We start from the raw sequence: 57671 nt of genomic DNA, 5'->3' as shown, positions 1-57671 counted from the left end.
AACGCCGCATCGCTTGCCCTGACCGGAAAAGAAATTTTCAGTGTGAAAGGCATCAGCGATGACATGAAACCGCTGAAGGAACTGGATGTGGAAGCACAAAAAGAAAATGGGGAAACGGTTCATTTCAAAGCGTTGGCCCGGCTCGATTCGAAAATCGAAATCGAGTATTACCGCCACGGCGGCATTTTGCAATACGTACTGCGGCAATACCTCAGCGAAGGATAATCATTTTGCTTACAAATAATGACAGAACGGAGTATTCGGGAAACCAGCACCCCGTTTTTTTTTCGGGCTAACCGGGTAAAACGACCGTGAATGTACTGCCCATTCCGGGAATGGAATGGAATGAGAGGGTTCCGCTGTGCCGGTGCACAATCTGCCGCGAAAGGGCCAGCCCGATGCCGCTACCTCCCTGCCGGGTGGTGAAGAACGGGACGAAGACCTGGTCGGCATACTCTTCGGAAATGCCCACGCCATTGTCGGCTACCACAATGCGGGATTCCTGTTCGCCTTTTTGCACGCTCAGGTTGATCTCGGCATTTTCCACTACCGAAACCGCCTCCACTGCATTTTTCAGCAGGTTGATCACCACCTGCGAAATCAGTTTATCATCAGCCGTGAATTCCGTGATTCCGTTCGATACGTTGACGTGGAACTGAATGTTCCGCTGCTGCATCTCCTGGTGGTACAAAATACGAAAACGCGACAGCCAGTCCTCGATGGCGATGGGTTTCAGCACCGGTTCAGGAATTTTATACAACTTCCGGTAACGCTCCACGAACGACATCATCAGGTCGCCCTGTTCCTCGATGGCGCCAGCACTGTTCCGGATGCGCCCGATATCGATTCCTGATTGGGTACAGACGTCCGAAACTTCTTCGGGCAGCGAACGTCCAATGGATTGTGCCAGTGAAGTAATGGGGGCAATGGAGTTCATGATTTCGTGCGACATGATGCGGAAAAGCTTTTGCCACGATTCCACTTCGCGCTCTTCCAGCTCTGCTTTGATGTTTTGTAATGCCAGCAAGTGATAATGCTTCTCGCCGAAAATGAACTCGGTGGCGCGGAGCTGCAATAATACCACCTGCCCATTGACGGTGAATTTATAGAGCAAGGGCTTGCCGGGCTTCAGTCGCTGAAGCTTCTGGTAAAAGCTGGGTACACGGTGTTCAAGCGTTTTCACGGAAGTAAGATGATGTAAATCGAGCAGCTGCAACACTGCCGAATTGGCGATGATGACTTTCCCCTGCTCGTCGTAAGCCAGCAAACCGGTTCCTGAATGGCCAATCAGTTCTTCGTAAAACTGCTCCTGGAAACGGTTGTGTACCCGCTCTTTCCGAATAGCACCGCGCAACCGTAGCAACGACTGTTTTAATTCGTCAAATCCCGGTGGGGCACTGTTCCTTTCAAGGTTTAATGACGAATCTTCGTTGAGCATCCCTTCAAAAAACAGGCTCAAATCGCGGTTGGTTTTCCCGAGGAAACGGTACAAACGGGCTGTGACGATTATAAAAGCAAACAACAACAATCCACTCCAAAGGTACCAGCTGGCAAACCACATAAAAGCGGCGAGAATGGCCAACACGCCCATCAACAGGATAAAGCCCGTCAGTTTCCGGTTGAATCGGTTATAGCCCATATTTCTTCACTTTGTTGTACAGCGTTTGCCGCGTGATACCCAGACGTGTGGCCGCCGAACTCATGTTTCCACTGCTCTCTTCGAGCGCCTGTTCAATCATGCTGCGCTCCATTTCTTCCAACGTAGTGGGCGCTTCATCCTGTTCGATGACCGGACGAAAATGAAAATCTTCGGGTTGCAGCACTTCACCATCGGCCAAAATAACTGCCTTTTCAATGGCATGCCGCAACTCCCTGACGTTTCCCGGCCACGAATAACGACGGAACTTTTCCCGCGCCATTCCCGAAAGGATGAGATGCTGCTTATGGTATTTTTCTCCGTAAAACTGCAAAAAATGTTTGGCCAGCAACACGATGTCCTCCTCCCGCTCGCGCAACGGTGGCGCCTCGATACGGATGGTGTTGATGCGGAAAAGTAAATCCTCCCTGAATTTCCCTTCTTCCACCATGGCCTCCAGGTTACAGTTCGTAGCGCAAATCAAACGAATGTCTACCGAAACGGGGCGGTTGGCTCCTACCGGGACAACCTGCCGATTTTCCAAAACTGCCAGCAATTTCGCCTGCAATGGCAACGATAGGTTCCCGATTTCGTCGAGGAAAAGGGTTCCGCCGTTAGCAATAATAACTTTTCCTTCACGATCGGCACGCGCATCGGTAAAAGCGCCCTTCACATGGCCAAACAGTTCGCTCTCGAACAGCGTTTCGCTGATAGCGCCCATGTCGACACTCACCAACGGTTTATCTGCCCGCTCCGAGTGCCGGTGAATGGCTTGTGCAATCAACTCTTTGCCGGTACCGTTTTCGCCGGTGATTAGTACATTGGCTTTCGTAGGCGCCACTTTTTCGATCAACCGGAAAACATATTTCATCGCGCTGGATTGCCCGAGCAACTCCACATTTTCCTCCTTGTGATCGCTCTTTTCTGTATTACCTGCCGACTTTCCCAGTTTTTCCTGCGACTGCCGTACCCGGACAGCCGACTTCAGGGTTTCGATCAACCGGTTATTGTCCCAGGGTTTCAGCACAAAATCCGAGGCTCCCATCTTCAGGGCCTTCACGGCAAGGTTTACATCCCCAAACGCCGTGATCATCACGACAGGAATATCCGGCTTCATCTTTCTGATTTCGTTCAACCAGTAAATTCCTTCATTTCCGGTATTCACCCCGGCCACAAAATTCATGTCCAGCAGAATCACGTCAACCGAATTGGTCTGCAGGAAAAATGGCAACCGATTGGGGTTGGAGAGTGTCGAAACCGAATTGAATTCCGGCTGAAGCACCAGTTCCAGGGCACGTAATACCGTTCGGTTGTCGTCGACGATCAAGATATTTCCGGAAGTCATAGGCACAATTTGATAATCAAAGATAAGCTGCCAATTCCCGACAATCAAGGGGTTGTAAAAACATTTGTCGAACTTGTCAAGAAACTTGACATTTCGGATAGTATTCCCGCAGAGCGTATATGCTTATTTATTTGAATACGTATCCATTACATCTGTTGGCACAGAATTGGTAAAAGAGATGTACGAAGCCGGAAAAGTGTATGCGAAAGCGCCGAAACAAAGCTTTTTCCGGAAAGAAAAATACAAAGAGCTTAATTCAGATTTATAAACACAAGTCGGTAAAGACTTTCTAATTTTTGAGTTCTTATGTCTGGGATGGATCGCCAAATAGAGCAAAAGAAAGGATTAAAGAAGAAGCATTTCTGGATGATTGGAGGAGGACTGGTCTTCCTCGTTTTTCTGATGTCGTTGGTTTTTGGAAATCACGAATCAACCATTCGGGCCGAACGGGATAAAGTTTCCGTCAGTCCGGTTACCGATGGCCTTTTCAACGACTACATCCGGGTTATCGGGACCGTGGAGCCCATTCGTTTTATTTACCTGGATGCAACCGAAGGCGGGCGTGTGGAAGAGATTATCAATGACGAAGGTGCCATGGTGAAAAAGGGAGATATCATCCTGAAGTTATCCAATCCCGATTTGAAACTGAATATTTTGACCGCTGAAGCGCGCTTGGCCGAACAAATTAACTTCCTCAGAAACACCCGAATCCAGATGGAGCAGGATAAACTATCCCTGCAACGCAGTATCCTGGAGATGGACTACGATATTCTGAAAAAGAAAAGGAAGTTCACCCAAAATCAACGCTTCTTCAAGAAAGATATGATTTCGGAAGATGATTATCTGGCATCGAAAGAAGATTATGAATATTCCATAAAAACCCGCAAAATCCTGGGCGAACGGCAAAAGACCGATTCTGCTTTCCGTGCGGTTCAGGTCAAGCAAATGGAATACAACCTCGACCGGATGAAAACCAACCTCGACCTGGTGAAAGAGCGCATGGATAATCTGGATGTGAAGGCTCCGATTGACGGGCAAATTGGTTTGCTTGATGCCGAAATCGGGCAGTCTATTCCGCAGGCGGGCCGCATCGGTCAGGTGAACGATTTGAGTGCGTTCAAAGTAACCACCCAGGTTGACGAGCACTACATTGACCGGGTTAAAAAAGGCTTGAAGGCCTCGTTTACCCGACAGGATAAAGCCTATGATATGACCGTGAAGAAGGTTTATCCGGAAGTTCGCAACGGGACCTTCAAAATTGATATGGTTTTCGATAACGAGGTGCCGAAAAATATTCGCTCGGGACAGACCTATCACGTAGAACTGCAACTGGGGCAAGCGCAAAAATCGGTTCTGATTCCGCGTGGGGGATTCTTCCAGTCGACAGGTGGCCAGTGGATTTTCGTCCTGAGCAAAGACGGTAGCGAAGCCACGCGGCGCAACATCCGGATTGGACGGCAAAACCCGCAGTACTACGAAGTGCTGGAAGGACTGGAACCGGGCGAACAGGTGATTACTTCAGGGTACGACACCTTTGGAGATAACCAATGGGTGGTTTTTAAATAAACCTGTGAGATAAAGCATATCACAATCTATCAAACGAAATACTGGAACAACGATGATATTTAAAGGACTTAAAATTGCGCTGAAAAGCCTGTTAAAGCAGAAACTGACGACCTTGCTCAACATTTTAGGCCTTACGCTGGCTTTCTTTGGTTTCCTGCTCATCATGATTTACCTGCAACATGAACTGAGCTACGATAAATTCAACAAGAATTACAACCGTATATACCTGTTGACCGCCAAAATAGACCAGGGAAAGCGTCAGGCTACGCTCCCGGCATTACTGAAAAAAGAAATCGGTAATTCCATTCCCGAGGTAGAAGCCGTCACCGTATTTCATCAATTGCCCAACCTAAACAATGTTCACCGCACTGATAAACCTGAAAACAATTACCTGGCAACACCTATTTTCGCCAGCAAGGAAGTTTTCAGCACATTCACGTTCCCATTGCTTCAGGGAAACCCGGAAACAGCATTGAGCAAACCCCTTACTGCTGTCATATCCCAGTCGCTCGCCCACAAAATATTTGGCGGCGAGAACCCGGTTGGTAAGCAGATTGTGTACATACGGGGAAGAACCCCGTTCACCATTACTGGTGTGATGAAGGACATTCCGTCCAATTCGTCTGTTAAGACTGATTGCTTCTTTTCGATGGCTACCGAAACGGAAAATCCGAACAGCGGTGCCAATTTGGCTTCGGAATATAGCTATGTGTTGTTTTTTCTGTTAAAGCAAGGTGCCAACCCCGATGAAACCGCCCAAACAATTGAAGCCAATGCGGGAAGTATGACAAAGGACTTCAACGCTTTCAAAAAGAGTGTTCATTGGGATAGACTACTTTATCTAAAACCACTCAAGGATATTCACCTCAACAGTGACGGAAGCACCGACTTCCTCAACTCTATTAATCCCCTGTTCTTGAAAATATTCGGGTCGGTAGCTTTTTTGATTTTGCTCATGGCCTTTGTCAATTATATCAACCTGATTTCCGTTCAGGCCGGCAAGCGGATTCACCAATTGGGAATTCAACGGGCATTGGGGGCGACACGCTTCCAGGTACAGTTACAAATCATTTTCGAAGCCATTGCTCTCGCTTTGATAGCTTTCTTGCTGGCGACTATAGCGGTTGAACTACTGGGAACCGATATGCAGGATATTCTTCCTTACCAGGATTTGTCCATGATGAACAACGCCGATTTATTCCTGCTTCCAACCGGCCTGGCCATCCTGTTCGGTTTCTTTGCCGGTCTGTATCCGGCATACCTCCTCTCATCGGCCGAACCGGCCAAAATCCTGCATGGGGAAGTTCAGTTTTCCGGTAACGGAAAATTCCTGAGAGGAACATTGACCACGTTACAGCTGGTCATTTCCACTGCGCTCATTATTGGAGCTTTCACCATTCACCGGCAGCTGAATTTCTGGAAAAACTTCGATACCGGTTTATCTCCCAACAACGTAGTTTACCTGCAGGCCAATGGCTCCATCACCCGGCATGGCCGGGCTTTCGCCGAAGAATTAATGAAGGATCAACAAATTACCAATTATACGTACACAGGCTTTGTTCCCGGACAGGTACAAATGTCATGGGGGCGCGACATAGGCGATCAGCATGTCACACTCTGGGCCTGGCCGGTTGATGAACGGTTCCTCGGTTTCTTTCACATCAAAATCGATAAGGGCCGTGCCTTCTCTCAAAATATAGCTGCAGACCGGAATGATTTAATCGTGAACGAAAAAGCGGTGCAGAACTTTGGATGGAAAAATCCGCTGGATGTATCTTTCCCGGCATTGGGTGGTGATGGCCATGTGATTGGTGTAGCCAAAAACGTTACGTTCTCTTCCTTGCGGGAGGAATTACAACCCATGGCCTTCTGGCTGACCGATAATCCGGGATGGCAACAGTATATCCTCTTGAAAGTACAGCCCGGAAACCTGACACAAACAGAGCAATACATAAAAGATACCTGGTCGAAATTTTCGTCAGCACCGGCACCATCCATCAAATTTCTCGATCAGAAATATGAAGCATTGTACAGCCGTGAAAACAAGCTGGCCAACTTCATTCAATTTGGGACACTTATGTCACTGCTGATTGCTCTGATTGGTATCATCGGCCTGGTGACTTACCTGACACAAAAGCGTTCGAAAGAAATTGCCCTGCGCAAAACCAACGGAGCTTCGACCCTGCAGATACTTATTCTATTGAATCAAAGCTTTATTCGATGGATTGGCATTGCAGTGATGATAGCTGTTCCTTTGGCCTGGTATTTCATGAACCAATGGTTGCAAAACTTTGCGTACCGGACTAACCTGCCCTGGTGGGTATTTTTTAGCGCTGCCATGATTGTCCTTAGTATTTGCCTGACGGTCATTAACTATTTCAGTTATAGAGCAGCCAATACCAACCCGGTTGACAGTTTACGAAATGAATAATTCTGATTAAATTTTCACAAAATATATCGACTACAAAATCTTAGCATCATGATACAAACTGAAAATCTGACCAAAGTTTTCCAAACCGAAGAGGTGGAAACAACGGCCCTGAATGAGGTCAACTTCAACGTAAAGAAAGGCGAATTTGTGGCCATTATGGGCCCTTCGGGTTGCGGCAAATCAACGTTACTGAACATTGTCGGGTTGCTCGATAATCCTTCGGCAGGCACCTATCTGTTCGACGGTGTGGAAGTTTCGAAAATGCGGGAACGGGATCGTACCCGGCTGCGTAAAGGAAACATTGGCTTTGTCTTCCAAAGTTTTAACCTGATTGACGAGCTAACGGTTTTCGAAAATGTTGAAATGCCACTCATTTACCTGAAGATGAAAGCTTCGGAACGCAAAGAGCGTGTTGAGAAAATTCTGGGACGGATGAAAATCAGTCACCGGCGGAAGCACTTTCCACGGCAATTATCAGGAGGTCAGCAGCAGCGTGTGGCCATTGCGCGGGCTGTGGCAGCCAATCCGGGCCTCATCCTTGCCGATGAGCCCACCGGTAACCTCGACTCCAATAACGGGTTGGAAGTAATGAACCTGCTGTCGGAACTGAATGAAGAGGGAACCACCATTGTGATGGTGACCCACTCGCAGCACGACGCCGATTTTGCCCATCGCATCATCAACCTGTTCGACGGTCAGATTATTACCGAAAAGCATAACCGATAAGTTCTTTTTCATCCATAAGACGAACTACCGAGGATGGTGCAGCTTCCATTGAGATTTTGCCCATCCTGTTTCCTGTTTTTCAATTAGCCTTAACGTGGAACAGCCAGAGCAGAGAGAAATCGTGAAGAGGGAAAGCTGAACATAAAACCTTGTCCCATGAAACAACTTCGTTACACCTTCCGCATATTAAAACGAAATCCACTATTACTTTTCGTTACCCTTCCCGGCCTGGCATTCGGACTGGCGGCCTTTCTGCTGCTCTCGGTTTATATCCGCCATGAACTAAGCTACGACCAGCAATTCCCGACCAAAGACCGGGTTGTCCGACTAATCAACCACGTCGCAGAGAAGCAATCAACAGAGAATTATCCGATAAGTCTTCGTAAGGCCTATACCGAAATTCCCGCAAAGGTACCCGGCATTGAAGCAGCCACGCAATTGTATCGCGGCTGGGATGTCAATGTCGATACCAAAACACAGCGGTTTGAAAAGAAAGAACTGCTGTACGCCGATCCGGGGTTCTTTCAGGTTTTCGGATTAAACCTCCTTACCGGAAACTCAAAAACGGCTCTTCGCGATATCAATACCGTTGTACTTACAGCACAAATGGCCAATCAACTCTTCGGAACGACCGATTGCACCGGGGAAGCCATTTCCATTTCCGACCAACCATTCACGGTCACCGGGATTATTCGCAAACTGCCCTCTACCACACATTTTCAATTCGATTTGCTGGCTTCCATGTCTTCCGTCCATCCTGAAGAGTTCGGCGGGCTCAATTTCTTCACCTACTTTCTGTTGAATCCCCACGCCAATCGCTCGCAAACCCTGGTGCAAATCAACCGGGTCAATGCAGAACTGATGAAGCCGTGGGCCGATACTTACAGCTTAAAAGTTACTTCGGGTACTGAGCCACTCACCCGGATTCACCTGCACACCAAAGCAGATTACGATTTTTCGGAAAAAGGAAGTATGGGCCGTATATTCCTCATTGCCGGTTTGGCCTTTTTCATTCTCCTGATCGCAACGATCAATTACATCAACCTGTATGTCCTTCACGGAGAGAAAAGAATTAAAGAAATTGCTTCACGCAAAGCGTTGGGCGCAGATAAGTGGACGCTGGCCAAACTGTTTTATACCGAAACGGGAGTCATCAGTTTTGTTGCGTTATTCCTGGCTGTCTGGATAACCGAAATGGCCCGACCGTGGTTTGCCCACCTGATGCAACGCACCCTACCTGCTTCCGAATTGTTCTCTCCTGCCGGGATTCTCATTGTATTAGGCTTTCTTGTTTTGCTGGTGTTAATTAGTGGCGCTTACCCTTCCTTTCACTTGTCAGGCGTTAATCTGGTTACCGGCTTAAAAGGTCAGCGCGACAACAAACGCAAGAAAAGTCCCTTGTCAATCGCATCGGTGGTTGTGCAGTTTTCTGTAGCTATTTTCCTGATTACCTCGTTGGTGGTTATTCGTTCCCAGATTCATTATCTGAAAGATATTCCGTTAGGTTTCAATGTTTCCCATGTCATCGAAATTTCCGGACTGAATAAGGATACCAAAGCTCACAGACACGCCATAAAAGATGAGCTCAGCAAACTTCCGTTTGTCGAGAGTGCTGCAGCCTCTGTGCACAACATGGGAGGAGGTACCAGTGGTCAGGGACTAAAGTTGTATGCCGATGCATCGGGCAACCTTAAGCCTATTAATGAACTTCGAATTCACCCCGGATTCGGGAAAACAATGCAATTGCAGCTCCTTCAAGGCCGGTTCTTTGACGATCGGTTTGACGATCGTCAGGCGGTGATTTTAAACGAAGCCGCTGTAAAAATGCTGGGGTTGAAAAATCCTATCGGAAAACTGGTCACCATGTACAAAGACCCGATGAAGATTATCGGAGTCGTTAACAATTTCTACTATGACTACGGCAGCAGCAAAAAAATTGCCCCGTTGATGCTGACCAATTACAGCGATAACGTGAACTGCCTTTATCTCAGGGTTCCGGGCCAATTTACCAAAGCCGACCAAAAACAGGTGGCATCAATCTTCAAGCAATACGACCTCAACTTTATTTTCAACTCGTACGAAATAACCAACCGGTACAATGCGAAATTTGCCAATGAAGAACGGGTGGTGCGATTGGTATCAGCCGGAACCTTGCTCGCCATCATCATCAGTTTCATGGGCATTATGGCGCTGTCGATTTTTACCACTGCCCGCCGGACCAAGGAAATTGGCGTCCGCAAAGTGATGGGAAGTTCGGTACGGGAAATATTGCAGCTGTTGCTTCTCGACATGCTCATCTGGGTAGTTGCTGCCATGCTGGTGGCTTTTGCGGCTGACTATTTCGCACTGAACACCTGGCTCAGCAATTACGCCAACCGCGTTTCGTTGCATCCGGGCTACTTCATTTTTAGCGGTCTGTTCGCCCTACTGGTGGCCACCGTTGCCGTTGGCTGGCAAAGCTGGAAAGCTGCCACCCGCAACCCGGCAGATGCCCTTCGATACGAATAAAACACGAACGCATTAAACATACATTATCATGATCAGCCTGAAAAAAATTTACAAGTATTACGACAACAAATACGAACGGACCTACATCCTGAAAAAGCTGAACGACGAAGGCATGACCATCATCCAGGTGACGCACAACCAGGAGTTTGCTCAATACGGGAAACGCATTATCCGGCTGGTTGACGGAGAAGTGGAAGAAGAGATAATAAGAAACTAAGCACCTGTAAACTTGCCACCTATACTGGAGAACTTGTGCTAAACCTTTAACTAAACGATGCTACGAAATTACCTCCTGGCGGCTATCCGCCATCTGCTGAAAAACAAACTATTCACGGCCACCAACATCCTCGGCTTGGCCATCGGAATGACGGTTTCGCTGCTGATACTGAACTACGTGAATTTCGAGTTCAGCTATGATAACATGCACCACAACGCCAACCGCATTTACCGGGTAGAATCGCGCTTTTTCGAGGGCTCAACCATGACCGACGACTGCGAGGGCGCTGGACCGTGCCCGGGAAGTGAGTGTCCGCAAAGTTTCGGGCGCTTCGAAAATACATATCATCATTCAGTTTCTGATGGAATCGTTACTGGTGAATGGTGTCGCTCTCGTTCTGGCCATTGGTGTCATGCGGGTTTCGGTTGGAGGGTTTAATCAACTCACCGGAAAGAATATTCCGTTCCAACTGTGGAAAGATTCCACGTTTTGGGTTCCCATCGTACTGGTATTCCTGTCCGATCAGCATTTTGGTTCCGTATTCGGCTTTTTCTCGGCTTTAGCCGTATTCATCGCCTGCCTGGGATTATGGGCGCTGGCTATGTATTCGGGAGTAACCCGCAGAAAGGAAATTGGCGTGCGGAAAGTAAATGGCGCTTCGGCCGGTTCCATCATGTCGATGCTCAATGCCGATATCCTGAAATGGGTGATTTCAGCGTTTATTATCGGTGTTCCCACGGTACCTCATGCACAAATGGCTCGAAAATTTCGCATGGAAAACCGCTTTAAGCTGGTGGATTTTTGCTTCGGCAGCTCTGTTCACACTCGTTATTGCCGTTGCTGCGGTAACCTGGCAAAGTTATAAAGCCGCTAATCGTAACCCGGTGGAGGTGCTGAAAGAAGAATAAAACCAAAAGGATTTTTAACTGATAAATGCTGCATTGGGGCGGCTGATGTTGCCCATACCAATGCCATAACCTGTTCAAGGCCCGGGGTGGAAGCTTTTCTACCCCGGGCTTTCCTTTTCAGGCATACTATCATCCCTCACATTGTTACCTTCTGTTATATCAGTTTGAATTATAATTATTACTCTATTCATATTATATATATGATTTTACTTTTATTATATATTTAATTTGATTAATATTATATATATAATATGATCTAATTAGATAGAAGGAGAAGCGATGGCAATTACGTATGCTTTATATCCGAATCCGGTAATAACAGGAAAGAAAACCTTCAGGGCTCTCATCAAAAATCGCCGGAAGTATAATCTGGAAGACATCGAGAGAAATATGATTCAGCGGCATTCCGGTATTTCTCCGGGCGCTATTCAAGCAGTACTGGCACTTTTTATGGAAGAAGTAGAGAATGTACTGGCCGAAGGAGGGGTTGTATCTACTCCTCTTTTTCATGCACAGTGCAGCATAAAAGGCAATTTTGACGGACCGGCAGACATCTTCTCAAGCCAACGTCATACCATTAACGTAAAAATCAGGCCGGGAAGCCAACTGAAAGAAGTACCTAAAAAGGTACATACCCACAAAGTCTCCCCTGGTCATCCAGGCCCCGAACCCGATCAATTTACCGATGCCAGCAGCGGCATCATCAACGGGAAAGCCACCACGGGGGGACCGGCGATTATCCGGGGACGATACCTGCAATTCGATGCAGACTCTCCGGATGAAGGAATTTTTTTCAAGGGTGAGGGTAATCGCAGTTATCGGGTGGAAACGGTTTACCGAAACAGCTTCTCCCAACTGCTTTTTCTTATTCCGAAAGGGCTTGCGGTTGGTGAATACAGCATTGAGGTACGAAGCCGGATGAAAACCCGTTCATTACGCACCGGGGCGCTAGGTTCGGTGATTATTGCAGGCGAACCAACCAGTTGAAACCCGCAGGCACCAGACCGACCGGGAATAAGCGGGAACCTGCCGGAAACGGGTGAAAGTGACCCGTTAACAGGTTCATTCACGCGTTACCGACATGCAAAATTAATCCTTTAGCAGGAAGTTGAAATTGTCTTCACTACTTAGTTCGAGTGGTTTCTGGTCCTTTTTGAAAATCCTGGCCATGAGGTTTCCAATCAGCGAAAGCTTACCGTCATCGTACTTCAGCATGGTTCCTTCGCGTAAGCCCACCACATAGGTATCGGGATTTACTTCCAGGAACTCTTCGATGCGCTGCTCGCGGGTTTCACCGGCATGCCCATCCGGATTTTTATCCTGGTAATGCGGGTTGATCTGGAAAGGGACCAGCTTCAGACAATCGAATCCCAGCGGATCGATAATGGGCATATCGTTGGTGGTACGCAGTGTGGGACAAGCCACGTTCGAGCCGGCGCTCCATCCAATGTAGGGCATTCCGTTCGCTACTCGTTTAGCAATGGGGTTCATCAGGTTGTTATCGTGCAACATGCGCACCAGCTGCCAGGTGTTTCCGCCGCCCACCACAATGGCTTCGGCCTCTTCCACCGCTTTTACCGGGTCGTCGTAATGATGAATTCCACGCACGTGATGCCCGATTTCGGCAAAACGTTGCCCTGCTTTCGCTTCGTAATCATCGAATGAAAACGTAACCGCCGCATAAGGAATAAACAGTGCTTTTACGGGTTTATCGCCAAGAAATTTTTTGATTTCATGTTTAGGGTAATCGAGATATGGCTCACCGGCCATCGTCGAATTACTGATGAGTAAAAGTTGCATAGCTTTATTAATTCGATTTATGTTTTTCCGGTTGCAATTAAGTCAAATTCAGGGAATGGAAAAAGAAAGAACTTCAGGAACATTGTCAATTTCTTCCGGGGAAACCGCGCTTAAAAACTCACCAATGTCATGCCTGCAGAGAAAGGATAAAGTACCGGGCCATGGCCGTCTTTGAAAAACGGGACCGGCGAATATTCGGCAAATACGTTGAACCAACGGTATCCCATACGAACGGTGTAACTGTAACGAAAATCATTCAGGTACAATTCATCACGGAACTTCACTTTTTTACCGATACCATCCTGATGGTATTTCAGTATGGTATGGCTACCCAACTTATAACCAAACACCACACCTCCCGAAATCCAGAAGCGTCGCTGAAAATGCCCGATGGGTACCTGAAATTCCAACAACAGCGGAATTCTTCCATAGAACGTACTGAGTTTGGATTTATGCATTTCCTCGTAACCGGGATAGACGGGCTGAATAACACCGTTTGCATCTGTTTCAATGGTCAATTCCGGATTAAAACGATAATCGTCGAAGCATAATCCCAAACCAGTAACCAGGCCAATGGCATCGTGATAACGCTGCAGGCTAATGCTTTTTTGCCAAAAGTTCACCTGGTAGGAGAACGAACGCCAGATTTTCAGGTTCATGAACCCGTCCTGCGAAGGCGGATAAGCTGAATAGTCCTTTTGCAGAAATAAATTAACCCCCAGGTGAAAACCGCTCCAGTGACCTGAAAAATCACGGTCCCAGAAACTTTTGTACTCATCCTGGTGCCCCATAAAATCATTTATGGAGACAGCGTGGTGACGTTTGGCCGGCACAATGGTTATGGTATCGTTTTGTTGTGCCCAAACCATCTGTGAGAACAACAGGATAGCTATTGTGAATATCAGGTATTTTCTAGTCATGGACCGAGGTTTGTACAAATTTAACCGAAAAAGCAGCAGAAAAAAAATGAGCCGGACGTAATCCGGCCCAAGCATTGTGTTGTTTTTATGTTATTTCATTACCAGTTTATCAGCCCCAATCCAATGGTGAAGGGATACATTTCCGGTCCGCGTCCACTTTCGTAGAACGGCGTAAAGTAATAGGTGGCAAACAGGTTAATTCCCTTGTAACCGATTCGGGCAGTTGCCCCGTACCGGAAAGGTGAGATATTAAAGTCATCCCGGTTTTTGTCCTTTGTTCCGCTGTGCTTTACTTTGGTGTGCGACCCCAGTCTCAGCCCACCGATAACCCCACCGGAAAAATAGGCTCGCTTATACGATTTATTAATCGGAATCTGGAATTCAAACATCAACGGAGCCTGCAAATACAACGTATTCAGTTTGGTTTTCTGCAGATTATCGTAGGTCAGATAAACCGGTGCCGTTGTTCCATTGTCATTGGTAATGCTATTCTTGTTAGAAAACCGGTAATCGTTCCAGTTCAAACCCAGTCCGGTGACCAATCCAATGGTGTTATGTTCCTTCTGCAATCCAATGCTGTATCGCAGGAAGTTGATATTGACCTCGTACGATTTGTTGTGATTCAGGTCCATCCAGTTGGCATCCGGGAAACCGGCATAGGTGGCATTGGCAAAAGAGTTCACTCCCATTTCGAAGAAGGCCCAGTGCCCTTTGAATTTAGGCCGGTGACCGGTCCATTTTTCAAATTCGTCATCGTCCAACGTATTGAAATCAACAGAGGAACCGTGCCAACCATCAGCAATGACAATCGTCTTACGTCCCATCCGAATCTTCACCGTGTCGTTATCAAATGAACTGACATCCACCGAATTGTCGCCAACATGGACATTGGTTTTGCCCATTCCATCGACTACCGTAACGGCATTCTTCCCCAGCACTTTTACCCGCACCGTATCTTGTGCCATCATATACTGAGTGCTGAATATGATCAGCATAAAGCTTAGAAGTGTTCTACCAAACATAGCTTTTTGTTTTTGTTTGTGGGTAGGACGAACCGTTACCGGAATTTGTTACAGGTTAGCGATTTTTATTCACTGGAAGGGAGAAGGAAATTAGCCGGCTGTGGAAAGAGACGGACTTTATTTCGCCGTCATTCCCCCGTTTTCCGACCAGTCGATCGCCTGATGCCCGCGCAATCAGCTGAAGTCCGCCCAGCGCAATGTTGTCGGGCGAAAGCAATTCCCGGTCTTCGCTGTGTAAGGAGTTTTCCAGTTTTCTGTCCAGAAGATCCACTATAGGAATTTCATCAGCCAGCGCATTTCCCGGAGCCTCGTAATCCAGCACCATCACCACTTTTTCCGGCTGCACATCAAAGCGGATAACCTTCGCTTTCATCGGTTCCGGAATATTCATCGCAATACGCTCGAGCTCCGGTTGTGCTTCTTTTTGGGGTATTGCTTTTGCTTTCGCCGGAAGAATCTCAGCTACCTGCAACGGTTTTTCCCGCACAATCTTTTCCTGCGGTGGGGGCGCCAATTTACTTTCATCTTTCACACCTTCTTCTTCCTTACCGGGAACCGCTTCCGGCTCACTAACAGTAACAGGCGCTTCGGCGACTTTCGGATTAGGCGACTGCTGAACAGTTTCATCTTTTTCGGGATAGAAAAGGAATATGCCCAACGTCAGCACTGCAGCGGCAGCAACACTCCACCAGATGGGTAGTACGCGGGTTTTTCTTTTCAGCTTTGCTTTATTGGGAAATACGATGCTCGCATCGGGTTGCAGTTTTAACCGGGCAAACTGGCTGACCGTTTCTTCAGCTTCTGAATGATTTTCCAGCCAGGTTTGGAACGCCGCGACTTCTTCGTTAGAAAGGTCTCCTTCGGAAAGCGCAATGGCTGCGTCTTCCAGTCCTTCCGGGGTATCGAAAACAGACTTATGAAGCGATTTCTTTCCTCTCATCGGTAACTCCTCCGGCTGAAGCATCAACGAAGAAATTCCTTCTTCATCGGGAGCCAAACGGGGATGCTCCCGGAAGAAACTCTCCAGCTCCTTCCGTGTTTCCGGATCCAGGTTCCCTTCCAGGTAATCCAGAACAAACTCCTCGTAATTTTCAGTCGTTATCTTCATCACACCACCACATCAATGCTACCGATGTACTTCTTCAGAAAAACGCGGGCCCGGTAAATATAAACCTTTACCTGCGCTTCGGTTAAACCGGAAATTTCGGCAATTTCCCGGTAGGAATAACCTTCGTAGTCGCGCAGCAAAACTACGCTGCGTTGTTTTTCCGGCAAGCGGGAAACTGCTTCATGAAGAACTTCCTGTAAATCGGAAAAGCCATTTCGTTCGTGGCGGATCTCATGTTCCAACGGATCGCCAATCACTTCCCGGTTACTTTTCCGCATACGGTCAATCATTGTATGGTAAGCCGTGGTAAACAGGTAAGTTTTGACCTTTGTTCCGTCAATATTCTCGCGATGCCGCCACATCTTTTCGTAACTGTCCTGTACAACGTCCCTTGCCCCGTCTTCGTCGTGCATATTTTTCACGACAAAGCGGTATACTCTGTCAGCCCAATCATCTACTGCGCGGTTATATTCATCAAGGGTCATCCGGTCAGGCTAAAATTACATTTTGGAAGTAAGACGACTGTTTCCTGTTAAAGTTACAGCCATCACCGGATTTTTTCAACTTCCTGATTTTTGACATAAAAAAAGGTTGCTCGTTGGAGCAACCTTCTGTATCTGAGTGTCATTTATTTCTTCATTTCGGCAGTTTGGTCCGATTCAATCACACTGATGGCTTTGCGCAATGTGGTATCAATCTCTTTAATGATGGGATAAAACCCTTCCTCACCGAGAATATTCCGGGCAATGTAGGCATTGAGCTGGACTTTCAGAATTTTCCCTGAAACCTTCAACCCTTCACTACTACGTGGAACACCATTCTTCCCGGCAAACCGGACGAATTGCGAGAATACATTCTGTTTATTCAGGTAATCCCCGATGGCTTTGGCTTCTTTCATTTTCGATAGCAATTCGCGATGCGAGTCTGCATAATCGAAGGCAAAACGGTAAACCAATCCTTTGGATGTAATTTTGCCATAATAGTCGGAGAAGCCGGTTGTATCAGCCGGAACAAACACATCGGGCATGATTCCGCCGCCGCCGTAAACAACCCGGCCTGTACGGGTATGATACTTTAATGAATCGTTGAAATGGATGCTGTCTCTTTGCTCAAATTCACCATGTTGGTAACGCCGGGCAATATCCTGGTAGTAAGCTTTGTTTCCTTCGTCATAAGGCTTTTGAATGCTTCTGCCGGAAGGTGTGTAGTAACGGGCAACCGTCAAACGCATGGCCGAACCGTCGCTAAATGGAATCTGCTCCTGTACCAATCCTTTCCCGAATGAACGGCGGCCGACAATCAAACCGCGATCGTTGTCCTGGATAGCTCCGGAGAAAATCTCGCTGGCCGATGCAGAGAACTCATCGATCATTACAACCACTTTTTTGCCGAGCATACTGCCCTCACCGTCGGCCCTGAACATTTTCTTCGGTTGGTGCAGACCTTTCGTATAAACAATCAATTCGCCCTTATCGAGGAACTCACTAACCATTTTAATCACAGCCGCCAGGTAACCTCCAGGATTTCCACGCAGGTCGATGATGATATTGTTTGCTCCATCTTTGTTCAATTTGTCTAATGCTTCCATGAACTCGGTGTAGGTGTTTTCGGCAAAACGGCCCACTTTCACATAACCGGTATTTTTATCGATCATGTACGAAACATCAACGCTGTAAAGCGGAATATTTCCACGTGTAATATCAAAGTCTATCAAATCCGGGATTCCGTGACGGGCGATGGCAACCTTTACGTGTGTTCCCTTTTCGCCACGAAGTTTCCTGATAACCTTATCGTTGGTAATATTGACTCCGGCAATCGTGGTATCGTTAACCATTACGATGCGGTCGCCAGCCTGAATCCCGAGCTTCTGAGAAGGGCCACCCGAGATGACATCGACTACTGTAACGGTATCATTCTGAATGGAAAACTGCACACCGATCCCGCCAAAATTACCTGACATTTCCTCGTTCACTTCCTTCATATCCTTCTTGGGAATATAAGTCGTATGCGGATCGAGCTGTTTCAGTATATCGGGGATGGCGTTATTGACCAGTTGTTTTTCGTTGACCGAATCGACATAATAGTCGTTGATCAGATTCATGATGAGATCGATCTTACTATTTGCCGGAGATTTGATGTTATCAAAAACGGCCTGCTGCCGACGCTGCAGGACACTCCCGATGAAAATTCCAACGATAATGGCAAATGCCAGTAACACCAGGGTCCAGCTGATTAATCTTCTGTTTCTCTTATCCATTTTTTTCTTCCTGTCTGTTTGATTCTAAATCTATCTGTACAATTTCTATCGAAGCTCTTTTAAGCAACTCAATACCGTCGTTTAACCGGTACGAATCGGAGAAAACAACCTTGCTGATGCCTGCCTGAATAATCAGTTTCGAGCATTCCAGGCAAGGCGAGGATGTAACATATAACGTGGCATTTTCGCTGCTGTTGTTCGACTTCGCCACTTTTGTAATAGCATTAGCCTCAGCATGCAACACGTAAGGTTTTGTTTTGTTTTCTTCATCCTCACAGTTGTTTTCAAAACCAGAGGGAGTACCGTTGTAACCATCCGAAATGATCATTTTGTCCTTCACCAGCAAAGCTCCTACCTGCCGGCGCTTACAGTACGAATTTTCGGCCCAGATACGAGCCATACGCAGGTAACGATAGTCAAGCAACGCTTGTTTGCGGGTATTCGTTTTATCCATGCAATGCGTTCGTTTTACTTAATAACAGCATTCGGTTTAGACGGTGTCTCAGAAAAAGCACATGAAAAAAAACCGCCTTGAACAGGCGGTGTAAATGATCTAAGTCGTTCAGAGGAAATTTTTTATTTTACCTAGAATATCGTTCGATTTAATGGGCTTGGCCCAGAAGTCGTCACACCCACTCTCCTTCGCCATTTCTACATCTTCCGGCATCACAAAAGCGGTTTGGGCAATCACCGGCAACTCTGGTCTGATCTCCTTAATCTTACGGGTGGCATCGAAGCCATTCATGATGGGCATTTGTAAATCCATCAATACCAAACTAACCGCCGGGTTCGTTTTGACCGTTTTAACCGCTTCCTGCCCGTTCTTGACCCAAATCATTTCTGCATCAATCTTACGCAAAACAGCTTTCAGGTACAGATAGTTGGATTCGGCATCTTCGACAACAAGAATAACGGATTTTTTCTCTGGGTTTTCCACTTATGTTTAACTTTTGGGATCCTGTGAATTTCAAATATATACAAAAAAAATTAGTCCTGCTTTTATAGGCCGAAAAATACACAGGACATGAAATAAACGCTCACTTCTACCAACTTATTATTTCCTAAATCATTGTAACAATCAATTGAACCAATAAGTTATTTTGAAAACCAGCGCCCTGTTCTTTGCCTGCATGTTTCCCGGGAAATAGTTGTCGGCGTACACCAGGTAAATATCCGATACCGGTTGATACCGCCATTGTAGCCGGGCATTCACATTGATGTTATCAATCTGCTCATTGTATTGCACATAGGTAGTGAAGAACAGTTTATCAGTAAAGGTCACATCCAGCTTCGGACCAACCAACCAGTAACCAGTATCGCCCCAGGGCCGTGGCAACATCAGGTTATTGTAACTGAACACCACGGAAACATATCCAAACGGCTGAAAACGGTAGTTCAACATTCCTTCGGCATGCAAACGGTTTCCATTAAAGAAGCCACCGTAACCGGAAGAAAGCTCGTACTTGAAGGTTTTCCGGTTATCCGACTGATAAATCAACGTGGCATCGAACCAATTGTAACCGGTACCCGCTTCCAGAAAATGATTCCCCTGGTTGGTGGGATCGAAAGCGTTGCGCAGCTTGATGTACCAGAAATTGGTTTCCAGTTCAAGGTGACTTCGGTTATGAAACTGGAAAAAGTAATCGAAGCTGACTTCGCGATCGGTTAATTCCATATCTCCCGGACGGAGATAGGTATCCAGCTCGGTGAAAAAACCGTGATATTCCACATTGCTTTTGTCCGGATAAAACCGAACAGTAGCCGTCGGATTCAGGCGCAAATAATCCACACGGGGAACGTACCCGGTTTCGGCATTGTAGTTTTTCCCTACATAATATTCTTTGATTCCCAGGTCATATTGCTTCCGCGAATAATTTAACTGGGTCCCCTGCGCAAACTGCTTTCCGGAATTCACGCCTGGCGTAAACGAACGTAACCCGAAAAATTCGCCCGTCCAGTAATTGTTCGAACTGGCCAGATTGTATTCCAAACCAGCTACCCGGTTGTATTCGTTCCCAGTAAAACCGGAAGGAACGTTCATGTTCTGCTTATTCACAAAGATGGCCCCGATATTCGAGCGCGAAAAAACTTTCTTTTGCACCGAAGCCACAAAGAAGTTGTGCGCCAGCAAATCACCCTGCTTTTCCGTTTCCAGGTCCATCACACCAAGTCGCCAGCCATTTCCTAGTTTTCCGCTTAAACGGGCACCGCCCAATACAGGCGAATCCAAACCAATGCGACGTGAAAAGAACGGACGGATTTGATCAGAACCATAATTGGCAAACAGGTCGCTGTTTTCCAGAAAAAATTGTCGCTTTTCGGGGTAATACAACTCGAACCGATCGAGATTGGTTACCTGATCGTCAACTTCCGCCTGCGAAAAATCAGGATTGTAAGTGAGATCGAGGTTAAGTGATGACGAGAGCCCCAGTTTGGCGTCCATTCCAAAATCTTTCCGGTAACGGGTATCGGTCCCGGCCTCAAAATCGCGCGAAGCACTTCCGAAGATGTAGGGAATGAGCGAAAACTGAAGCCCTGATTTTGGCGGAGGCGTTTCCCATTGCAACACGCCGGCATATGCCAGCGAAGCTGTTGCAAATTGCTGCGGAACAGGTGCCCAGGCCGACTTTTCGTTCCGTTTTAGATCCAAACGCGAGAACTGCACATTCCAGTGAGCGACGCCACTTTGATACCGGATCGACTTAAACGGAATGCGCATTTCGGTGACCCAACGGTCCTTGTAATTTTTGGTCTTCGACTGCCATTTACAATCCCAAATCAAATTTACGTTGTGACCATCACTCATCGTTCCGTCCCATTTAGCTCCCGCCGCGTTAACCCCGAACGAATAGCCGGTGGTTTGGTCGTTGTACGTATCGAGAAACAGCAGGAAATTATCGTTATTACCAAAGACAAAATCGCGCCGCAACGACTCTACCGGACGTTTACCCGGTATGGTGTCGTAAAAAACAAACGCCAGGTAAAAAGCCTTGTCGCCATAAGTCATCATCACTTCCGACTTTGCGGCAGCATAACCGGTATCGTATGGCAAAACCATGTAAAAGTCGGTGGCCTTTTGCGCTCGTTTCCAGTCTTCCTCATCGAGCACTCCATCAAGTTTAATCGGGCCGGTCCGCTTTTTCACATGCAGAACATAGTCCTTGTTTATGGTATTGATGGTAACCGTGGAACCCTTCCGTGACAACGAGATGGTTTGCTCGGGCAGGTTTTTATTGCTACTCGCATAGACTCCTTCTGGCACGGTTGCCAGCAAAAATGCCAGTACCGACAACGCTTTAGCTGATTTCATAGTCAGTTAGTATTCAATCATTTGTACGCTGCAAGATAGAAAAATCAATCTTATAGTCAAAACAACAATAACATTACATTTTTCACCATGAACTTGAGATAACGTAATGATTGACCTCGCACCAAATGAGATTATTTAGTATCTTGAAGATGAACCAATTTAAACTTCCGTGGAAAATACATTTATCAGTTGTTTGATGCATGTGGTGTTTGGGACGATGGGCCAGCGAAGTTACCTGTCACCCGATATACGCTCCCATATGGTATCCTATCTTTCGCCAATTGCCAAATCGAGGGGAAGCCGTTTAATTACGCTTGGCGGAACCGAAAATCATGTACACCTGTTACTCGCCATTCCTGCAAGGCTTTCCATAGAGTCAGCTGTACTACCACTTAAGGAAGCTTCACAAACCTGGTTGCGACAACACTTCGACAATTGTAAAGGGTTTACCTGGCAAAAGGGATTCGCCGCCTATTCCATCAGCCGTTCACAACTCGAAAGTACCATGCGGTTCATCCAGAGTCATCAGCAACATCACCTGCATAAATCCTTCCGGGAAGAGTACATCGAATTCCTTCGTTACCATCACATTCCCTTCCGGGAAGAAAAACTGTTTGGGGACTAGAACGAAATTCCGGGCATAAAAAAGCCTTCTCCCTTTCGGAAGAAGGTTTCAGTACCCGGGGCGGGAATCGAACCCGCACGATATTGCTACCACTGGATTTTGAGTCCAGCGCGTCTACCAATTCCGCCACCCGGGCGAGTAGACTACCGGTTTTTCCGGCGCGGCACAAATATAGATCAAAAATTCACGTCCGAAAAATATTTTCCACGGAAAAAACTCAGGTTCCCTTTATTCGACGGGCATCAATGGCTGCCGTCACTTTTCCGTAAATCGCCGGGAGAATGTCCCACCTGGCAGCACGCCCACGTAAACCGGAAAACTCCGTAGTAGGCCGCCCGGTCAAACAGTTCAACGGTATTAGCCACCCAAAATGCCCGGGAAAACCGTCAGGTACTTTCTCTCTCCATCATGTTAAAAGTCAAATTAGTAGTTCGGTATATTCTGCGAAAAGCATCAAAGATAAAAAATTGCCGGAAAGTTCCGGTACCGTGAATTTTCTATGGGAACGTATCTCACGTTGTCCAATAATTTCGCGACAGCTCGTCGATTGTAGCTCTTTTTCATTAAATTAATGCATTAATTAAAATTACGCCTCTTAACAAAAGGGTGTTTTGATGGAGAACTGTCACTATACTATTATACTGAGGAGGCGATGCAAAATTCCAGGATGATACAGGACGAGGATAACAGACGGCTTCAGGCTATCCGCGAAGGCGATAAACAAGTTTTTGAGGCGCTCTTTTATGAGTGCTATAGCCCGATGGTTGCATATGCCTTTCGCTTTCTGGGCGACATGGAGCCTTCAGAAAGTGTTGTACAGGATGTGTTTCTCAAATTCTGGCAAAAACGAAAAGAACTGATGATTACCTCTTCCCTCCGCAGTTATTTGTTTCGGGCCGTTCGCAACCTGAGCCTCAACTATCTCGAACACCGGAAAATCATGTCGGGTTACGCTCATATGGTGATGGAACGGGAGTCGGACCGATACGACTACAGTGATTTTTATGTGGAAGTAGGTTTGAAAGAGAAAATTGATGCAGCGGTTTCGGCTTTGCCGGAAAAACGACAGGAAATTTTCCGCCTGGCACGGGAAGAAGGTCTGAAGTATCGTGAAATTGCCGAACAATTAAATATTTCGGTGAAAACCGTTGAAACACAAATGACACTGGCGCTGAAACAATTGAGAACGTCGTTGAAGGATTATCGTCACCTGGTCCTCTTCTTCCTGGAAACAGGAATCAACCAACCGAAAAATAATTTACCATACCAACTCATTCCCGTTAAGGGTAAAAAGCTGATTAACTGTCTTCCATACAGATTATGAAAAGCGAGAAGAACATATCGAAACTGACGCCGGAAGAGTGGACTGCTTTCCTGAACGGCGAAAGAGGTACGGAGACGTTTTCGGGAGAGGAAACCTCTGAGATGCGGGAGATGCGTGACGCCTGGGAGCTGAGCGGTGCGGTTTTCAGCCATTCGGCTGCTAACCCGGAGAAGGCATGGGCGCAACTAAATAAACAACTCGATGAGACACCTCAACCAGTACAACGGCCAACCCGACACTTGTTCCGGCGCATCATGCAATATGCCGCTGCCGTAATCGCACTGGTCGCACTTGGCATTACCGGTTATTGGCTCACCCGACCTGAAAAATCAATCGAAGCACAATGGGCCGTTCAACAAACCGTGATGCAGCCCGCCGTTATCAAACAAGTTACTTTACCCGACGGAACCATTGTTAGTATGAATGCCAATTCCCGTATCGAATATCCGAAGCGTTTTTCGGGACAGAAAAGAACCGTAAAACTGGTTGGTGAAGCATTTTTCGATGTCCATCACGACCCGATACATCCATTTATCATCGAAACGGAAGGTGCGCAAATCGAAGTATTGGGCACATCTTTCAATGTTTCGGCCTATCCCGGCAAGGAGAAAGTCGAGGTGAATGTGCGTACCGGTACCGTCCGTCTGGTTTCGACGCGTAAAACGGAAGGGAAGCAAACAGAAGAGATTTTGCCTGCCGGACAACGCGGCTGGGTGAATTTAAGCGATGGTTCGACTTCCCGCGAATTAGGTGTAGCTCCGAATTATCTGTCGTGGATGAACAAAGAAATCAAGTTCAAAAACACACCGCTTTCCGATGTTTTCAGCGTACTCGAAAATACTTACCATGTAAAAGTAGAAGGCGCCGATGCCTATATCGACACGCTGCGATATACCGCTGATTTTGAAACACAGAATCTTGATTTCATTATCGATGTAATTGGCCGGACCCTGAACCTGAAGGTATCGAAAACCGACGATGGTATTGTGTTTGCCATGAAAAAATAATCACAGGAAAGGGGGCGGCGATTTGAAACGGCTTAAAGGAAAACGTATCATTATCGTATTCAACCTGGTGGTAATTTTCCTTTTAACACTTCCCTGCCCGCATATAAAAGCACAGGAACCGATCCTGCAAAAAGAAATTTCTCTCCAGGCAAAGGAGGAACCGCTCATTGACATTATTCATCACGTAAGTGATATCCTCGGGTTGCAATTAACCTACAATGCCAATGCAGATGCAAATGAGCTGGTCAGTTTTCGGTGCGAGAACGAAGCGGCGGGAGATGTGCTAAAGGAATTACTGAATCGTTACCGGCTTGACTTCATGGTATCGAACAGGCATCTCATAGTCCACGATCTGTTTAACAATAACCTGAACAGCCAATTTCGAACGGAATCAGCCGGAAAATCGTCCCACCGATCGTTTCTCTTCAACCGCCCCAAACGGAAATTCGTTGCCATCCCATTCATCGACGCCAGTAACCTCATCATCATTCCTGTCCGGATTAATAATTCGCAGAACCTGAATTTCATTCTTGACACCGGTGTGAAAGTTCCTACCATCACCGAACTTCCCGACACCAATCGACTCAACCTGAAATTCCTGCAGCCACTAAAACTTACCGGCCTGGGAGAACTGAAAGAAGTCAATGCCTACACTTCGTTTAATAATAAAATCGAACTTGCCGGACTGACAGGTTATAATCAAACCGTTCATGTATTGGACAACCCGAATTTGAGGATGTCACCGCTGATTGGCATCCCTGTTCACGGTTTAATTGGGTTTAACCTGTTTAAAGATTATGTCATAAAAATCGATTATGCACGCAAGATAATTTACCTTTATCAACCGGAGCGGTTCAACATGAAACGGGCTTTGCGAAAATCGGAAACGGTCAGTCTCGGGCTCACCGCCTCAAAACCGCTGATGAAAGCCACTGTAACCATAGAAAATAATGAAATCGTTCCGGTAAAACTAATGGTCGATTTAGGGTTCAGCAATGCAGTCTGGTTATCTCCGGTTTCTGACAACCGGCTTCAGCCGCCAGGAAACAGTATCGATACTTTCCTGGGACGAGGAATGGCAGGTAACCTTTACGGAAAGAAAGGCCGGATACAGGCTATCCGGATTGGCAAAATAGAATTTGCCGGGCCGATAGCTTCGTTCCCAGATACCAGCCACATTGGAGGAACGCTCGGAAAAGAACGAAACGGAAGTGTAGGGGGTGAAATTCTGCGGCGTTTTATTGTTGTTATCGACTATTCCAATCAACGAATGCTGTTGCAGCCGGGACGTAAAATTCATGAACCGTTCCATTACAACATGAGCGGAATCGATATTGTGAATCCGATGCCTGGCTTGCCCTATTATAAGATTATTAATGTGCAGGAGGGTTCGCCCGGCGACTTGGCCGGATTATTGCCGGATGATGTAATCGTGTACATAAACCACACGTCTGCTAAAGACATTACGCTAAGCGAGATCAACCAGCTCCTGATGAGCCGGGAGGACCGAAACATAAAAATGCAGGTAAAACGAAACGGACAATTGGTAACGGCCGATTTTCGCCTGCAAAAAGTTTTCTAGACCTATGTTTAAAAAGTACGGAATTCTGTTGTGGCTTTTATGCCTTTTTGTGCCCGGAGTATATGCCCAGGAAGCTCTTTCCGTACTGCAACGTCCTATCACGATTTCCGTCGACAGCTCATCTGTCGAAAATATCATTGACCGGTTGGTAATCGAAAACGATCTCTATTTTTCGTACAACCCACAAATTCTGCCAACAGGCCTCCATTCGTGCTACGCCAAGAAAATGCCGCTGAAGGATGTTTTACGTAAGCTTCTTCCGGGCCGCCACTATCAATTCGAGGTTATCGACAACCAGATTATTATCAAACCCATTGAAAGAGAACCGCTGCGTGTTTCCGCACAAGTAATCAATCGTAAAAGCCACGATCCGGTACCCTACGCCTCCGTATCCATCGAAGGGCAGAGCATCGGTACCATTACCAACTCCGACGGCCGCTTCGATTTGGTTATCCCGCAAAGATTGCTCGACCATAATATTCTCATCAGTTGTCTGGGCTATGTAGAGTTCCACATTGCACCGGATAGCCTGAAAAATGTAAGTCAAATCGACCTCAAACCGGTCTCATACCACTTGCGTGAAGTAAGGATAAAACCGGTAGGACCGGAAGAAATTATTGCCCGGTTCAGAGCTCATATTACAGATAACTACACGCTTACTCCCCAGTTGATGACTACTTTCTATCGCGAAACAGTCAAACAGGACGGCGAGTATATGGGCATGTGGGAAGCCGTGATGGAGATGTTGAAAAGCCCTTACAGAGGGGTTGGAAGTGATAAAGTGCGGTTTGTCAAAGGCCGGAAAAGTGAATTTAACAGTTTGTACAAAGATGTCAAGTTGAAAATTCAAGGTGGCCCCTATTACATTACCAAACTCGATGTAGTGAAAAACCTGGAAAGTTTTCTCGACCCACAATACGAACAGATTTATCGCTACAAGTTCGAACAACCGATTGTATATAACGGCCGGGTAGCCTGGGTTATCCGCTTTGCGCGAAAAGAGAAAGTGGATTATCCCTGTTTTAACGGCTACTTCCTCATCGATGCGGAATCGTACGCCTTGATTATGGCTGACTTTTCGTTAGACAATAAGAGTTTAAAAATTCTGGGCGAATCGTTCATTAAAAAACAACCTCACGGCATAAAAACACAGCCTATCAGGGCCGAATACAGAATCACCTACCGGAAACTAAACGGAAAATGGAGTTTCTACATGGCCCGAACCGATGTTCAGTTCAGGGTACGCAACAAATTAAATCACAGGCGTTCCATATTCAGCAGCATTTCCGATATGGTGGTCACGCAGCAGTACCGCTTCCCGCGAAGGGCACGATTCGGACCATCGGGGATTTTTCGGTCGAACGATATTTTTACCGACTTCATTGGTAATTATGACCCACAATTTTGGGAAAACTATAACGTGATAAAACCCGATGAAGATCTGCGTAATGCACTGAAGCAAAATGTTAATCCTTCAGGAAATAAAAATCAACAATAACACCACAGCTATGAAATCAATTATCCGTCTTATTCTGTCAGTTTTTTTTCTCTTTGCCGGATGGCTGCATGCCCAGGAAACAGAGAAACCTCACTTAATTGATCAGCTTACCAATCATTTAAAAAATTACCGGCTGCAAACGGTTAACCAGGAAGTGTACGTTTCAACTGATAAATCGCTATACCGCCCGGGTGAAGACCTGTGGTTCAAAGGCTATGTTACCGACGTACTGACACATCTCCCATCACTGAAAAGCCTGGAACTGGATGTCCGGTTAATTAGCGATAAAGGAGATGAAATCAAGAGCGATCGGTTCAAACTTCAGAATGGCATTACCAATGGCGATTTCAAACTTCCGGAAGCCGTAGTGCAAGGAAATTACTACCTGATTGCCTACACTCCGGAAATGACTTACAGGCCGGTAAGCCAGATCTTCCACAAGCGCATCATCATCAAGCGGCCAGAACAACAAAACCTGCACTACGACATGGTTTTCGACAAGCCTTTCTATCAGCCCGGAGAGAATGTAACCGCCAAACTTCTTATTTCGGACCTCCGCCAAAAACCTGAAGCGAATGTGAAAATAAAGTACTCTGCCCATACTGGCGATAATACCCTTGCTTCCGGAAAAGTAAAAACGGAAAAGAACGGAAGTGCTCTTGTCTCTTTTAACGCTCCCAAAAATCAGCTTGAAACACCATTAATGGTGGATGTTGAGTTCAACGAGAACAAAGAGGATTATCATTTCAGTAACCATGTTCCGCTCGCGAACGACCAGCTCACCATTCACTTTTTCCCGGAAGGAGGAAACCTGGTACCTGCATCGGCTCAAATGGTGGCATTACGTGCTTCCGATGCCTTTGGCAACCCAACTGATGTAAGCGGCAATGTAGTCGATCATAGCGGCAAACTATTAGCAAAAGCAGGGACCGTCGCTCCCGGGTTAGGTATTTTTAGTCTCGTTTCCCGGAATGACAACCAATTGAAACTCGTGGTTACCAGTGAACCCAGTAAAGGCCAGGAATTTTCGTTACCGCAACCCGATCCAAAGGCCGTTTCTATTACCGCAAGCCAAAACAATGCTGATACACTATGGGTAACAATTAAAAGACCAACAGGCAGCGAAAAAAATACATACTCCATGCTGGCTGTGGACCATGGTGACATGGCCTGGGCCTCTGAATTCAAAATTGGAGCTGCCGGAAGGATTCCGGTTAACCTGAACATTTTCCGCCAGGGGGTTACGTTGCTGTCCGTTTTTGACGAAGCGGGGAATTTACGGGGGCAGAGATTGGTCAACATCAACAAAGGTAAATCAGTAAAAGTAAATGCTGAATTTTCCGGATCACTGGGAACCGACCAGGATGGGAAAATTCATGTCAAATTAACCGACGAAAACGGAAATCCGGTCAAAGGCGAAATCGCCGTCTCCGTAACGGACACGCACGCCAATATTCATGAAGCATGCGGCATATCTCTTCTAAACTGCGGAACTTCGTTGCCCATCCCCCTGCCAAATCCTGAATCGGAGAAAAATGCCGCCCGTTTTAAATTTTACCTGATGGCCAACCATCTGCAAAATTTCAATTGGGATGTAGTTCGCTCATTTAAGGACTCTGCTTCTGAAACACCCGCTGAATTGAATATCGGTATTTCCGGAATGGTTTTCGACCATAAAGATCAACCCGTGGCGAAGGCCAAAGTCAATGTTGTCAATACCAGCATGCAGGTATTTACCACCGCCAGCGATGAAAACGGACATTTTACCATTGACTCTCCGCTACTGTCCAACCCGAACAATCTGACCATTAACGCTACTGATGATTCAGGCAAGAAGAATCTCACCGTCAAGCTGGACAAAAGCTTTGCCGAAAAGGTGGCCGACTATATCTGCAGCAAACCGAAATACGATCCATGGAAAACTGAAATGAACCTCCTTCAGACAGCTTATTTTGAAACAAATCCGGATTTGTTTGCTTCTGTTCCCGACAAAAAATTGGATGCTCTTAACAATAAAAGAAAAGACGACTTTTGGAGAGCATATCTCGATCAATCTACTAACCTGCTCGATATCATCAACATGATTAAACCCTTCGATTTGATGGGAGAAAGGATTGTCTTCAAAGGTTCGCATAACAGCCTGTTGAACCAGGGAGGTGCGTTAATCGTGATCGATGGACAGCAACTGGGAACATCTGCTTCTACGTTAAGTGCTATCCCACCAATGAGTGTCGAAGATATCCATGTTTCCACAAAACTCTCGGATATGGCTAAGTACACTGGTTTAAACTCGGTGGGTGTCATTGAAATCACCACAAAGAAGGGAAAACGCATCGGACCGGAGAAAGATAAAGGCCCGGAGTATGACAACGGGTTCCGGGTGTCAAGAAAATTTTCACCTCAACCAATAGGAAAATCCAAGTACAACCTGGAAACAACATTGCTGTGGGCACCCGTTGTTTTTACCAACGAAAAAGGGGAAGCACATCTCAACTTTAAGACAAGTAATTTAAAGTCGACATACAATGTCCACATTGAAGGAATCACCCTTGACGGAACCTGGTTCAGCAAGGATGGGCAACTGAAAGTAGAGTAAGGCAAATGATTTGGTAAGTCGATTGGAAGAATGGTACCGGGGCAAGGAGCCGCAAATGCCACGTGTCCTTTTCCAAATCCATGATGGGTAAAATGTGTCAGAAACAGTGACTCTCCGGTGAGCAAGCGCCTCCGGCCGATAATGAATTCACGATAGGTAAAACCAATCACCTATTCTTTTGTTAATGATGGAAAAACCTCTAAAGTCAGCGGATTTCATTTAAGAGCGCAATCCATGCTTTTTTGAACCTGTTTCATGTGATATACAACATATTTATTTATTCATATTTTTCAATACTTTAGAGGCTTATTTAAGTAGGTAGGTTTACATAAAAATTCACGTTACAAATTGAATGATTGTAAAAAATTTATTCAAATAGTTAGTTAAGAACTCTAACAACCAGCATTAAATGAAAATTCACGAATACCAGGCAAAGCAGATATTTGCCGATTATGAGATCCCTGTCTCGGATGAGATTCTCTGCCACTCAGTAGAAGATGTGGAAAAAGCTGCTGAAAAACTGGGGCTGCCCGTTGTGGTAAAAGCCCAGGTTCTTGCAGGAGGACGCGGTAAAGCCGGTGGTGTAAAACTGGCAAAAACCAAAGAAGAACTGATTAATGCGGCTAACCAAATCCTTGGAATGGACATCAAAGGTTACACTGTTGAGAAGGTGTTGACTGCCAAAGCCATTTCGTTTACCGATGAATTTTACGTGGGCCTGACCATCGACCGGAATACCAAGTCGGTTGTATTCATGGCCAGTAGCGAAGGTGGTGTCGAAATCGAAGAGGTTGCCAAAGATAACCCCGATGCCATTCACAAATTTATCATCGATGCCGAAATCGGTCTGATGCCTTTCCAGGCCCGTCAGATTGCTTTCAAACTTTTCAATGACATCAAACTGGTTCGCCAGGGCACCGATTTGTTCGAAAAACTTTATCGTTTGTTTATCGATGCCGATGCTTCGCTGGCTGAAATCAATCCGCTGGTGATTACTGCCGACGGTAACCTGATGGCACTCGACGGTAAGATGAACTTCGACGATAACGCTCTGTTCCGCCAACCGGAAATTCTGGAAATGCGCGAGCCTACCGAAGACGAAAAGACAGAAATCGAAGCAAAGGAAAAAGGATTGAGTTTCATCAAACTCGATGGTAACATTGGTTGTATGGTGAACGGCGCCGGACTGGCCATGGCTACGATGGACATTATCAAGATTTACGGTGGCGAACCGGCTAACTTCCTTGATATTGGCGGTAGCTCGAACCCGCAGAAGGTGATTGATGCCATGAACCTGCTGCTGGCCGATAAAAACGTTAAATCCGTTATGATCAACATTTTCGGTGGTATTACCCGTTGCGATGATGTAGCGAAAGGTATCATCTCGGCACTGGACCAGATGGATGTGAAAATCCCGATTGTCGTCCGGTTATCAGGGACCAATGCAGCCGAAGGGTTGAAGATACTGAAGACGACAAACCTGGTAACAGTTGCTTCCATGGGCGAAGCTGCTGAAAAAGCCATCGAAATGGCCAGCCAGACCGCTTAATTGACGTTTTCTGAAATTAATTAACTGATTTATCCTTTGTTTCAATTTTTAATTCAAATCAAATGAGCATTCTAATCAACTCAGATACCCGCCTCATTGTACAGGGAATTACCGGTCGCGACGGTAGTTTTCACGCACAAAAAATGAAAGAATACGGAACCAACGTCGTTGGCGGGGTTTCACCAGGTAAAGGTGGACAGAAAGTTGGCGATATTCCGGTTTTCAATACGGTGAAAGATGCCGTAGCTGCCACCAAAGCCAATGCATCCATCATTTTTGTTCCGCCAAAATTTGCCGCTGATGCCGTTTACGAAGCATCCGAAGCTGGCGTGGAACTGGTGATTACCATTACCGAAGGTCTTCCGACCCTGGATATGGTGAAACTGATACCTTACCTGAAAAAGAACGGCACAAAAGTGATTGGCCCCAACTGTCCCGGGTTGGTTACTCCAGGCGAAGCGCTGGCTGGTATCCTACCGGGAAATATCTTCAAGAAAGGTAATGTTGGCCTGATGAGCCGTAGTGGCACCCTCACCTACGAAATGGTGAACCAGCTGACAACAAACGGATTAGGCCAGAGCACTTGCGTAGGGATTGGCGGTGACCCGGTGGCCGGGCTTTATTATGAAGAGCTTCTGGAAATGTTCGAGAATGACCCGCAAACCGAAGCCATTGTCCTGATTGGTGAAATTGGCGGTGATGCTGAAGAACGTGCAGCCCTATTCATCAAGGAAAAAGTTACCAAACCGGTTGTCGCCTTTATCGCCGGACAAACGGCACCTCCCGGAAAACGCATGGGCCACGCCGGCGCGATTATCTCCAGCGGAAGCGGTACTGCCGCCGAAAAAATCAAAGCATTTGAAGAAGCCGGTGTTCCGGTGGCTAAAAAGCCGACGGAAATCCCGGTTCTCATCAAAGAGCGTTTAGGAATGTAATTTTTTAAAAATCCATACAATGTTCCAAAAGTGGCGATGTCTTCGGGTGTTGCCACTTTTTTATTTTCCTGCCGGGATTTGTACTGAATGTTATTGAGCCGCTTCCGGCTAAACACCCACGTATCGTAACCTTTTTCACGGTAGTGTTTATAAACGGCACCTGCCGCGTAACTCCACCGTTTATTCACCGGTAGGTAACCCGGTAAATAGCCCTGCTCTTCCATAACCTTGGCCGTTGTGTTTAAACTGGACTGATCGGGCGCCCCGATACCATTAAAATAAAAAGAAACCCACCGAATACCGGGGATTTACGTAAAAATGATGTTTCAAAACATTTGATTTATCATAAGCTGAACAGAGAAATTGCTTCCGATTCGCCTTCTGAAAAGGAAGAAATGTGTTAATTTGCACGAATGAACCAGACCGGACTTTACCACTTTTTCAACGGACGTAAATTATCCTATTCCCTTTCGGGAGAAGGTGAATTGTTGGTTTTGCTTCATGGGTACCTGGAGTCTTCATCCATTTTTGATGACCTGCTACCGGAACTCGCCAGTCATTTTCAGATACTGACGGTCGATTTTCCCGGACACGGTCATTCCGATCTTCCGCCGGAAGGCTATACATTTATTGATTTTGCCAAAGAATTACACGCTCTTCTGAAAGCAATCAGCCATACAGGCCAACTGACACTGGCAGGGCATTCGATGGGTGGCTACAACGCACTGGCTTTCGCCCATCTTTTCCCTGAGAAAGTGAAATGGCTGGCCTTATTGCACGCATCAGCCGACGAAGCATCGGAAATTCAATTGGACCTGAGGCGGCGCGAAATCGGGTTAATCGAAAAAGGGCGACTGGAGCTGATTATTCGCAATTCGTTGCACAACAACTTTGCGCCTCGCAACCTCAACCGCTTCCCGGAGTTACATGACCGGTTGCGCGAAATCGCTGCCCAAGTGTCTCCTGAAGCTGCAATTGCAGCAATTCGTGCCATTATGAGAAGGCCTTCCTATCTTGAATTTCTGAACAAAGCTCCTTTCCCGGTTTTTATCCTTGCCGGAGAAGAGGACAAAATACTGGCGGCTGCCAAACAATGGAACGAAGCACATCATATCCGAAACGCGACTTATATCGGGTTGGAAAATTGTGGACATGTGGGTTTCATTGAGGAGAAAAGTTTATTTTTAGACAAATTTTTGAACTTTTCAGAAGAACATACGGAAAATGACAGATATTATGGTTCAAATCAGCAAACCGACGACTTAATAGAAACAGTATAAATTATTTGGTTTGCTTTCGGTTATGTTGTTTAGCATATGACCATCGTCTACATTTGTGATGATTTTTTTGCAACACAAATCATACATGGAATAATTTACTTAAAACAAGGACTTATGAGCAGTTTCATGAAAGCCTCGATTGGGCGGAAGTTTTTTATGAGCTTAACAGGACTTTTTCTGATTGTCTTCCTGTTTGTTCACCTCACTTTGAACCTGTTCCTGACGTTTGACAAGTCGGGAGTTTTGTTCAATGAGGCCGCGCATTTCATGGCGACAAATCCAATTATTAAAATAATTGAACCAATCCTGGCGCTTGGTTTTATTATCCACATTATTTGGTCGGGATGGATTACCCTTGAAAACATGAAGGCGAGACCGAAGGGGTATCAGGCCGGCGACAATCTGTTGAAGTGGTATGCACCGGAAAAGAACATGTTTATCCTGGGAGGCATGGTGCTGATATTCCTGATTATCCACCTTTTCAACTTTTATGTAAAAATTCGTTTCACCGGCGATCCCCTGCTGAATCAACCGGGTCCCGGTCTGGAAGGTGGCGTACAAAACTCTTATGCACTCGTATCCACCCTCTTTATTCACTATCCGGTTTATGACATCATTTACATTCTGGGAGGTATTCTGATCGGGCTCCACATTTCACACGGTTTCTGGAGCGCTTTCCATACCATTGGCCTGAATAACAGCAAATGGATGAAAAGACTGAAGTTTCTGGCTCACCTGGTGGCTTTCGTCATTGGTGCCGGATTCGCTTACATCCCGCTGTATTTTCTCATTAAGTTTTAATTGAACCTTAAAGACATTTAAGACATGAGCAACATAGATTCCAAAATACCTAAAGGCCCGTTGGCCGAAAAATGGTCTCGTCATAAAGAAGCTATCCGCGTAGTAAGTCCTGCCAACAAACGGAAACTCGACATCATTGTAGTGGGTACCGGACTGGCCGGAGCATCAGCTGCTGCATCGCTGGGCGAACTGGGATACAATGTAAAAGCATTCTGTTACCAGGATAGTCCGCGCCGGGCTCACTCCATTGCCGCTCAGGGCGGTATTAACGCTGCAAAAAACTACCAGAACGATAACGACTCGGTTTATCGCCTGTTTTATGATACGATTAAAGGAGGTGACTACCGCGCCCGGGAAGCGAACACTTATCGCCTGGCTGAAGTTTCTCCCAACATTATTGACCAGTGTGTTGCACAAGGCGTTCCGTTTGCCCGTGAATATGGTGGAACGCTGGCTAACCGTTCATTCGGTGGTGTACTGGTCAGCCGTACGTTTTACGCTCGTGGACAGACCGGACAGCAGTTGTTGCTGGGCGCCTACTCTGCCCTCAACCGCCAGATTGATGCCGGCAGCGTAGAAATGTACGCACGTCACGAAATGCTCGATGTTGTGCTTGTCGGCGGGAAAGCCCACGGAATTGTTGCCCGCGACCTGACAAACGGCGAAATCAAACGATTTGGCGCGCATGCAGTGGTATTGGCTACCGGAGGTTACGGAAACGTATTCTTCCTGTCGACCAACGCCATGGGTTGTAACGGTTCTGCCGCATGGCAGGCATACAAGCGCGGCGCTTACTTCTCCAATCCTTGTTACGTACAGATTCACCCAACCTGTATTCCGGTTCACGGTTCACAGCAGTCGAAACTGACGTTGATGTCAGAATCACTGCGTAACGACGGGCGCGTTTGGGCCCCAAAGAAAAAAGAAGATGCTGAACGTCTTCGTAAAGGCGAAATCAGCCCTATCGATATCAAAGACGAAGACCGCGACTTTTACCTGGAACGTCGTTACCCGTCGTATGGTAACCTGGTTCCCCGCGACGTTGCTTCGCGCGCTGCCAAAGAGCGCTGCGATGCCGGTTTCGGTGTAAATGCTGAAGGTAAAGCGGTATTCCTCGATTTCAAATATGCCATTGAGCGTCTGGGCCGCGAGACAATTGAAAAACGCTACGGTAACCTTTTCCAGATGTACGAAAAGATTACTGATGTGAACCCGTATGAAAATCCGATGCAGATTTTTCCGGCCATCCACTATGCCATGGGTGGCATTTGGGTTGATTACAACCTGATGACTTCCATTCCCGGATTGTATGCCATTGGCGAGGCTAACTTCTCTGATCACGGCGCCAACCGACTCGGTGCTTCTGCATTGATGCAGGGGCTGGCCGACGGTTATTTCATCCTGCCATACACCATTGGTGATTACCTGGCTGGTGAAATCATGGTACCCAGGATTGAAACCAATACACCCGAATTTGAAGAGGCCGAAAAAAATGTAACGAGTCGGTTGGAAAAACTCTACAATATCAAGGGAGGCCAGCCGGTGGATTACTTCCACAAAAAACTGGGCCACATCATGTGGGAATATGTGGGTATGTCGCGTAACGAAGAGGGACTGAAAAAAGCCATCGAAGAAATTGCCGAACTGAAGAAAGAGTTCTGGAGCAATGTGCGCATCCCCGGTGAAATGAACAACATCAATCCTGAACTTGAAAAAGCCGGCCGTTTGGCTGACTTCATCGACATTGGCGACCTGATGGCCCGCGATGCGCTGAACCGCAACGAATCATGCGGTGGCCACTTCCGTGAGGAATCAGTAACCGAGGATGGTGAAGCCAAACGGAATGATGAAATCGGTTGTTATGCTTCAGCCTGGGAATTCCAAGGCGAAGACAAAGAGCCGGTTATGCACCGTGAAGAGCTGGTATTCGAGAACGTGAAACTCACCCAGAGAAGTTATAAATAAGAGTTAAGTACCCGTATCCGGAAAAAGAAATCCGGATCCAATTACTTAAATCTAAATAATTAAGAAAATGGCTGATAAAATCTTAAAGAAAATATACGTCAAGGTTTGGAGGCAAAACAATCCCTCCGATAAAGGTCGGTTTGAAACGTACGAGGTGGAAAATGTTTCACAGGGTAGTTCGTTCCTTGAAATGATCGACATCCTGAACGACCAGCTTATCCGCGAAGGCAAAGACCCGATTGCCTTTGACCACGACTGCCGTGAAGGTATCTGTGGTATGTGTTCCATGTACATCAACGGTCATGCACACGGCCCGGACAGCGAAATTACCACGTGCCAGCTGCACATGCGTAAATTCGAAGATGGCGAAACCATTACCGTTGAACCATGGCGTGCCGGCGCTTTCCCGGTTATTAAAGACCTGATTGTCGACCGTACAGCTTTCGATAAAATCCAGCAGGCTGGCGGTTATGTATCGGTTAATACCGGCGGTGTCCCTGATGGAAATACCATCCCGATTGCGCAGGTTGATGCTGAAGAAGCGATGGACGCAGCTGCCTGTATCGGTTGTGGTGCCTGTGTAGCTACCTGTAAAAACTCTTCGGCTATGCTGTTTGTAGCGGCCAAAGTATCGCAGTTTGCCAAGCTTCCGCAAGGAAAAGTAGAGGCCAAACGTCGTGCGAAAGCCATGGTAGCAAAAATGGATGAGCTCGGATTTGGTGGTTGTACCAATACCGGTGCCTGCGAACTGGCCTGTCCGAAAAATATTTCTATTTCGCATATCGCCCGGTTGAACCGGGAATATCTGAAAGCGAAATTCTCTGATTAATAATCAACTCTTAAGCAAGCAATAGATGAAAGGCTTTCCATTCTGGGGAGCCTTTTTTGTATTCACACTTCTTTCTGTTTTTAAAGTTATTGTTAAACCCTTCGGCGAATATTGAATTCCATTTCGTTTTTTATAACTTCGCTCACATCCCACATTAATTCAATTAAAACAATAGCCTGCCCATGCCCTATCGCAGATTGCCCAACACTGATCAAGCCCGCTTGCGGGCTTTAAAGGCTGCAATCGACATCGCCCTCCAGAAGTCGATTGATGACCTGGCTTTTTCGACAGCCACGTTAACCAAAGCACGAGCCTTTTTCCCGGGCTTCGAAAGCGCTATCCTGCAGCTCAAACAAGCCAAACGGCAACAATCGGCCAATAGCCGTAAATACAATGAGGTGGTGAAAAAAGCCCGTCTCTATATCTCACACTTTATCCAGGTACTCAATTTTTGTATCCTTAGAGGCGAAATAAAGCCCGAAGTGAGGGCATATTATGGCATGGATACCCAAACGCATAAACTGCCCTCATTGGCCCTGGAATCGGATTTATTGGAGTGGGGAAAGAAAATCATCGATGGAGAGCAGCAGCGTAGTATGCACGGCGGAAGTCCGATTTACAATCCAAGTATTGCTGTTGTAAAAGTGAAATACGATCAATTTGCCGACACCTATCATTTTCAAAAGACACTTCAGAGCAATACGGCGCGCTGGTCGGAGAAAGTAGCCGAAATGCGCAAAGAGGCCGACGAATTAACCCGCATTATTCATCAGCCGGAGAATTGTGCATAAAACTATAGCGTTCATATTTTTGAAAGCTGGGCTTGATGAAAACTACACTAAATTCCGGTCGGGCGATATAAATATTGGGGACAACCGATGCCGTGTCCGGCTGTTCTTGTCCCAAAACTCTCATTTTTTGACAACAGGGCATAGCAATCCCATCATTGTGCCCTGCTTGGTTGTTCGCTGCTGTTTATTTTATTGAAAGACCAGTTGCCTGAACAGTTCCTGGTGTACGAACGCCTTGGAAAAGCGGTAGTACACCTTTCGCTTTGTCGTTTTTATTGTTGCCCCAATTTTCAACAATGATGCCCTAATAGTATCAACCTGCCATTTTTTGGCCGCTTCGAAGCCTGTTTTCTTTATTGCTTCTTTCACAAGTAAAAATATTTCGTAGGACAAGCTGCTGAGGAACAACCGAAAAAAGTTTGGCCAAAAGCCATGGTCGGACAACCTGTCCGAAAAACACATGTTTTTTACCTCTTTGATCCGGTTTTCGCTGGCCTCGCCCCGTTTTACGTAAAACCCAAAATAGATGGACCGGGCATCGGCTTCTTCCATATTGCTGACAATATGCCTGACGTTCAGCCCCTTTCCCGTGCTTTCTATCTTCGAGTAGCATTGTTGTGGTTTGTGCCAGGTGCCTGCTTGATAGGTATAGCTTATAAAATGTTGGTGCTTGGTGTTGTTGGAAACGAACAAATGGCGCACGGCTTTCTCCGCCCTTGCGGTTTTTTTCTTCAGTGTTTCGTTTGCGGCGATGCCAACGGCGAACTTGAGGCCAAAATCATCGGCCAGTTGGTAAAAAGCGGGGCAACTGAAGCCGCTGTCGGCCCGCACAATGATCTTCAGTCCGGGATAGGCGGCCCTTATCTTTTTCAATATCCGCTTTAAAATGGCAACGTACCATTTGTTGGAGTGGCTGTTACCCGGGCGTAGTACCGGGAGGATGATCTGCCCCGTGTCGCCATCGTGGAAAAACAGTTCGTTGTACATGAACTGGCCGTAATAGCCATTGAACATCGACAGTTGCTGTTCGCCATGGGTGGGGTCGTCGGTGCCGTCAATATCGATCACAAGTTGTTCCCTGCCCGCCAGTGTGAGTACATAGCGGTCAACCCACGCATTGCACAAAGCAAATACGGAATGCTTGTCAAAACCGTTCTCGAACCTTGACATGGTGGGCTGTGAGGCCAGTTCCCCTTCAAGGATGTCCTTTAACAGCGGGTCGTTTTTCAGGTACTGGACATCGTTGGCATCTTCGTAGCCCTGTACCATGGTGAACACGCGCTGCTTTAAAAGCTTATCAATGGGGTGGACTATACGAAATGGATCACGACAATCGGGAATCACTTGGCTAAAATAGTGCAATATGCGATGTTTCCTTTCGAGTTTTTCCAGCAGTAGTACGGCCCCGTCAGAACTGACTGCATCTGCTGAAAAATCCATGTTTATTGCTGTCCTGCCTCGGTAAAAAACGGTATCTTTATTGCTCATAAATGGGTGCGTTTAAAAGTGTTGTTGTTTCGTTTAATCTACTTAAAGATAACACTTTGCACCCATTTTATTGTACTCGAGATGAATAATTCGGGTTAATTTTAAATATCTGGAATGAGGTAGAATTGCATTACAGCCACTTTTCTGACGAAGAAAAACGGCAGAAAGCACAGGAATACGGCATCGTTTATTTCTTCCGCCCAAGCGAGAAGAAAAAAATGGAAGCCATTAAAATGCAGAAAAACCTTTCCTTTTAGTCAACCGGTGGGCCCGGCTCTTCGGTGGTAGTCCACAACTCTCCGCCCCCACGCACCTGCACGTAGAACGATCTCAGCAACACCATTACAAAAATCAGGCTGAGGATGGCAAGGTACGTTCCCTGCCCGTCCGATGTGCCGACTTTCTCAACACTGGAACTGACCACTCCCTTGTCGATCAAATATGAAATAACTACGGCGGAACCATTGTTTACAAAGTGCCCAATCATTGGAACCCAGAGAGAACCGCTCCATTCGAGCAGGTAGCCGAAAAGCGCTCCCAGCATCATTCTTGGTAAAAATCCGAAAAACTGCATGTGTAAAGCACTGAACAGCCCGGCACTGAGCCAGATGGCTGCATGCGCATTCTTCGTCCAGTCCTTCAGAATCCGTTGAACGATTCCCCTGAAAAGCAACTCCTCTCCCATGGCCGGCAGCAATCCGATCATGAAAAGATTGAAAAACATGCCGCCCAAACCATCCACATGCAGAAAGGCTTTGGTAATCTGTCCGGCCTGATCTTCGGAAGCTTTCATCCAGTCCTGGACACCGGAAAGCCAATCGGGAAGTTGTAAACCCGAATTGAATTCAGCCATCCAGTTAATCATCGGGTTGGCAAAATACACCAACACCATCACCAGGATGACGCTTTTGAGTGTAGTGATTTTATCGAGATGCAAATAGCTAATCGGCCGTTCGCTCAAAACCCAGGCGATAATGAACGGCGGGATGACGAAAATTCCGATGGACTGCACCGTCTGAAAGTATTTCATCAGGACCACTCCTTGCGGCGACGAAAAATTGGACATGGCAGCGCCCATGTCACCAATACTCAAATGGAATATCGGCATGGCCAGCAAAAAGCCAACGAACAGAGCCACTATGGCCAAAATCAAAACCACCAGCGTGGAAAACATCAACTGCGTAAACGGCCCTGAGGTGCGTAGTACTCGGAATCTCACTTGTATCTGTTTAAAAAATGATTATCAACATCCGATGAATTCAAGGCAAAGTTAGCATTCGAACGCAAAGCTCACGCTAAATTCAAGTTAATGAAACTGAATTTCGGCTAATATTGTTCCGGATATTGGCGAACAAATAATTTTTATATTTGCACGCAAAATTTAAAAAACTGGTATTGTGAAGATTGGGGAACTCGAACTGGGCGAAATGCCATTGTTTTTATCACCAATGGAAGACGTGACTTACAAGTCGTTTAGGTATATCTGCAAAAAATACGGAGCCGACGTCATGTCAACCGAATTCATCTCTTCCGAAGCGCTCATCCGCGATGTGAATAAAACCATGCGGAAAATGACGCTTTTCGAGTTCGACCGCCCCATCGCTATACAGATTTACGGCGCCAATATCGATTCGATGGTGGAAGCTGCAAAATTGGCCGAAACGTTCCATCCCAATTACATCGACATCAATTTCGGGTGCCCGATGAAAAAAATTGCCGGCAAAGGCGCCGGGTCCGGTTTGTTGCGCGACATTCCAAAAATGATTGAAATGGCCAGCCAGATTGTGAGGGCCGTCAATCTTCCGGTAACGGCAAAAACCCGCGTGGGTTGGGATGACAACGACAAACCCATTGTCGAAATGTCCGAGCGATTGCAGGATGTGGGCATTCAGATGCTGGCCCTTCACGGACGTACCCGCCAGCAATTGTACACCGGTGAGGCCGACTGGGAAATGATTGGAAAAGTGAAAAGCAACCCCCGTTTTAAAATTCCCCTTATCGGGAATGGCGATATCAACGGTCCGCAAAAAGCGAAAGAAGCGCTGGACATTTCGGGCGTTGACGGAATGATGATTGGCCGCGGGGCTATCGGCCGTCCCTGGATATTCCGCGAAATCAAGCACTATTTCCAAACAGGAGAAATGTTGCCTCCTCCTACGGTTCCCGAAATTGTGGAGGTCATCAAAGAGCAACTGGAACAATCACTTTCGTGGAAAGAATACGAAAAGCAAGCCATTTGGGAGATGCGCCGCCACTTTGCCCGCTACTTCCCGGGTGTGCCGGATTTCAGGGAGTTGCGGATTGCGCTCCTCCGGGCAGAAGAACACGGCCAGGTGTTGGAAATCCTCGATCGCATTGTTGCTAAATATCAAGATACACGCGTAGATTATACCAACATCAGTCTGAAATAAAACTTTTTGCTTTTCCAATGATTTCCCTATATTCGTTTCATGCGATTGCGTGATTTTACGAAATATTACTCTCCGTCCTCCTTCCGTCAAAAGCTAAAGACTTACGGTGGGAAAGCGGGTATCAAGGTGGTCTACCCGGCTTTGCTGCTATACTACATGCTGAATGATCCGGAAGTTTCCTTCAAGAATAAGCTTTACCTGGCTGGCGCGTTGGGGTATTTTATTTTTCCCGCCGACGCCATTCCGGATTTTGCCCCGCTGATTGGCTTTACCGACGACGTCAGCATCCTTTTCCTGGCCCTTTCGTTGCTAAAAGAAAACATCAACGACAAACACCGGGAACTGGCCCGCGAAAAGTTAAAGGAATGGTTTAAAAATTATTCAGAAAATGAGTTGAAGGCAATTGAAACCAGCTTCTAATTTCAATTAATTATTTTTTTACAATTCTCTTATTAAAAATATCTTATCCTATCTTACAGTAACTAACAGATTAATTTCATCCATTACTATCTTATCGAAAATAATATTGTTGCTGATTAATTAAAAATTTGGCCTTTCGTTTTACGAAATCCCCTGAATTAATTTTGACTAGAATTTAAGTCATCATTAAAAAACACCGCTCTCTTACGGAAAAATGACCGGAAAAACCGGAAAAAGATTTTCCACTTAGTCAGCCAGGCAATTCGGACATCGGTTTTTTGATTTTCCAGGATTTTTCTGGCAAGAAAAGGAGCAACTGTTTCGACCCTATCAGCCAAAATATTAAATATTCTGATGCTTTGCTGAGGGCCTGCCGGCGCCTTTTTCACTGATTCCAGCAATAAACCGGTTACCACCATGCCTGGACTTAACGTGCCGAGCAAAACCTTTTTCTCCACCATTTCCTTTGCAAAACTATGGGTGAAATAACGAACAGCCCGTTTGGTAGTCCCATACAGGGTCATGCCCGGCATCGTCCGTCCATCGCTACCAAAACCTTCCATGTTGTAAATCGCTCCAGCGCCTTGCTGTTTCATGTGTAAATAAGCCACACGGGTTCCATTTATTACTCCCGTCAGGTTGGTGTGAATTACCTCATCAATTTCTTCCGGATAAATATGGTGGAACAACTCACCGGACGGACCGATTCCTGCATTGTTAATCCATATATCAACCGGTTTCCAAAGAGACGCTTTTAACCACAACTGATCAACGCTGCGGGGAGCTGTAACATCCACAACAAAACCCGCCACTTTTTCCGGACTAAACTCGTTCTGCAGTTTCCGGGCAACCGCATTCACGAGTTCCCGGTGCCTTCCGGAAACGGAAACAACGTGCCCCATGGAGAGGAAGGCGCGTGCCATTCCCAACCCGATTCCACGCGTTGAGCCTGTAATAACAATATGTTTGGAATTCATGATAATGCGTTTATGATAAACAAACTGGGAAAGTATTCATAAGGAAAAGCCTTGTTTATTTTAAAAGGTTGCATCCAACAGTGTTGTGATATGACGTTTAAACCTCTATCTTAGTTACACACTGGGTAAACTTTAATAAGCGGGCAAAAATTCAATAATGCCCCGGCTTAAGACAAAATGTCAGAAAAATGGCCATATCGTCTACTCAAGTTTACCAAACAGTAATAAGCTAATTTACTGCATTTTATTCATTCATTTGCTATGATAAAAAACATCTCGCCACCAGAGGATAAAACAAATGATTGATTGGTTCGGCTTTTGATCGATGAATAAACGGCAAGAAGCACTTCTGCATATAAAGCCCACATAGGAAGAACAATTATGAACGATCAGGAAATAACGCAAAAGTTCAACGAAATTTGTCAATTACTTGCTTCGCGTAAGCTAAAACCCGCATTCGATCTGCTTGAACAGTTGATTAATGAAACCGGGGCGGGTGATTTTCGCGATGAATACCACAACCTCGAACAGACATACAAATATATGCTGCAGTATACCGTCGAAGGAATCAATGATCCCGAAAGGCAGAAAGTGTACCGGCATATGCTGGTTTCGACTTTCGAGCTGGCCGATAAGGTGACGGAAAACCTGAGAGTGCGTTTTTCGAACCTGCTTCCATACCAAAAGAAAAGAGGCTTTGCAGAGCTATATCTCGAGAATCTTTCCCAAACGCTTCAGGAAATTGACGAGTTCCACGTGCATTGCGAGCTGCAGTCATTGATTGATGAATCGATTTCGGCACAACCAGGAAAAGAAAATCCGGTAAGGGCCCATATGGAAAAACTGAATTACGTTTTTTACCATTTCTGGTTCCGGGATTTACTAAACGACGATGAAATGAGCTTTGCCCGGGATTTCCTTTCCGGCGAAAGTATTCCGGTTCACGAAAAAGCCCTCCTCGTTACTGCCATTACCTTTAGTTTAGCCCGCTATTTCGACGAGCAGAAATTCAATTTGCTGTTCGAAGCATACAATACCAGCGATGAATTAGTCAGGCAGCGGGCCCTGGTTGGCCTGATGATATTGTTATATCAGTACGATTTACGGCTCCCATTCTTCTCCCAGATTACCGGACGGCTGGCCATACTGAACGAAGATCCGGAATTCAAACGGCTGTTTGAAAAAGTGATCCTTCAGTTTATCCGAAGTAAGGAAACGGAGAAATTACAGCGTCGCCTGCAGGATGAGATACTTCCGGAAATGATGCGGTTGAGCCCAAACCTCCGGAACAAACTAAGCATGGACAACCTGATTGGGGAAGGCATGATGGACGACAAAAACCCGGATTGGCAGGATATTTTAAGCGATTCGCCCGGCTTGATGGACAAAATGGAAGAGTTATCGGAACTGCAGATGGAAGGTGCCGATGTGTTCATGGGCTCTTTTTCCATGTTGAAGAATTTCCCTTTCTTCAGTGAGTTTGTGAATTGGTTCGTACCCTTTTTCCCACAACATCCCGAAATTAGTAGCATAACGGGAGATAAAAGCGACGAAGCGACCAACACCTTCATGGAAGCTATCGTAAAATCGCCAATGCTTTGTAACTCCGATAAATACTCGTTTTGCCTGAGCTTGCAGAATATTCCGAATGAATACAAGAAAATGATGTCGGGTTCGCTTAAAGCGGAAATGGACCAGATGGAGGAACTAAAACAAGATGAGCTGGCCATTTCGCCCAACAAAGCTGCCGAAGTGGCTTCGAATCAATACATCCAGGATTTGTACCGATTCTTCAAATTGCATCCCAACCACACCGATTTTGAAGATGTCTTTTCCTGGCGGCTTGATTTTCATAACAAAAACACGTTCCGTCCTCTTTTACAAGAAAACTTGGGCATCCTCCGGAATATGGCCGAATTCTATTTTGCCAAGAACTATTTCAATGAGGCATCGGAAATTTATCTCATGCTTTTACAGGAAAATGAGGATGGCGAACTGTTGCAGAAACTGGCCTTTTGTTACCAGAAAACAGGCGACTACCGTGAAGCGCTCTCCTATTATCTGAAAGCCGATCTCTTCGATGTCAACAAAATCTGGAACCACAAGAAAATCGCACTCTGTTACCGGAACCTGAAAGAGCCCGAAAAAGCGCTGGAATATTACAAGCAAGCTGAGATTCTGGAACCCAACAACCTGAGCACACACATCTCCATCGGGCATTGCTATATGGAGCTGAAAAAGTACGAGGATGCATTAAAGTATTATTTCAAGGTAGAGTATCTATCTCCCGGAAACAAAAATGTTTGGCGCCCCATTGCCTGGTCATCGTTGCTGGTTGGGAAACTGGAGCAATCGGAGAATTATTACCGGAAGTTAACCGAAGGTTCGCCCAACAAATACGATCTGATGAACATGGGACACGTCCAGTGGTGCCTCGGGAACCGCAAAGAAGCGTTGGAGTGGTACCGAAAAAGTATCCGGGACAAAGAAAACTCGGAAGCTGAATTTATGGATGCCTTCGAGGAAGATTTGGAACATCTGCTTCGGCAGGGAGTCGATCAGGAGGACGTTCCGATCATGCTCGACCAGCTGCGCTATTCACTTGAATCGTAACATACTTTGCCGCCACTTCCGCCGGCTTTTTTAATCTACTTCCACAACATCACTAATCAGGCGCAAACCTTCAAGCGTAAGTTGTTGATCGACTATGCGAATGGATTTCGAAATGGGAGACAGCACACTGGCCAGCCCGCCGGTAGCAATCACTTCGGGAAATTTCCCCAGCTCATTTCGGATTAAATCAATCAGATGATCGACTAACCCGGAGTAGCCCAACACAATTCCTGATTGCAGCGCATGGACCGTATTTTCTCCGAGTACCGAAGGCGGCGGAGTTAAATGCACGGAAGGCAACTGGGCTGTATTTCCGGTTAACGATTTAATAGCTGTCTTCAATCCCGGAGCGATGGAAACACCCAATATTTCCCCGTCATCCGAAATCGTGGTCAGTGTCAGGGCCGTTCCAAAATCGACAACGGTGCACAACGAACCAAACCGCTTATAAGCCGCCATTGAGTTGGCAATCAAATCGGTCCCGATTTCATACGGGTTAAGCGCCTTCAGCGGAAGCATTGGATAAATTTCCGGTCCCACAATCAACGGCTTAATGTCGAACAAAGAATCCAACATCTCGGTAAAGGCCCGTAAAAGCTGTGGGACCACGCTACTAACCACAATCCGGTCAACTTTTTCAACGTAATCGACTAAGTTTGTCAACAACGAACGGAAAATGACTTCGTATTCGTCAGCGGTTTTATCGGCTACCGTTAAAATACGCCATTCATTGACCCATTTTTCACTATCGTGAACACCAAAAACGATGTTCGAGTTACCGATATCGATTGCGAGCAGCATGCTGGTCCATTTTAATGTTCATGACGAAACTACACCATCCTACCGTTTTTTGAAACTTTTCAGGCCAGAGATTACACGATTTCGCAGGAAATAACGCTGGCTTCATCTTCCGGTAAATGGAATGCGCTTTCTTTGTGGCAGAAATTGAAACGCTATGAATGGTAAAAAACGTTCAGACATCAGGCCTGGGTTGCATGTCTCCATTGTTCTGAAAAAAGATCAGCGAAGCGGGAAACGGACCGAAGGAGTTGTGAAGGATATTCTGACCAATTCGCCCACGCACCCTCACGGTATTAAAGTGCGGTTAACATCGGGAGATGTAGGTCGCGTTCAGGAAATTCCGGAGAATTAACTTTCCGCTCATTGATCGGTTCGCGCATGTTTAGCATAGCAATTGAAAAATATCTTCAACAGGAAAAACAGCCCCGGTTTGAGTTAAAGGCTGTTTTCTTCGATATGGATGGCGTGTTTGGTTCTGGTTGTGATTTACTATTTAATGACGGGAAAAAGCTGGCAAAAAACCGGAAGAAATTACTTTATGACATTCAAACATTTAGCCAATAACCTGATTATTGGGTGGGTGTTTTGCCCTGAGGTAATTTAAAATTTGAAATATTTTAACTTTCTTGGTAATAAATAACCTTAAAACCACGTTGTAGTAGAGAATTAGATATTCAAGGTGGTAATCATAAAAAATTATTATCTTCACTCTATTTCTATAAACAACATTTTGATAATTACGATACAGCGTTTCATCATCGCAATTGCGACTAAAACAAAATCAGGCAGACATGCAAAATCTTAAGGATCCCTTAATCTTCGTTGTTGAAGACAATCAGGTTTACAACAAACTGGTCGTTAGCTATCTTCGCTCAAAAAAATTCAACCGGGTAGAAAGTTATACCAGTGGTGAAGATTGTCTGAACGCCCTGGATAAAAAACCCGATATCATTATTCAGGACTACTTGCTGGAGGGAATGAACGGAAGTGATGTGCTAAAAGCCGCAAAAAAAGTGCATCCCGAAATAGAATTCATTTTCCTATCGGGACAGGACAGCATTGATGTCGCTATTAATACCATGAAATACGGTGCCTACGATTATATCGTGAAAGACCAGCTGGCACTGAAAAAAATCGTTAACAAGATCACCAAAATTATCTCGGTACAACAACTAGTTAAGAGTAACAAACGCTACAAAATGGGCGTAACGCTCTTTTTTGTTGCGCTGGTGGTCATTATCATACTCATTTTAAGCCTTACCATATTCTTCCCAACGGAATTTGAGTGGTAAGATCCTATTTGCATGTATGTGATATCCCGCTGACTTTCGTTACTCCGACGATTTTCAGCGGGATATTTTTATGCAAAAATTTCCGGGTTTACGATGGAAATATCTTTCCGTTCTGAAGGTATTTGACCAGCATTTTTTCGTCGATCACGGGCCCTCTCGCGGTATTCACCACGAAAACGCCGTTCTTCATTTTTTGCATCTCTTTTTCGCTTAAAAGATGACGGGTTTCTTCGGTTAATGGCGTGTTCACCGAAATCACATCTGAGTGCTCCAGTAATTCGTCCATTGAGACGTAAGTAGCATTGAGCGGTTTTTCCAGCAAAGCATCCAGACGGTGGCGATCGTTCTTCGATGTCTTCCATTGAAAACGCTTCCTTTTCAGGATAAATGACATCAAATTTTTCTTCCAGCTCCTGAATTCCCTCCTTCGGAATACGGTAGGTAACCAAAATCTCAGGTTTCATATCCGGCTAATTGAAAGGTTGTTTATTGTAAAGAAAAAATGCCCGGCAAGCGGGCATTTCATATCCTGAACATTAAAAATTATTTCATTACGCTAATCACATTATCCGGCGCCAGTAGTGCTTTGTACTTAGCAGGATTGTGTAAAAGTTTGACCGCTGCTTCAATATCCTGGTCATCATCCATCGAAGACTGAATAGCACCGCCCTGATAATAGTAACGCGATACAATCTCATCACGCAGTAAACCTTTGATATCGGTGCCGAAACGATTCATGTCCTGATCAATATTGTGAGACAAGTCAGCATGAAGCGTTTTAAAAGCATCCACCGTTCCGTCATAGTATTTCTCTTTCTTTGCCGTTTCAACCAAATCCTGCAGGGCCTGTTCACTTTTCGACTCATAGGTAAAGTGATGACTCTTGACAAACTCTTTGAAATTATTGTAAATATCATCCGTTATTTTAAACTCACCTGCTGGTGCAATAGTTGGATGAGAGTTGGCAAACTGCGTAGCAAAATCAAATATCATAAACTTCTGAACCAACTGTACCACCATGTTGCTCAGGGTTTCCTGCTCCATTTTCACGTCAGGTGAAATACCTCCACCGTCGAATACGGTACGACCGTCTTTTGTACTGAATTTGGCAATCAGCGAATCGGGAATCGTCCCCACGCTTCCGTCAGGATTCCGATGTGCATAATCAAGTGCCTGGATACATCGACCACTGGGAATGTAATACTTCGCCGTCGTTACTTTCAGCTTTGAATTATAACTTAAATCGCGGGTCGTTTGGACCAGTCCTTTTCCGAAAGTTCTTGTTCCCATAATAACAGCCCGGTCCAAATCCTGCATCGATCCGGTCACAATTTCGGCTGCAGAAGCAGATCCCCTGTTAACCAAAATAACCATTGGCATAATGGTATCCACCGGTTCTTCCGTTGCGCGATAAGTTTTGTCCCACTGCGCAACTTTTCCGCGGGTACTGACAATTTCCTGTCCCTGGTTAACAAACAGATTGGCAATTTTCACGGCCTCCACCAACAAACCACCAGGGTTTCCACGCAAGTCGAATACCAATTGTTTGGCGCCTTGATTATTACGAAGGTCGAGCAATGCTTTCTTCACATCGTCGCCACAATTGGCAGTGAAGCTCGAAAGGCGGATGTAGCCGGTGCTGTCATCCAACATTCCGTAATAGGGCACCGGATCGATCTGAATTTTTTCCCGAACAATATTTACCTCATAAGGTTTCTTCTGTCCGGGACGTTGCATTTTCAAACGAATCGGCTTATTGGCCGGCCCTTTCAGTAATTCCGAAACATCCGATACCTTCATATCTGAAGTCTTTTTACCGTCAATTTCCAGGAAAATATCACCGGCTTTTAAACCGTTTTTCTGAGCCGGAAAACCTTTATACGGTTGCGCTACCACAATGCTATCACCATGCTTGCTGATAAGCGCCCCGATACCGGCATACTCTCCGGTTGTCATAAAATTAAAGTCTTCCATCTCCGATTCCGGGATGTAAACTGTATACGGATCAAGTGAGGCAAGCATGTCGTCAATGCTCTCTTTCACCAATTTCCCTGGGTCAATATCGTCCACATAGAAGAGGTTCAGTTCCCTGAACAGGGTGTAATAGATGTCCAGGTTTTTCGCAATCTGAAAATTCTTCTGATCGCGATTAAACCCCCAGAAGGAAAAGGCCAAAACCAATACTAGTAAGGACGCCATGCCCGTTTTCCGAAGTCGTCTTTTTTTCATGTGTCTTTGTTTTCTTTTCAAGGGCCAGATAGTCCCGGATAATACCGGATCCGCCATACTTTCAGCAATCTTCACTTACTATAGAATTGCTTTTGGCCGGTCCCACTCGCAATATTTAAATTTCTATTTAACGCATTTACTTGATATCCCCTCCGTTTTACCTTTTTTCCGCAACGGAAAGTCATTGGATAACCAAATTGCCGGTAAATGATGGAATGGATTATCAATCTGTAATTTATTCCTCATCAAAATTGGAATCAGGCAAAGGTAACAAAACCAAAATTATCAATTGACACATTTCTTGTTAAGAGATGTTATAATGCTAAAACCCCTATTCACAAAGGGTTATCCCGAATGACAAACCCGCAGCTTACTGTTCAACGTCCTGATAAGGTATTTTTCACTTACTTTGAAACGGTTTTACTTACCAACTTGTTTTACGCGGTTAAAATTACACACATTTGGAAAAAGGATTGGTCATACGTTCAACAGGCAGCTGGTATTCAGTGAAAACGGAAACCGGGAAGGTTATTGACTGCCGGATCAAAAGTAAGTTCCGCATGAAAGGAATACGTACCACCAACCCGGTGGCTGTTGGCGACAAGGTCAAATATACGGTTGAAGAGAATGCATCGCACAACATACCCGGCGTTATCACTGAGATCGAGGAACGAAGAAATTACATCATCCGGAAAGCCTCCAATCTTTCGAAAGAAAGCCAGATTATTGCCGCCAACATCGACCAGGCCTTTCTGATTATTACCATTAAAGATCCGGCGACCCTACCGGGATTTATCGACCGCTTCCTGGTAACAACGGAAGCATACCGCATTCCGGCCAGCCTGGTCATTAACAAACTCGACATCTATAATGAAAAAGATTACCAGAAACTGGAAGAGTATCTCTGGACCTACGAGGAAATCGGGTATAAATGCTACCAGGTATCGGCCGAGAAGAATTTCAATATCGATGCGCTCCGCGAGGTTATGCGGGGAAAAATCAACGTTTTGTCCGGGCACTCCGGTGTGGGAAAATCAAGCATCATTAACCGCCTCGATCCGGAACTGGATTTGAAGACCGCGCAAATTTCCGATTATCACCGGCAGGGAAAACACACCACTACTTTTTCAGAAATGTTTGAAATGCCTGGAGGCGGTTACCTGATCGATACACCCGGAATTCGCGGTTTTGGAGTAATTGATATGGAAAAGGAGGAGATTTCCCATTTCTTTCCCGAAATTTTCAAGTTGCTGAAAGAGTGTCGTTACCATAACTGCACACACATCCATGAACCCGGTTGTGCCGTGAAGGCCGCCCTAGAAGCCGGAGAAATCCCGGTAACACGCTATGAATCTTATCTTTCAATGGTGTTAGGCGAAGACTCCAAGCACCGGCCCGACATCTGGAAATAAAACGTTGTTAAGTTACCTTACTGTTAAAACCATCACAAATTTTCATTCCGAAAGGAAAAAGCATTTGTTTTTTTAGATTATTAAGTTTTACTTTGACAACAAGAGAAAAACATAAGCAATGAACAGATTTCAGAACAATAGCTTTTATTACTGGTTTTATTATTTCGGCCTCTACGAGGGGATCGGCCGGTAAAGTATTGTCTGAATAGAAACGATATGAAACATAAGGTCCCCAAGTTGATTGGGGACCTTTTTTTATGTCCGCTTATTTGCTCAGACCGAACTTTATATATTGTCAGCTATGAATGTAACAATCATCGGACTTGGATTAATTGGCGGTTCCATTGCCAAAGACCTGAAACGAACCGGCTTTGCCACAGAAATTGTAGGCGTCGACAGTAATCCTGAACACGGAAAGCAAGCTGTTGAACTGGGCATTGCCGACCGTTATGAAGAAATGGAAACGGCCGTTAAGCAAACCGATGTAGTCATTATCGCCATTCCGGTCGATAAGATTAAACTCATTCTTCCGCAGGTTCTGGATTTAATTCCAGATAATGCTACGGTTACAGACGTTGGTTCGACAAAACGTGATATTGTCAACGTGGTGGAAAATCATCCAAAAAGAGGCAATTACGTGGCCTCCCACCCCATGTCAGGAACGGAAAACAGCGGCCCTGTTTCAGCTATCGAGAATTTGTTTGAAAACAAAATCTGTATCATTTGTGATCAGCAGAACTCGCGGCCGCAACATCTGGCGCTTATCGAGAAAATGTATCAGTCCATCGGGATGTCGACTGCATACATGACCAGCGATGAACAGGATCACAACACGGCTTTTGTATCACATCTGCCACACGTTACAGCCTTTGCACTGGCCAATGTGGTTTTAGCCAAAGAAGATCGAAGTATTATTTTTGATTTGGCTTCGGGCGGATTTCGTTCCACCGTCCGCCTGGCCAAGAGCTCTCCCGAAATGTGGGGGCCTATTTTCCATCAAAACAGTGATTACATGGTGGAAGCCATCGAAGAGTATCAAAAGCATCTGGAAGCTTTTAAAAAGAGCATCCAGCATGAAAATACCGACGGAATGATGAAGCTCATCAAACATGCCAATGGCATTCGCAGCGTGCTCGACGGCGGAAATCAATCGATGACAAAAAAAGAAAAAACAATAATTCAATTATTTACTCCTAAAAATTGACCCAATGGTTGCTGAATTGGATATCATGCCCATAAGCCACTGGCTGCCTAACATCGACAATCCCCTGCTGGTTGCCGGTCCTTGCAGCCTCGAAACAGAAGGACAGGCGCTGGCTACTGCCCGCGAACTGGCTAAAGACAAGCGCGTATTTATCTATCGCGGTGGCATCTGGAAACCACGTACCCGTCCCGGTTCTTTCGAAGGTGTTGGTTCTATCGGGCTTGAGTGGATGAAACGGATCAAAGAAGAGACCGGTTTACCTGTTGGAACTGAAGTAGCGAACGCTCAACATGTGGAAGAGTGCCTGAAAGCCGGCATCGATGTGATGTGGATTGGTGCGCGCTCCACAGCTTCTCCGTTTACCGTACAGGAAATTGCCGATGTACTCAAGGGTACCAATCAGACTGTAATGGTAAAGAACCCTGTCAATCCGGATGTTCAACTCTGGGTAGGTGCGTTGGAACGCCTGAACCAGGCCGGAATTAAAAACCTTGTTGCTATTCACCGTGGCTTTACTCCCTTCCGGGAATCGAAATATCGGAATTACCCAGGTTGGAAAACAGTTATCGAACTGAAACGATTGCTGCCCAATCTTCCAATTATCGGAGATCCGAGCCACATTGCCGGAAAACGTGAATATTTGCTCGAGATCTCTCAAAAAGTATTTGATATGGGACTGGATGGCCTGATGCTTGAATCCCACATCGATCCTTCCTGTGCGTTGAGCGACAAAGCCCAACAGGTTACCCCCGCTGGCCTGGGTAAAATACTGGATGAACTGGTAATTAAGTACGCCAGTTCGGACGATCCGAACTTCGAAAATAAACTCGAAGAATTGCGCGGGCGTATCGACCAGATTGACCACGAAATGATGGAAATTCTCGCTTCACGAATGGAACTAGTGAATCAAATCGGTGAGTATAAGAAGCAGAATAAAGTAACGGCGCTCCAGATTAATCGTTGGGCACAGATGATGGATGACCGCTCCAACCTGGCCGGCAAATTACACCTTGACGAAACATTTGTTAAAGTTCTGTTCCAGCTGATTCACGAGGATTCGGTACGTCAGCAGACGGAATTGATTGAGAAAAAATAACCTGTTCACCTGTCAATTATTAACACGGGCACCAAGTGCCTAACACGCTTATGCCCGTGTTTTTTATGCGCTTTTTTCGTTGTTATTGCGGCTAGTCAGTTCCTTTTCCAGGCGGTTAACCGCCTTTTTAACACTTCCCTCTATTTTTCGATAGGCAAGCGGTTCTTTTCCCACATAAATAAACATGATGGCCACCTGCTGTCCGGTTGTACTTAAATATTCATGCAACTTATGTTTTTGCAGCCGGTAAGCTTCACGTATCCTACGCTTTAAAAGGTTTCGTTCCACGGCACGTTTGAAGTTCTTTTTCGGCACAGTAAAGGCCACCTGTACCGAAGTGTCACCATCCAGCGTTTCCGGAGTATAATAAACCACCTTTAACGGGTAAGTAAGAAAGGATTGCCCCGACTCAAACATCGTTCCGATGAGCTTCCGGCTACAAAGCCGCTCTTCTTTATGAAAAGTATAACGTACCATTCGTTTTTTTCTGTACAAAAAAGGGGGAATAACATCCCCCTTTCTCTCCGAAGCTATTTAAAGCTTTGATTTATTTCTTGTTGTTAAAATCCTTTACATATTTCTCCAATGCCATGGTCATGGAAGGCGCATCAGGGACCGGAGCTTCGATATCCAGTCTCAGGCCGGCTTCGCGGACAGCCTTGGCAGTGGATGGCCCAAAGGTAGCAATCCTGGTATCATTCTGCTCAAAATCAGGGAAGTTCTGCAGCAATGATTTAATGCCCGACGGACTGAAGAAAACAAGAATGTCGTAATTCACATCCTTCAAATCCGAAAGGTCGCTACTAACCGTACGATACATGATCGCCTTGGTGTACTTCAGCTTTGCTTTATCCAGTAATTCAGGTATTTCCGCCTTATGGATATCGGAAAGCGGGATGATGTATTTTTCATCCTTATGTTTCTTAAGGATATCAACCAAATCGGCAAATCTTCCATTGCCGTAAAAAATCTTTCTCTTCCGGTAAACGATGTATTTCTGAAGGTAGAAGGCGGTTGCCTCCGAAATACAGAAATACTTCATCGAATCAGGAACAGTAATGCGCAGTTCCTGAGCAATACGGAAGAAATGGTCGATAGCGGTCCTACTGGTGAAGATAACCGCTGTGTGATCCAGAATCGGTATGCGCTCTTTTCTAAAATCTTTTGATGATATCCCTTCTACCTGAATAAACGGGCGAAAATCAATCTTCAAATGGTTTTTTTCAGCAAGATCTTTGTAGGGGGATCGAGCTGAAGTGGGTTCTGGTTGCGAAACTAAAATGCTCTTGATCTTCAATTTTTCAAGATTTTTTGGGTGAAAAGCGTTTGCGTGCTGATTTATACCTGCCCAAAAATGAGCTTATAAACCAAAAGCAACGGAAAAATTTCAAGGGTACAAAGGTACAAAATCAAATAAAATATAGAAATACCATTTCTCAGGGCGACCAATGCTCCCCGGATCAGCGATGCCGCATAGAGTACAACGGTGATCGATATTCCAGCTACAAACATAATTTTTGACCATTCGGGAGCCAAAGACACCACAATTATGATTGGTAACAGAAAAACCCCTAACGCCCGGGTATATATTCCGTAATTGAAAAACACTTCCGAAACCACAGGGCTTTTCATAAATAACGCCCCAGTTAAATGATATAGAATCAATTTTCCAATCCCATACGCTCCCAACAATCCAAAATATGCCAGCAGCAGTTTGTATCCGCCCAGGCCAGGCCAGGTAAAACTGCCGTCGTGACTGGAGAGTTGGTAAACAAAAATGGACGTCACCAGCAGAGACATGACATCCAACCGGAAAGAACCATGGGAAATTTTGTACCCGCGTTCGCGGAAAAGCCGGCTGGCAGTTGAGTAGTTGATTAAACTGACCATCAGGTGACTGAGGTACTTATTGAAAACCAACCGAACCGATGCAAAAAGAATTAATGCCACCAAAATAACTCCCAATAACCAGTCCTGCCGTACCGAAACAAATTCCTTTCCTTCCTTTCCCAGCGGAATCATCGGCAACCCGGTTGTCAGGGTATCCTGATGCAGGGTATCGCGAACAACCGTCAGCGAATCAACCTGGAGTGAATCCTGATGAACAACCAAGGTATCGTTGGCCTGAGCTCGTTGAGCGGCCTGAATTGAGCCTTGTTTCTGCTGCTCTTTTATCCTGGTGCGCCGCGCTGCCCGGGCCTTCTGTCTGGCTGCCTGTCCTGCCTGCGCATTCGAAACAGAATCCCTGATAGCCATCTGCCGGAATATCCGGGCAGCGGACGTATCGATGGTTGGCTGGCCCTGAACATTCAGGACCGGCCGGGCAGTATCGTGGTGCGTGCCTGTTAGAATCGGTTGCACCAGCGAGCCCACTCGCAGAGAATCACTTTGCTGACTTTGTAATAAAGGGGAAATCACCATAAAATTAGGCTCTTTACAGGCTCTGCAAAGATATAAAATATTGGATAACGCAACGCAACCCCACATTTTCCAATTTGATCCATCAAAAGTTGATCAATGCCCACTAAACCTCTTTATTTTTGCATGGTTACACGTCGTGGCCGGGGGGCGGGCCTTCTGCCCCATCCGGAGAAAATCAGCGAAATACAACGAAGCAGTCAGCGAAGCGTTTCGTCAATTCGAATTGTAAAAACAGAGAATTATGAAGAAAACCAACGCAGCCCGTATACTCGACCGTTTGAAAATCAACTATAAACTGGTCGAATATACCGTCGATGAAAACGATTTGAGCGCCGAACACCTGGCCGAAACGGCCAGACTTCCGGTAGAAAAAGTTTATAAAACGTTGGTAGCACGTGGCGATCGTAATGGGATTTTTGTTTGTGTAGTTCCGGGTGCCGTCCCACTTAATTTGAAAAAAGCCGCCAAAGCCAGCGGAAACAAGAAGGCCGCCATGGTTTTGATGAAGGAATTGGAGCCGCTTACCGGCTACATTCGCGGCGGTTGTTCCCCGTTAGGAATGAAGAAGAATTACCCGGTGTTCATCGACGAATCGGCGTTCGAACAGGAGAAAATTTTTATCAGTGCCGGGCAGCGCGGCTTGCAGCTTCATCTCACGCCTTCCGATTTGCAAAAAGCAACCGGGGCCAGGGCCGTACCGCTCACCTGACACTCCCGCAGAATTTTATCAGTGTGCTTCGAGCCAGTTATCGGCCGACTGCATATCGACCG

52 protein-coding genes, 1 tRNA gene and 2 pseudogenes (2 of these 55 cut by a window edge) are annotated in these 57671 nt (G+C 46.0%); 32 read left to right on the top strand and 23 right to left on the bottom strand.

The features are described from left to right. Positions 1–225: the final stretch of an aconitate hydratase AcnA gene (gene acnA, locus GJU82_RS13855; protein ID WP_153632694.1), read on the top strand. Its footprint begins 2556 nt before the window's first position; the window shows 225 of its 2781 coding nt (coding positions 2557–2781); the start codon falls outside the window, past its left edge; its stop codon occupies positions 223–225. 67 nt (positions 226–292) lie between these two features. Here acnA and GJU82_RS13850 read toward each other — a convergent pair whose 3' ends face one another. Both GJU82_RS13850 and GJU82_RS13845 read right to left on the bottom strand, forming a co-directional pair. Then, positions 293–1639 (bottom strand): PAS domain-containing sensor histidine kinase, encoded by a 1347-nt coding sequence (locus GJU82_RS13850; protein ID WP_153632693.1) that lies wholly within the window; start codon positions 1637–1639, stop codon positions 293–295. Beyond that, the gene (locus GJU82_RS13845) at positions 1629–2981 is read right to left on the bottom strand and encodes a sigma-54 dependent transcriptional regulator (RefSeq protein ID WP_153632692.1); all 1353 of its coding nucleotides are present in this window, start codon (positions 2979–2981) and stop codon (positions 1629–1631) included. Before GJU82_RS13845 ends, GJU82_RS13850 begins: the two co-directional genes overlap by 11 nt. 306 nt (positions 2982–3287) lie before the next feature. Between GJU82_RS13845 and GJU82_RS13840 the strand changes: the two genes are divergently transcribed. From GJU82_RS13840 to GJU82_RS13810, 8 genes and pseudogenes are all read left to right on the top strand, one after another. Further along, on the top strand, positions 3288–4547 hold the full coding sequence (locus tag GJU82_RS13840) for an efflux RND transporter periplasmic adaptor subunit (RefSeq protein ID WP_228488708.1): 1260 nt from the start codon (positions 3288–3290) through the stop codon (positions 4545–4547). 52 nt (positions 4548–4599) lie between these two features. Then, positions 4600–6942: pseudogene (locus GJU82_RS13835) on the top strand (ABC transporter permease); the annotation flags it as partial. Between the two features lie 84 nt (positions 6943–7026). Further along, on the top strand, positions 7027–7704 hold the full coding sequence (locus GJU82_RS13830) for an ABC transporter ATP-binding protein (protein WP_153632690.1): 678 nt from the start codon (positions 7027–7029) through the stop codon (positions 7702–7704). 156 nt (positions 7705–7860) lie between these two features. Next, positions 7861–10212: an ABC transporter permease gene (locus GJU82_RS13825; protein ID WP_153632689.1), complete on the top strand. Its 2352-nt coding sequence runs from the start codon at positions 7861–7863 to the stop codon at positions 10210–10212. Positions 10213–10240: 28 nt separating this feature from the next. Further along, positions 10241–10429 (top strand): hypothetical protein, encoded by a 189-nt coding sequence (locus tag GJU82_RS13820; RefSeq protein ID WP_153632688.1) that lies wholly within the window; start codon positions 10241–10243, stop codon positions 10427–10429. Positions 10430–10486: 57 nt separating this feature from the next. Beyond that, on the top strand, positions 10487–10867 hold the full coding sequence (locus tag GJU82_RS17570; protein ID WP_228488707.1) for a hypothetical protein: 381 nt from the start codon (positions 10487–10489) through the stop codon (positions 10865–10867). Further along, positions 10767–11294 carry an FtsX-like permease family protein gene (locus tag GJU82_RS13815; protein ID WP_308788843.1) on the top strand — a complete coding sequence of 176 codons (528 nt, stop codon included), beginning with the start codon at positions 10767–10769 and terminating at the stop codon, positions 11292–11294. Before GJU82_RS17570 ends, GJU82_RS13815 begins: the two co-directional genes overlap by 101 nt. 322 nt (positions 11295–11616) lie before the next feature. Continuing rightward, positions 11617–12324, top strand: a complete 708-nt coding sequence (locus tag GJU82_RS13810; RefSeq protein WP_153632686.1) for a DNA-binding domain-containing protein — start codon at positions 11617–11619, stop codon at positions 12322–12324. Positions 12325–12426: 102 nt separating this feature from the next. On the opposite strand, the gene pepE is transcribed toward GJU82_RS13810, so the two are convergent. The 9 genes from pepE to GJU82_RS13765 all read right to left on the bottom strand — a co-directional run bounded on the left by pepE (position 12427) and on the right by GJU82_RS13765 (position 21754). Then, positions 12427–13137 carry a dipeptidase PepE gene (pepE, locus tag GJU82_RS13805; RefSeq protein ID WP_153632685.1) on the bottom strand — a complete coding sequence of 237 codons (711 nt, stop codon included), beginning with the start codon at positions 13135–13137 and terminating at the stop codon, positions 12427–12429. A 110-nt stretch (positions 13138–13247) separates the two neighbouring features. After that, positions 13248–14057, bottom strand: a complete 810-nt coding sequence (locus tag GJU82_RS13800; RefSeq protein WP_153632684.1) for a hypothetical protein — start codon at positions 14055–14057, stop codon at positions 13248–13250. Between the two features lie 98 nt (positions 14058–14155). Beyond that, a complete protein-coding gene (locus GJU82_RS13795) occupies positions 14156–15079 on the bottom strand; it encodes an outer membrane beta-barrel protein (RefSeq protein ID WP_153632683.1) in 924 nt (307 codons plus the stop codon). A gap of 55 nt (positions 15080–15134) precedes the next feature. Continuing rightward, positions 15135–16187, bottom strand: coding sequence for a hypothetical protein (locus GJU82_RS13790; RefSeq protein ID WP_153632682.1), 1053 nt, complete (start codon positions 16185–16187; stop codon positions 15135–15137). Beyond that, positions 16187–16672 carry an RNA polymerase sigma factor gene (locus tag GJU82_RS13785; protein ID WP_153632681.1) on the bottom strand — a complete coding sequence of 162 codons (486 nt, stop codon included), beginning with the start codon at positions 16670–16672 and terminating at the stop codon, positions 16187–16189. The genes GJU82_RS13790 and GJU82_RS13785 overlap by 1 nt, the downstream gene beginning before the upstream one ends. Before the next feature lie 143 nt (positions 16673–16815). Beyond that, entirely contained in the window at positions 16816–18444 is a 1629-nt protein-coding gene (locus GJU82_RS13780; protein ID WP_153632680.1) for a S41 family peptidase, read from the bottom strand. Beyond that, complete coding sequence (locus GJU82_RS13775) at positions 18437–18898, bottom strand: dCMP deaminase family protein (protein ID WP_153632679.1); 462 nt, start codon at positions 18896–18898, stop codon at positions 18437–18439. Before GJU82_RS13775 ends, GJU82_RS13780 begins: the two co-directional genes overlap by 8 nt. Positions 18899–19006: 108 nt before the next feature. Continuing rightward, positions 19007–19381 (bottom strand): response regulator, encoded by a 375-nt coding sequence (locus GJU82_RS13770; protein WP_153632678.1) that lies wholly within the window; start codon positions 19379–19381, stop codon positions 19007–19009. 141 nt (positions 19382–19522) lie between these two features. After that, entirely contained in the window at positions 19523–21754 is a 2232-nt protein-coding gene (locus GJU82_RS13765; protein ID WP_153632677.1) for a DUF5916 domain-containing protein, read from the bottom strand. A 169-nt stretch (positions 21755–21923) separates the two neighbouring features. On the opposite strand from GJU82_RS13765, the gene GJU82_RS13760 reads away from it, so the two are divergent. Further along, entirely contained in the window at positions 21924–22379 is a 456-nt protein-coding gene (locus tag GJU82_RS13760) for a transposase (RefSeq protein ID WP_153632676.1), read from the top strand. 52 nt (positions 22380–22431) lie between these two features. Here GJU82_RS13760 and GJU82_RS13755 read toward each other — a convergent pair. Then, positions 22432–22515, bottom strand: a tRNA-Leu gene (locus tag GJU82_RS13755). 531 nt (positions 22516–23046) lie between these two features. Between GJU82_RS13755 and GJU82_RS13750 the strand changes: the two genes are divergently transcribed. From GJU82_RS13750 to GJU82_RS17565, 5 genes are read left to right on the top strand one after another with little or no spacing between them, the layout of a single operon-like run. Next, positions 23047–23703 (top strand): RNA polymerase sigma-70 factor, encoded by a 657-nt coding sequence (locus GJU82_RS13750; RefSeq protein ID WP_194831061.1) that lies wholly within the window; start codon positions 23047–23049, stop codon positions 23701–23703. Then, the gene (locus GJU82_RS13745; RefSeq protein WP_153632674.1) at positions 23700–24710 is read left to right on the top strand and encodes a FecR family protein; all 1011 of its coding nucleotides are present in this window, start codon (positions 23700–23702) and stop codon (positions 24708–24710) included. Before GJU82_RS13750 ends, GJU82_RS13745 begins: the two co-directional genes overlap by 4 nt. 22 nt (positions 24711–24732) lie before the next feature. Next, complete coding sequence (locus GJU82_RS13740) at positions 24733–26292, top strand: aspartyl protease family protein (protein ID WP_153632673.1); 1560 nt, start codon at positions 24733–24735, stop codon at positions 26290–26292. Between the two features lie 4 nt (positions 26293–26296). Continuing rightward, complete coding sequence (locus GJU82_RS13735; protein WP_153632672.1) at positions 26297–27790, top strand: carboxypeptidase-like regulatory domain-containing protein; 1494 nt, start codon at positions 26297–26299, stop codon at positions 27788–27790. A gap of 10 nt (positions 27791–27800) precedes the next feature. After that, positions 27801–30386 carry a carboxypeptidase-like regulatory domain-containing protein gene (locus GJU82_RS17565; RefSeq protein ID WP_228488705.1) on the top strand — a complete coding sequence of 862 codons (2586 nt, stop codon included), beginning with the start codon at positions 27801–27803 and terminating at the stop codon, positions 30384–30386. Positions 30387–30412: 26 nt separating this feature from the next. On the opposite strand, the pseudogene GJU82_RS17710 reads toward GJU82_RS17565, so the two are convergent. Beyond that, positions 30413–30556: pseudogene (locus tag GJU82_RS17710) on the bottom strand (AIM24 family protein); the annotation flags it as partial. Between the two features lie 239 nt (positions 30557–30795). Here GJU82_RS17710 and sucC point away from each other — a divergent pair. The 7 genes from sucC (at position 30796) to GJU82_RS13690 (ending at position 38536) form a co-directional block, all read left to right on the top strand. Further along, positions 30796–31935 (top strand): ADP-forming succinate--CoA ligase subunit beta, encoded by a 1140-nt coding sequence (gene sucC, locus GJU82_RS13720; RefSeq protein ID WP_153632669.1) that lies wholly within the window; start codon positions 30796–30798, stop codon positions 31933–31935. 62 nt (positions 31936–31997) lie between these two features. Then, on the top strand, positions 31998–32870 hold the full coding sequence (gene sucD / locus GJU82_RS13715; protein ID WP_153632668.1) for a succinate--CoA ligase subunit alpha: 873 nt from the start codon (positions 31998–32000) through the stop codon (positions 32868–32870). Between the two features lie 413 nt (positions 32871–33283). After that, positions 33284–34150 (top strand): alpha/beta fold hydrolase, encoded by an 867-nt coding sequence (locus GJU82_RS13710; protein ID WP_153632667.1) that lies wholly within the window; start codon positions 33284–33286, stop codon positions 34148–34150. Positions 34151–34264: 114 nt separating this feature from the next. Further along, complete coding sequence (locus GJU82_RS13705; RefSeq protein ID WP_153632666.1) at positions 34265–34951, top strand: succinate dehydrogenase cytochrome b subunit; 687 nt, start codon at positions 34265–34267, stop codon at positions 34949–34951. A gap of 24 nt (positions 34952–34975) precedes the next feature. Next, the gene (locus tag GJU82_RS13700) at positions 34976–36916 is read left to right on the top strand and encodes a fumarate reductase/succinate dehydrogenase flavoprotein subunit (protein WP_153632665.1); all 1941 of its coding nucleotides are present in this window, start codon (positions 34976–34978) and stop codon (positions 36914–36916) included. A gap of 67 nt (positions 36917–36983) precedes the next feature. After that, positions 36984–37745: a succinate dehydrogenase/fumarate reductase iron-sulfur subunit gene (locus GJU82_RS13695; protein ID WP_153632664.1), complete on the top strand. Its 762-nt coding sequence runs from the start codon at positions 36984–36986 to the stop codon at positions 37743–37745. Between the two features lie 182 nt (positions 37746–37927). Next, entirely contained in the window at positions 37928–38536 is a 609-nt protein-coding gene (locus tag GJU82_RS13690; RefSeq protein ID WP_153632663.1) for a hypothetical protein, read from the top strand. Positions 38537–38725: 189 nt separating this feature from the next. Here the strand turns inward: GJU82_RS13690 and GJU82_RS13685 are convergent, their stop codons facing one another. Beyond that, positions 38726–40024 carry an IS1380 family transposase gene (locus GJU82_RS13685; RefSeq protein WP_153631026.1) on the bottom strand — a complete coding sequence of 433 codons (1299 nt, stop codon included), beginning with the start codon at positions 40022–40024 and terminating at the stop codon, positions 38726–38728. Positions 40025–40277: 253 nt separating this feature from the next. Next, positions 40278–41243, bottom strand: coding sequence for a CPBP family intramembrane glutamic endopeptidase (locus tag GJU82_RS13680; RefSeq protein ID WP_153632662.1), 966 nt, complete (start codon positions 41241–41243; stop codon positions 40278–40280). Positions 41244–41421: 178 nt separating this feature from the next. Here GJU82_RS13680 and dusB point away from each other — a divergent pair, with 178 nt between their 5' ends. Continuing rightward, positions 41422–42435, top strand: coding sequence for a tRNA dihydrouridine synthase DusB (gene dusB, locus GJU82_RS13675; RefSeq protein WP_153632661.1), 1014 nt, complete (start codon positions 41422–41424; stop codon positions 42433–42435). A gap of 39 nt (positions 42436–42474) precedes the next feature. Beyond that, a complete protein-coding gene (locus GJU82_RS13670) occupies positions 42475–42855 on the top strand; it encodes a YkvA family protein (protein ID WP_153632660.1) in 381 nt (126 codons plus the stop codon). Between the two features lie 158 nt (positions 42856–43013). Here GJU82_RS13670 and GJU82_RS13665 read toward each other — a convergent pair whose 3' ends face one another. Continuing rightward, positions 43014–43832, bottom strand: coding sequence for an SDR family oxidoreductase (locus GJU82_RS13665; protein WP_153632659.1), 819 nt, complete (start codon positions 43830–43832; stop codon positions 43014–43016). Positions 43833–44213: 381 nt separating this feature from the next. On the opposite strand from GJU82_RS13665, the gene GJU82_RS13660 reads away from it, so the two are divergent. Then, a complete protein-coding gene (locus GJU82_RS13660; RefSeq protein ID WP_153632658.1) occupies positions 44214–46445 on the top strand; it encodes a lipopolysaccharide assembly protein LapB in 2232 nt (743 codons plus the stop codon). Between the two features lie 30 nt (positions 46446–46475). Here the strand turns inward: GJU82_RS13660 and GJU82_RS13655 are convergent, their stop codons facing one another. After that, on the bottom strand, positions 46476–47246 hold the full coding sequence (locus GJU82_RS13655; RefSeq protein WP_153632657.1) for a type III pantothenate kinase: 771 nt from the start codon (positions 47244–47246) through the stop codon (positions 46476–46478). A gap of 154 nt (positions 47247–47400) precedes the next feature. Here GJU82_RS13655 and GJU82_RS13650 point away from each other — a divergent pair, with 154 nt between their 5' ends. The 3 genes from GJU82_RS13650 to GJU82_RS13640 all read left to right on the top strand — a co-directional run bounded on the left by GJU82_RS13650 (position 47401) and on the right by GJU82_RS13640 (position 48538). After that, positions 47401–47598 carry a YwbE family protein gene (locus tag GJU82_RS13650; protein ID WP_153632656.1) on the top strand — a complete coding sequence of 66 codons (198 nt, stop codon included), beginning with the start codon at positions 47401–47403 and terminating at the stop codon, positions 47596–47598. 26 nt (positions 47599–47624) lie between these two features. Continuing rightward, a complete protein-coding gene (locus tag GJU82_RS13645; RefSeq protein WP_153632655.1) occupies positions 47625–47810 on the top strand; it encodes a hypothetical protein in 186 nt (61 codons plus the stop codon). A gap of 227 nt (positions 47811–48037) precedes the next feature. Next, the gene (locus tag GJU82_RS13640; RefSeq protein WP_153632654.1) at positions 48038–48538 is read left to right on the top strand and encodes a response regulator; all 501 of its coding nucleotides are present in this window, start codon (positions 48038–48040) and stop codon (positions 48536–48538) included. A gap of 88 nt (positions 48539–48626) precedes the next feature. Here GJU82_RS13640 and GJU82_RS13635 read toward each other — a convergent pair whose 3' ends face one another. After that, positions 48627–48932 carry an NAD(P)-dependent oxidoreductase gene (locus GJU82_RS13635; RefSeq protein WP_153632653.1) on the bottom strand — a complete coding sequence of 102 codons (306 nt, stop codon included), beginning with the start codon at positions 48930–48932 and terminating at the stop codon, positions 48627–48629. A gap of 149 nt (positions 48933–49081) precedes the next feature. Continuing rightward, positions 49082–50767: a S41 family peptidase gene (locus GJU82_RS13630; RefSeq protein ID WP_153632652.1), complete on the bottom strand. Its 1686-nt coding sequence runs from the start codon at positions 50765–50767 to the stop codon at positions 49082–49084. A gap of 461 nt (positions 50768–51228) precedes the next feature. On the opposite strand from GJU82_RS13630, the gene rsgA reads away from it, so the two are divergent. The 3 genes from rsgA (at position 51229) to GJU82_RS13615 (ending at position 54479) form a co-directional block, all read left to right on the top strand. After that, positions 51229–52179, top strand: a complete 951-nt coding sequence (gene rsgA, locus GJU82_RS13625; RefSeq protein ID WP_153632651.1) for a ribosome small subunit-dependent GTPase A — start codon at positions 51229–51231, stop codon at positions 52177–52179. A 301-nt stretch (positions 52180–52480) separates the two neighbouring features. Beyond that, positions 52481–53383, top strand: coding sequence for a prephenate dehydrogenase (locus GJU82_RS13620; protein WP_153632650.1), 903 nt, complete (start codon positions 52481–52483; stop codon positions 53381–53383). 4 nt (positions 53384–53387) lie between these two features. Beyond that, entirely contained in the window at positions 53388–54479 is a 1092-nt protein-coding gene (locus GJU82_RS13615; protein WP_153632649.1) for a chorismate mutase, read from the top strand. A 63-nt stretch (positions 54480–54542) separates the two neighbouring features. Here GJU82_RS13615 and rnpA read toward each other — a convergent pair whose 3' ends face one another. The 3 genes from rnpA to GJU82_RS13600 form a co-directional block, all read right to left on the bottom strand. After that, the gene (rnpA, locus tag GJU82_RS13610; RefSeq protein ID WP_153632648.1) at positions 54543–54956 is read right to left on the bottom strand and encodes a ribonuclease P protein component; all 414 of its coding nucleotides are present in this window, start codon (positions 54954–54956) and stop codon (positions 54543–54545) included. Between the two features lie 70 nt (positions 54957–55026). Continuing rightward, positions 55027–55776 (bottom strand): uroporphyrinogen-III synthase, encoded by a 750-nt coding sequence (locus GJU82_RS13605; protein ID WP_153632647.1) that lies wholly within the window; start codon positions 55774–55776, stop codon positions 55027–55029. Between the two features lie 41 nt (positions 55777–55817). Then, on the bottom strand, positions 55818–56900 hold the full coding sequence (locus GJU82_RS13600) for a DUF4271 domain-containing protein (protein WP_194831060.1): 1083 nt from the start codon (positions 56898–56900) through the stop codon (positions 55818–55820). Between the two features lie 241 nt (positions 56901–57141). Between GJU82_RS13600 and ybaK the strand changes: the two genes are divergently transcribed. Further along, positions 57142–57609, top strand: a complete 468-nt coding sequence (gene ybaK / locus GJU82_RS13595; protein WP_153632645.1) for a Cys-tRNA(Pro) deacylase — start codon at positions 57142–57144, stop codon at positions 57607–57609. 18 nt (positions 57610–57627) lie between these two features. Here ybaK and polA read toward each other — a convergent pair whose 3' ends face one another. Further along, a protein-coding gene (polA, locus tag GJU82_RS13590) for a DNA polymerase I (protein WP_153632644.1) crosses the window boundary here: on the bottom strand, positions 57628–57671 show its final stretch. Its footprint extends 2746 nt past the window's final position; only the last 44 of its 2790 coding nucleotides appear in the window; its start codon lies beyond the right edge, outside the window; its stop codon occupies positions 57628–57630.

The sequence above is a fragment of the Prolixibacter sp. SD074 genome, assembly GCF_009617895.1.
Lineage (GTDB): Bacteria > Bacteroidota > Bacteroidia > Bacteroidales > Prolixibacteraceae > Prolixibacter.
Note: the sequence above shows the minus strand (reverse complement) of the source record. Positions and strands in the feature narration are given on the sequence as shown.

What these genes read in the sequence shown, in the direction of transcription:
- GJU82_RS13850 (WP_153632693.1), bottom strand. Translation starts at nt 1,639, where the DNA reads ATGGGCTATAACCGATTCAACCGGAAACTGACGGGCTTTATCCTGTTG.
- GJU82_RS13845 (WP_153632692.1), bottom strand. Translation starts at nt 2,981, where the DNA reads ATGACTTCCGGAAATATCTTGATCGTCGACGACAACCGAACGGTATTA.
- GJU82_RS13840 (WP_228488708.1), top strand. Translation starts at nt 3,288, where the DNA reads ATGTCTGGGATGGATCGCCAAATAGAGCAAAAGAAAGGATTAAAGAAG.
- GJU82_RS13830 (WP_153632690.1), top strand. Translation starts at nt 7,027, where the DNA reads ATGATACAAACTGAAAATCTGACCAAAGTTTTCCAAACCGAAGAGGTG.
- GJU82_RS13825 (WP_153632689.1), top strand. Translation starts at nt 7,861, where the DNA reads ATGAAACAACTTCGTTACACCTTCCGCATATTAAAACGAAATCCACTA.
- GJU82_RS13820 (WP_153632688.1), top strand. Translation starts at nt 10,241, where the DNA reads ATGATCAGCCTGAAAAAAATTTACAAGTATTACGACAACAAATACGAA.
- GJU82_RS17570 (WP_228488707.1), top strand. Translation starts at nt 10,487, where the DNA reads ATGCTACGAAATTACCTCCTGGCGGCTATCCGCCATCTGCTGAAAAAC.
- GJU82_RS13810 (WP_153632686.1), top strand. Translation starts at nt 11,617, where the DNA reads ATGGCAATTACGTATGCTTTATATCCGAATCCGGTAATAACAGGAAAG.
- pepE (WP_153632685.1), bottom strand. Translation starts at nt 13,137, where the DNA reads ATGCAACTTTTACTCATCAGTAATTCGACGATGGCCGGTGAGCCATAT.
- GJU82_RS13800 (WP_153632684.1), bottom strand. Translation starts at nt 14,057, where the DNA reads ATGACTAGAAAATACCTGATATTCACAATAGCTATCCTGTTGTTCTCA.
- GJU82_RS13795 (WP_153632683.1), bottom strand. Translation starts at nt 15,079, where the DNA reads ATGTTTGGTAGAACACTTCTAAGCTTTATGCTGATCATATTCAGCACT.
- GJU82_RS13790 (WP_153632682.1), bottom strand. Translation starts at nt 16,187, where the DNA reads ATGAAGATAACGACTGAAAATTACGAGGAGTTTGTTCTGGATTACCTG.
- GJU82_RS13785 (WP_153632681.1), bottom strand. Translation starts at nt 16,672, where the DNA reads ATGACCCTTGATGAATATAACCGCGCAGTAGATGATTGGGCTGACAGA.
- GJU82_RS13780 (WP_153632680.1), bottom strand. Translation starts at nt 18,444, where the DNA reads ATGGATAAGAGAAACAGAAGATTAATCAGCTGGACCCTGGTGTTACTG.
- GJU82_RS13775 (WP_153632679.1), bottom strand. Translation starts at nt 18,898, where the DNA reads ATGGATAAAACGAATACCCGCAAACAAGCGTTGCTTGACTATCGTTAC.
- GJU82_RS13765 (WP_153632677.1), bottom strand. Translation starts at nt 21,754, where the DNA reads ATGAAATCAGCTAAAGCGTTGTCGGTACTGGCATTTTTGCTGGCAACC.
- GJU82_RS13750 (WP_194831061.1), top strand. Translation starts at nt 23,047, where the DNA reads ATGATACAGGACGAGGATAACAGACGGCTTCAGGCTATCCGCGAAGGC.
- GJU82_RS13745 (WP_153632674.1), top strand. Translation starts at nt 23,700, where the DNA reads ATGAAAAGCGAGAAGAACATATCGAAACTGACGCCGGAAGAGTGGACT.
- GJU82_RS13735 (WP_153632672.1), top strand. Translation starts at nt 26,297, where the DNA reads ATGTTTAAAAAGTACGGAATTCTGTTGTGGCTTTTATGCCTTTTTGTG.
- GJU82_RS17565 (WP_228488705.1), top strand. Translation starts at nt 27,801, where the DNA reads ATGAAATCAATTATCCGTCTTATTCTGTCAGTTTTTTTTCTCTTTGCC.
- sucC (WP_153632669.1), top strand. Translation starts at nt 30,796, where the DNA reads ATGAAAATTCACGAATACCAGGCAAAGCAGATATTTGCCGATTATGAG.
- sucD (WP_153632668.1), top strand. Translation starts at nt 31,998, where the DNA reads ATGAGCATTCTAATCAACTCAGATACCCGCCTCATTGTACAGGGAATT.
- GJU82_RS13710 (WP_153632667.1), top strand. Translation starts at nt 33,284, where the DNA reads ATGAACCAGACCGGACTTTACCACTTTTTCAACGGACGTAAATTATCC.
- GJU82_RS13705 (WP_153632666.1), top strand. Translation starts at nt 34,265, where the DNA reads ATGAGCAGTTTCATGAAAGCCTCGATTGGGCGGAAGTTTTTTATGAGC.
- GJU82_RS13700 (WP_153632665.1), top strand. Translation starts at nt 34,976, where the DNA reads ATGAGCAACATAGATTCCAAAATACCTAAAGGCCCGTTGGCCGAAAAA.
- GJU82_RS13695 (WP_153632664.1), top strand. Translation starts at nt 36,984, where the DNA reads ATGGCTGATAAAATCTTAAAGAAAATATACGTCAAGGTTTGGAGGCAA.
- GJU82_RS13690 (WP_153632663.1), top strand. Translation starts at nt 37,928, where the DNA reads ATGCCCTATCGCAGATTGCCCAACACTGATCAAGCCCGCTTGCGGGCT.
- GJU82_RS13685 (WP_153631026.1), bottom strand. Translation starts at nt 40,024, where the DNA reads ATGAGCAATAAAGATACCGTTTTTTACCGAGGCAGGACAGCAATAAAC.
- GJU82_RS13670 (WP_153632660.1), top strand. Translation starts at nt 42,475, where the DNA reads ATGCGATTGCGTGATTTTACGAAATATTACTCTCCGTCCTCCTTCCGT.
- GJU82_RS13665 (WP_153632659.1), bottom strand. Translation starts at nt 43,832, where the DNA reads ATGAATTCCAAACATATTGTTATTACAGGCTCAACGCGTGGAATCGGG.
- GJU82_RS13660 (WP_153632658.1), top strand. Translation starts at nt 44,214, where the DNA reads ATGAACGATCAGGAAATAACGCAAAAGTTCAACGAAATTTGTCAATTA.
- GJU82_RS13655 (WP_153632657.1), bottom strand. Translation starts at nt 47,246, where the DNA reads ATGCTGCTCGCAATCGATATCGGTAACTCGAACATCGTTTTTGGTGTT.
- GJU82_RS13650 (WP_153632656.1), top strand. Translation starts at nt 47,401, where the DNA reads ATGAATGGTAAAAAACGTTCAGACATCAGGCCTGGGTTGCATGTCTCC.
- GJU82_RS13645 (WP_153632655.1), top strand. Translation starts at nt 47,625, where the DNA reads ATGTTTAGCATAGCAATTGAAAAATATCTTCAACAGGAAAAACAGCCC.
- GJU82_RS13640 (WP_153632654.1), top strand. Translation starts at nt 48,038, where the DNA reads ATGCAAAATCTTAAGGATCCCTTAATCTTCGTTGTTGAAGACAATCAG.
- GJU82_RS13635 (WP_153632653.1), bottom strand. Translation starts at nt 48,932, where the DNA reads ATGTCATTTATCCTGAAAAGGAAGCGTTTTCAATGGAAGACATCGAAG.
- GJU82_RS13630 (WP_153632652.1), bottom strand. Translation starts at nt 50,767, where the DNA reads ATGAAAAAAAGACGACTTCGGAAAACGGGCATGGCGTCCTTACTAGTA.
- GJU82_RS13620 (WP_153632650.1), top strand. Translation starts at nt 52,481, where the DNA reads ATGAATGTAACAATCATCGGACTTGGATTAATTGGCGGTTCCATTGCC.
- GJU82_RS13615 (WP_153632649.1), top strand. Translation starts at nt 53,388, where the DNA reads ATGGTTGCTGAATTGGATATCATGCCCATAAGCCACTGGCTGCCTAAC.
- rnpA (WP_153632648.1), bottom strand. Translation starts at nt 54,956, where the DNA reads ATGGTACGTTATACTTTTCATAAAGAAGAGCGGCTTTGTAGCCGGAAG.
- GJU82_RS13600 (WP_194831060.1), bottom strand. Translation starts at nt 56,900, where the DNA reads ATGGTGATTTCCCCTTTATTACAAAGTCAGCAAAGTGATTCTCTGCGA.
- ybaK (WP_153632645.1), top strand. Translation starts at nt 57,142, where the DNA reads ATGAAGAAAACCAACGCAGCCCGTATACTCGACCGTTTGAAAATCAAC.